At 46.3% G+C, this 57,061-nt stretch carries 60 protein-coding genes (2 of these 60 only partly in view); 28 read left to right on the forward strand and 32 right to left on the reverse strand.

Annotated features, from left to right (window positions below; translation table 11 throughout):
* Both glnD and KI655_RS14975 read left to right on the forward strand, forming a co-directional pair.
* Positions 1-716 carry the 3' end of a bifunctional uridylyltransferase/uridylyl-removing protein GlnD gene (gene glnD / locus KI655_RS14970; RefSeq protein WP_285406583.1) on the forward strand. It extends 1,906 nt beyond the left edge of the window, so the window shows 716 of its 2,622 coding nt (coding positions 1,907-2,622); its start codon lies off the left edge, out of view; it ends in the stop codon at positions 714-716.
* A 174-nt stretch (positions 717-890) separates the two neighbouring features.
* Complete coding sequence (locus KI655_RS14975) at positions 891-1,274, forward strand: DUF3461 family protein (protein ID WP_032551697.1); 384 nt, start codon at positions 891-893, stop codon at positions 1,272-1,274.
* A 75-nt stretch (positions 1,275-1,349) separates the two neighbouring features.
* On the opposite strand, the gene truC is transcribed toward KI655_RS14975, so the two are convergent.
* Entirely contained in the window at positions 1,350-2,093 is a 744-nt protein-coding gene (gene truC / locus KI655_RS14980; RefSeq protein ID WP_285406587.1) for a tRNA pseudouridine(65) synthase TruC, read from the reverse strand.
* Positions 2,084-2,398, reverse strand: coding sequence for a YqcC family protein (locus tag KI655_RS14985; RefSeq protein ID WP_285406589.1), 315 nt, complete (start codon positions 2,396-2,398; stop codon positions 2,084-2,086). Before KI655_RS14985 ends, truC begins: the two co-directional genes overlap by 10 nt.
* Positions 2,399-2,485: 87 nt before the next feature.
* Here KI655_RS14985 and KI655_RS14990 point away from each other — a divergent pair, with 87 nt between their 5' ends.
* Both KI655_RS14990 and KI655_RS14995 read left to right on the forward strand, forming a co-directional pair.
* Complete coding sequence (locus tag KI655_RS14990) at positions 2,486-3,526, forward strand: DUF3549 family protein (RefSeq protein ID WP_285406592.1); 1,041 nt, start codon at positions 2,486-2,488, stop codon at positions 3,524-3,526.
* A gap of 52 nt (positions 3,527-3,578) precedes the next feature.
* Positions 3,579-3,887 carry a DUF3301 domain-containing protein gene (locus tag KI655_RS14995; protein ID WP_150869133.1) on the forward strand — a complete coding sequence of 103 codons (309 nt, stop codon included), beginning with the start codon at positions 3,579-3,581 and terminating at the stop codon, positions 3,885-3,887.
* Here the strand turns inward: KI655_RS14995 and KI655_RS15000 are convergent.
* Positions 3,832-4,377, reverse strand: coding sequence for a GNAT family N-acetyltransferase (locus KI655_RS15000; RefSeq protein ID WP_285406595.1), 546 nt, complete (start codon positions 4,375-4,377; stop codon positions 3,832-3,834). The two genes, KI655_RS14995 and KI655_RS15000, sit on opposite strands and share 56 nt — an antisense overlap.
* Positions 4,378-5,094: 717 nt before the next feature.
* Here KI655_RS15000 and KI655_RS15005 point away from each other — a divergent pair.
* The 3 genes from KI655_RS15005 (at position 5,095) to KI655_RS15015 (ending at position 6,625) form a co-directional block, all read left to right on the forward strand.
* Positions 5,095-5,385, forward strand: coding sequence for a hypothetical protein (locus tag KI655_RS15005; protein ID WP_285406597.1), 291 nt, complete (start codon positions 5,095-5,097; stop codon positions 5,383-5,385).
* Between the two features lie 3 nt (positions 5,386-5,388).
* Complete coding sequence (locus tag KI655_RS15010) at positions 5,389-5,832, forward strand: YaiI/YqxD family protein (RefSeq protein WP_285406871.1); 444 nt, start codon at positions 5,389-5,391, stop codon at positions 5,830-5,832.
* 67 nt (positions 5,833-5,899) lie between these two features.
* Positions 5,900-6,625 (forward strand): MipA/OmpV family protein, encoded by a 726-nt coding sequence (locus KI655_RS15015; RefSeq protein WP_285406599.1) that lies wholly within the window; start codon positions 5,900-5,902, stop codon positions 6,623-6,625.
* Positions 6,626-6,748: 123 nt separating this feature from the next.
* On the opposite strand, the gene KI655_RS15020 is transcribed toward KI655_RS15015, so the two are convergent.
* The 3 genes from KI655_RS15020 to KI655_RS15030 all read right to left on the reverse strand — a co-directional run bounded on the left by KI655_RS15020 (position 6,749) and on the right by KI655_RS15030 (position 9,124).
* The gene (locus tag KI655_RS15020) at positions 6,749-8,335 is read right to left on the reverse strand and encodes an AbgT family transporter (RefSeq protein ID WP_285406601.1); all 1,587 of its coding nucleotides are present in this window, start codon (positions 8,333-8,335) and stop codon (positions 6,749-6,751) included.
* Between the two features lie 402 nt (positions 8,336-8,737).
* On the reverse strand, positions 8,738-8,863 hold the full coding sequence (gene ykgO, locus KI655_RS15025) for a type B 50S ribosomal protein L36 (RefSeq protein ID WP_004744821.1): 126 nt from the start codon (positions 8,861-8,863) through the stop codon (positions 8,738-8,740).
* Positions 8,864-9,124, reverse strand: a complete 261-nt coding sequence (locus tag KI655_RS15030) for a type B 50S ribosomal protein L31 (protein WP_285406604.1) — start codon at positions 9,122-9,124, stop codon at positions 8,864-8,866.
* A 124-nt stretch (positions 9,125-9,248) separates the two neighbouring features.
* Between KI655_RS15030 and tsaA the strand changes: the two genes are divergently transcribed.
* The 6 genes from tsaA to KI655_RS15060 all read left to right on the forward strand — a co-directional run bounded on the left by tsaA (position 9,249) and on the right by KI655_RS15060 (position 13,720).
* Positions 9,249-9,944 (forward strand): tRNA (N6-threonylcarbamoyladenosine(37)-N6)-methyltransferase TrmO, encoded by a 696-nt coding sequence (gene tsaA / locus KI655_RS15035; protein ID WP_285406606.1) that lies wholly within the window; start codon positions 9,249-9,251, stop codon positions 9,942-9,944.
* A 100-nt stretch (positions 9,945-10,044) separates the two neighbouring features.
* Positions 10,045-11,763 carry a proline--tRNA ligase gene (locus tag KI655_RS15040; RefSeq protein ID WP_285406609.1) on the forward strand — a complete coding sequence of 573 codons (1,719 nt, stop codon included), beginning with the start codon at positions 10,045-10,047 and terminating at the stop codon, positions 11,761-11,763.
* 212 nt (positions 11,764-11,975) lie between these two features.
* On the forward strand, positions 11,976-12,644 hold the full coding sequence (locus KI655_RS15045; protein ID WP_285406612.1) for a tellurite resistance TerB family protein: 669 nt from the start codon (positions 11,976-11,978) through the stop codon (positions 12,642-12,644).
* A 119-nt stretch (positions 12,645-12,763) separates the two neighbouring features.
* Positions 12,764-12,967, forward strand: a complete 204-nt coding sequence (locus KI655_RS15050; RefSeq protein ID WP_004738556.1) for a YaeP family protein — start codon at positions 12,764-12,766, stop codon at positions 12,965-12,967.
* 1 nt (position 12,968) lies between these two features.
* Positions 12,969-13,160, forward strand: coding sequence for a DUF4250 domain-containing protein (locus tag KI655_RS15055; protein ID WP_032551680.1), 192 nt, complete (start codon positions 12,969-12,971; stop codon positions 13,158-13,160).
* Positions 13,161-13,393: 233 nt separating this feature from the next.
* A complete protein-coding gene (locus tag KI655_RS15060) occupies positions 13,394-13,720 on the forward strand; it encodes a hypothetical protein (protein WP_285352799.1) in 327 nt (108 codons plus the stop codon).
* Positions 13,721-14,151: 431 nt separating this feature from the next.
* On the opposite strand, the gene glyA is transcribed toward KI655_RS15060, so the two are convergent.
* The gene (glyA, locus tag KI655_RS15065) at positions 14,152-15,402 is read right to left on the reverse strand and encodes a serine hydroxymethyltransferase (protein WP_285406649.1); all 1,251 of its coding nucleotides are present in this window, start codon (positions 15,400-15,402) and stop codon (positions 14,152-14,154) included.
* Positions 15,403-15,749: 347 nt separating this feature from the next.
* On the opposite strand from glyA, the gene KI655_RS15070 reads away from it, so the two are divergent.
* The 3 genes from KI655_RS15070 (at position 15,750) to KI655_RS15080 (ending at position 19,035) form a co-directional block, all read left to right on the forward strand.
* Entirely contained in the window at positions 15,750-16,352 is a 603-nt protein-coding gene (locus KI655_RS15070; protein WP_285406652.1) for a YitT family protein, read from the forward strand.
* Between the two features lie 129 nt (positions 16,353-16,481).
* A complete protein-coding gene (locus KI655_RS15075; protein WP_285406655.1) occupies positions 16,482-17,981 on the forward strand; it encodes a winged helix-turn-helix domain-containing protein in 1,500 nt (499 codons plus the stop codon).
* 142 nt (positions 17,982-18,123) lie between these two features.
* On the forward strand, positions 18,124-19,035 hold the full coding sequence (locus KI655_RS15080; protein ID WP_285406657.1) for a hypothetical protein: 912 nt from the start codon (positions 18,124-18,126) through the stop codon (positions 19,033-19,035).
* A gap of 133 nt (positions 19,036-19,168) precedes the next feature.
* Here KI655_RS15080 and treC read toward each other — a convergent pair whose 3' ends face one another.
* The 5 genes from treC to gmhB form a co-directional block, all read right to left on the reverse strand.
* Positions 19,169-20,860, reverse strand: coding sequence for an alpha,alpha-phosphotrehalase (gene treC, locus KI655_RS15085; protein WP_285406659.1), 1,692 nt, complete (start codon positions 20,858-20,860; stop codon positions 19,169-19,171).
* Between the two features lie 67 nt (positions 20,861-20,927).
* Positions 20,928-22,352 carry a PTS trehalose transporter subunit IIBC gene (gene treB, locus KI655_RS15090; RefSeq protein ID WP_285406660.1) on the reverse strand — a complete coding sequence of 475 codons (1,425 nt, stop codon included), beginning with the start codon at positions 22,350-22,352 and terminating at the stop codon, positions 20,928-20,930.
* A 203-nt stretch (positions 22,353-22,555) separates the two neighbouring features.
* Complete coding sequence (treR, locus tag KI655_RS15095; protein ID WP_152469173.1) at positions 22,556-23,500, reverse strand: trehalose operon repressor TreR; 945 nt, start codon at positions 23,498-23,500, stop codon at positions 22,556-22,558.
* Positions 23,501-23,576: 76 nt separating this feature from the next.
* Positions 23,577-23,915 (reverse strand): MliC family protein, encoded by a 339-nt coding sequence (locus KI655_RS15100; protein WP_285406664.1) that lies wholly within the window; start codon positions 23,913-23,915, stop codon positions 23,577-23,579.
* A 49-nt stretch (positions 23,916-23,964) separates the two neighbouring features.
* Positions 23,965-24,516, reverse strand: a complete 552-nt coding sequence (gene gmhB / locus KI655_RS15105; RefSeq protein ID WP_285406667.1) for a D-glycero-beta-D-manno-heptose 1,7-bisphosphate 7-phosphatase — start codon at positions 24,514-24,516, stop codon at positions 23,965-23,967.
* A gap of 216 nt (positions 24,517-24,732) precedes the next feature.
* Here gmhB and metN point away from each other — a divergent pair, with 216 nt between their 5' ends.
* From metN to metQ, 3 genes are read left to right on the forward strand one after another with little or no spacing between them, the layout of a single operon-like run.
* Positions 24,733-25,767 carry a methionine ABC transporter ATP-binding protein MetN gene (gene metN, locus KI655_RS15110; RefSeq protein WP_285406669.1) on the forward strand — a complete coding sequence of 345 codons (1,035 nt, stop codon included), beginning with the start codon at positions 24,733-24,735 and terminating at the stop codon, positions 25,765-25,767.
* Positions 25,757-26,434: a methionine ABC transporter permease gene (locus KI655_RS15115; RefSeq protein WP_285406672.1), complete on the forward strand. Its 678-nt coding sequence runs from the start codon at positions 25,757-25,759 to the stop codon at positions 26,432-26,434. Before metN ends, KI655_RS15115 begins: the two co-directional genes overlap by 11 nt.
* 25 nt (positions 26,435-26,459) lie before the next feature.
* Positions 26,460-27,269 (forward strand): methionine ABC transporter substrate-binding lipoprotein MetQ, encoded by an 810-nt coding sequence (gene metQ / locus KI655_RS15120; protein ID WP_285406675.1) that lies wholly within the window; start codon positions 26,460-26,462, stop codon positions 27,267-27,269.
* A gap of 93 nt (positions 27,270-27,362) precedes the next feature.
* Here metQ and KI655_RS15125 read toward each other — a convergent pair whose 3' ends face one another.
* From KI655_RS15125 to syd, 3 genes are all read right to left on the reverse strand, one after another.
* Positions 27,363-28,565 carry a carbohydrate porin gene (locus KI655_RS15125; RefSeq protein ID WP_285406677.1) on the reverse strand — a complete coding sequence of 401 codons (1,203 nt, stop codon included), beginning with the start codon at positions 28,563-28,565 and terminating at the stop codon, positions 27,363-27,365.
* A gap of 357 nt (positions 28,566-28,922) precedes the next feature.
* Positions 28,923-29,699: a Zn-ribbon-containing protein gene (locus KI655_RS15130; RefSeq protein ID WP_285406679.1), complete on the reverse strand. Its 777-nt coding sequence runs from the start codon at positions 29,697-29,699 to the stop codon at positions 28,923-28,925.
* A gap of 1 nt (position 29,700) precedes the next feature.
* Positions 29,701-30,246, reverse strand: coding sequence for a SecY-interacting protein (gene syd, locus KI655_RS15135; protein ID WP_285406681.1), 546 nt, complete (start codon positions 30,244-30,246; stop codon positions 29,701-29,703).
* Between the two features lie 131 nt (positions 30,247-30,377).
* Between syd and queF the strand changes: the two genes are divergently transcribed.
* From queF to xni, 5 genes are all read left to right on the forward strand, one after another.
* Positions 30,378-31,223, forward strand: a complete 846-nt coding sequence (queF, locus tag KI655_RS15140) for an NADPH-dependent 7-cyano-7-deazaguanine reductase QueF (RefSeq protein WP_285406683.1) — start codon at positions 30,378-30,380, stop codon at positions 31,221-31,223.
* A gap of 73 nt (positions 31,224-31,296) precedes the next feature.
* On the forward strand, positions 31,297-33,555 hold the full coding sequence (locus tag KI655_RS15145; RefSeq protein WP_285406685.1) for a lipopolysaccharide assembly protein LapB: 2,259 nt from the start codon (positions 31,297-31,299) through the stop codon (positions 33,553-33,555).
* A gap of 118 nt (positions 33,556-33,673) precedes the next feature.
* On the forward strand, positions 33,674-35,239 hold the full coding sequence (locus KI655_RS15150; protein WP_285406688.1) for a GGDEF domain-containing protein: 1,566 nt from the start codon (positions 33,674-33,676) through the stop codon (positions 35,237-35,239).
* Positions 35,240-35,501: 262 nt separating this feature from the next.
* Positions 35,502-36,869, forward strand: a complete 1,368-nt coding sequence (gene ppnN, locus KI655_RS15155; RefSeq protein WP_285406691.1) for a nucleotide 5'-monophosphate nucleosidase PpnN — start codon at positions 35,502-35,504, stop codon at positions 36,867-36,869.
* 97 nt (positions 36,870-36,966) lie between these two features.
* Positions 36,967-37,740, forward strand: coding sequence for a flap endonuclease Xni (gene xni, locus KI655_RS15160; protein WP_285406693.1), 774 nt, complete (start codon positions 36,967-36,969; stop codon positions 37,738-37,740).
* An 89-nt stretch (positions 37,741-37,829) separates the two neighbouring features.
* Here the strand turns inward: xni and rlmM are convergent, their stop codons facing one another.
* Genes rlmM through KI655_RS15180 form a run of 4 tightly spaced genes read right to left on the reverse strand, consistent with a single transcriptional unit; the run spans position 37,830 to position 40,833 of the window.
* Complete coding sequence (gene rlmM, locus KI655_RS15165; protein WP_285406695.1) at positions 37,830-38,921, reverse strand: 23S rRNA (cytidine(2498)-2'-O)-methyltransferase RlmM; 1,092 nt, start codon at positions 38,919-38,921, stop codon at positions 37,830-37,832.
* On the reverse strand, positions 38,918-39,316 hold the full coding sequence (locus KI655_RS15170; protein ID WP_285406698.1) for a DUF423 domain-containing protein: 399 nt from the start codon (positions 39,314-39,316) through the stop codon (positions 38,918-38,920). Before KI655_RS15170 ends, rlmM begins: the two co-directional genes overlap by 4 nt.
* Complete coding sequence (locus KI655_RS15175; RefSeq protein ID WP_285406700.1) at positions 39,306-39,932, reverse strand: alpha/beta fold hydrolase; 627 nt, start codon at positions 39,930-39,932, stop codon at positions 39,306-39,308. Before KI655_RS15175 ends, KI655_RS15170 begins: the two co-directional genes overlap by 11 nt.
* On the reverse strand, positions 39,925-40,833 hold the full coding sequence (locus tag KI655_RS15180) for a transcriptional regulator GcvA (protein ID WP_285406703.1): 909 nt from the start codon (positions 40,831-40,833) through the stop codon (positions 39,925-39,927). Before KI655_RS15180 ends, KI655_RS15175 begins: the two co-directional genes overlap by 8 nt.
* Before the next feature lie 474 nt (positions 40,834-41,307).
* Here KI655_RS15180 and KI655_RS15185 point away from each other — a divergent pair, with 474 nt between their 5' ends.
* A complete protein-coding gene (locus KI655_RS15185; protein ID WP_285406706.1) occupies positions 41,308-41,988 on the forward strand; it encodes a glutathione S-transferase family protein in 681 nt (226 codons plus the stop codon).
* Between the two features lie 140 nt (positions 41,989-42,128).
* Here the strand turns inward: KI655_RS15185 and thiI are convergent, their stop codons facing one another.
* The 3 genes from thiI to pomA all read right to left on the reverse strand — a co-directional run bounded on the left by thiI (position 42,129) and on the right by pomA (position 45,608).
* A complete protein-coding gene (thiI, locus tag KI655_RS15190; protein WP_285406708.1) occupies positions 42,129-43,577 on the reverse strand; it encodes a tRNA uracil 4-sulfurtransferase ThiI in 1,449 nt (482 codons plus the stop codon).
* Positions 43,578-43,884: 307 nt separating this feature from the next.
* On the reverse strand, positions 43,885-44,832 hold the full coding sequence (locus KI655_RS15195) for a flagellar motor protein MotB (RefSeq protein WP_285406711.1): 948 nt from the start codon (positions 44,830-44,832) through the stop codon (positions 43,885-43,887).
* 11 nt (positions 44,833-44,843) lie between these two features.
* Positions 44,844-45,608 (reverse strand): flagellar motor protein PomA, encoded by a 765-nt coding sequence (pomA, locus tag KI655_RS15200; RefSeq protein ID WP_285406712.1) that lies wholly within the window; start codon positions 45,606-45,608, stop codon positions 44,844-44,846.
* A gap of 317 nt (positions 45,609-45,925) precedes the next feature.
* Between pomA and xseB the strand changes: the two genes are divergently transcribed.
* The 3 genes from xseB to dxs are packed head-to-tail and all read left to right on the forward strand — an operon-like array spanning position 45,926 to position 48,978.
* Positions 45,926-46,168 carry an exodeoxyribonuclease VII small subunit gene (xseB, locus tag KI655_RS15205; RefSeq protein WP_032551645.1) on the forward strand — a complete coding sequence of 81 codons (243 nt, stop codon included), beginning with the start codon at positions 45,926-45,928 and terminating at the stop codon, positions 46,166-46,168.
* A gap of 20 nt (positions 46,169-46,188) precedes the next feature.
* Positions 46,189-47,073 (forward strand): (2E,6E)-farnesyl diphosphate synthase, encoded by an 885-nt coding sequence (ispA, locus tag KI655_RS15210; protein ID WP_032551644.1) that lies wholly within the window; start codon positions 46,189-46,191, stop codon positions 47,071-47,073.
* 21 nt (positions 47,074-47,094) lie between these two features.
* The gene (dxs, locus tag KI655_RS15215; RefSeq protein WP_285406715.1) at positions 47,095-48,978 is read left to right on the forward strand and encodes a 1-deoxy-D-xylulose-5-phosphate synthase; all 1,884 of its coding nucleotides are present in this window, start codon (positions 47,095-47,097) and stop codon (positions 48,976-48,978) included.
* Positions 48,979-49,059: 81 nt separating this feature from the next.
* On the opposite strand, the gene KI655_RS15220 is transcribed toward dxs, so the two are convergent.
* The 10 genes from KI655_RS15220 to KI655_RS15265 all read right to left on the reverse strand — a co-directional run.
* The gene (locus tag KI655_RS15220) at positions 49,060-49,410 is read right to left on the reverse strand and encodes a putative quinol monooxygenase (protein WP_285406717.1); all 351 of its coding nucleotides are present in this window, start codon (positions 49,408-49,410) and stop codon (positions 49,060-49,062) included.
* A 97-nt stretch (positions 49,411-49,507) separates the two neighbouring features.
* Positions 49,508-50,014, reverse strand: a complete 507-nt coding sequence (gene pgpA, locus KI655_RS15225) for a phosphatidylglycerophosphatase A (RefSeq protein ID WP_285406720.1) — start codon at positions 50,012-50,014, stop codon at positions 49,508-49,510.
* On the reverse strand, positions 50,011-50,988 hold the full coding sequence (gene thiL, locus KI655_RS15230; RefSeq protein ID WP_285406723.1) for a thiamine-phosphate kinase: 978 nt from the start codon (positions 50,986-50,988) through the stop codon (positions 50,011-50,013). Before thiL ends, pgpA begins: the two co-directional genes overlap by 4 nt.
* Positions 50,989-51,066: 78 nt before the next feature.
* Complete coding sequence (gene nusB, locus KI655_RS15235) at positions 51,067-51,534, reverse strand: transcription antitermination factor NusB (protein ID WP_004734399.1); 468 nt, start codon at positions 51,532-51,534, stop codon at positions 51,067-51,069.
* Positions 51,534-52,004 carry a 6,7-dimethyl-8-ribityllumazine synthase gene (gene ribE / locus KI655_RS15240; protein WP_004741508.1) on the reverse strand — a complete coding sequence of 157 codons (471 nt, stop codon included), beginning with the start codon at positions 52,002-52,004 and terminating at the stop codon, positions 51,534-51,536. The genes nusB and ribE overlap by 1 nt, the downstream gene beginning before the upstream one ends.
* A gap of 255 nt (positions 52,005-52,259) precedes the next feature.
* On the reverse strand, positions 52,260-53,369 hold the full coding sequence (ribBA, locus tag KI655_RS15245; protein ID WP_285406771.1) for a bifunctional 3,4-dihydroxy-2-butanone-4-phosphate synthase/GTP cyclohydrolase II: 1,110 nt from the start codon (positions 53,367-53,369) through the stop codon (positions 52,260-52,262).
* A gap of 115 nt (positions 53,370-53,484) precedes the next feature.
* Entirely contained in the window at positions 53,485-54,141 is a 657-nt protein-coding gene (locus KI655_RS15250; protein WP_285406772.1) for a riboflavin synthase, read from the reverse strand.
* A 68-nt stretch (positions 54,142-54,209) separates the two neighbouring features.
* Entirely contained in the window at positions 54,210-55,325 is a 1,116-nt protein-coding gene (gene ribD / locus KI655_RS15255; RefSeq protein ID WP_285406773.1) for a bifunctional diaminohydroxyphosphoribosylaminopyrimidine deaminase/5-amino-6-(5-phosphoribosylamino)uracil reductase RibD, read from the reverse strand.
* Positions 55,326-55,334: 9 nt separating this feature from the next.
* Complete coding sequence (gene nrdR / locus KI655_RS15260; protein WP_032551633.1) at positions 55,335-55,784, reverse strand: transcriptional regulator NrdR; 450 nt, start codon at positions 55,782-55,784, stop codon at positions 55,335-55,337.
* A 126-nt stretch (positions 55,785-55,910) separates the two neighbouring features.
* On the reverse strand, positions 55,911-57,061 hold the 3' portion of the coding sequence (locus tag KI655_RS15265; RefSeq protein ID WP_285406775.1) for a glutamate-5-semialdehyde dehydrogenase. 100 nt of this gene lie beyond the right edge of the window; 1,151 of the gene's 1,251 nt are visible here — the last part of the coding sequence; its start codon lies beyond the right edge, outside the window — the gene reads right to left on this strand; the stop codon is at positions 55,911-55,913.

Genomic DNA, 57,061 nt, shown 5'->3' on the forward strand with positions numbered 1-57,061 from the left:
AAGGGTTCACTGCTCGTGAAATTGAAGTGCTTTGGCAGCGCTTTAAAGCAGACTACTTCCTGCGCCATACCCATAAGCAAATCGCATGGCACTGTGAAAACTTACTCCGCCTCGAAGATCCAAGCCAACCGCTTGTTCTTATCAGTAAAAAGGCAACACGCGGCGGTACCGAAGTGTTTGTGTATTCAAAAGATCAGCCAGCCCTGTTTGCGACCGTGGTTGCTGAACTGGATAGACGAAACTTCAACGTTCACGATGCACAGGTCATGGTGAGTAAAGATGGCCATGTACTGGATACCTTTATGGTGCTTGACCAACATGGTGAAGCGATTGATGAAGCGAGACACAAAGCCGTCATCAAACATATTACCCATGTACTGGCTGATGGTCGTCCAACCAAGATACGCACTCGTCGCACACCGCGTAATTTGCAGCACTTTAAGGTGAAAACTTCCGTAGAGTTTTTACCAACCAAGAGTAAAAAGCGTACCTTAATGGAGCTAAGAGCGCTCGACACGCCAGGATTGTTGGCGCAAGTGGGTGCAACCTTTGCCGAGCTCAACATCAACTTACATGCAGCAAAAATTACCACCATAGGTGAACGTGCCGAAGACTTGTTTATCTTAACCAGTGATATTGGAGGGCGCTTAACCGAAGAGCAACAGCAAGCCCTACGTGAACGTCTTACTGAGCACGTATCAGAGCTCGCGCCATAGTTAGACCACCTCTAGCAGGTAGTTGAATATTCTGCTTTTAGTGTGGGCAAGGTCGAGAGAGCGATCTTGCCCACAACTTAGTATCAATTCATTCACCAGCGCTATCTAGCTCATGATTAGGCTGCTACATTAACCTATGTAATCCGTCTTCCATTCAGATACTAGAGGTCGCTTATGTATCCAAACCTCACTGGCTTAGGCATTCATGAACCTAAACAGATTGAACGTTACTCACTTCGTCAAGAAGCTCACAAAGACATCCTAAAGATCTACTTCCGCAAACAAAAAGGCGAGCTGTTCGCTAAAAGCGTCAAATTCAAATACCCACGCCAAGTAAAAAGTGTGTTGGTCAGCGGCGGTAACAACCAGTATAAGGAAGTTACTGAGATCAACCGCAATCTAACGCTAGTGATTGATGAGCTGAATAAGATCACCAAGCCATCACCAAGCAGTGACGTCGATGTGAAACAGAAGATACTGACCGACTTACGTCACCTAGAAAAAGTAGTTTCAAGCAAGATCGCAGAGATCGAAGCGGATCTAGAAAAACTGAAGTGATCCCTTTCTTAAGTTAATAAAAAGGGCTGATAGTCTTCCACTATCAGCCCTTTACTTTATTTTTTAGTCAGCGATTTACTTCTGCGCAACTAACTCAGTATCCCACTCAAACTGCCTAAACAGGTTCAGCCAAGTCTCATCTAAACTCGCTCTCATCACCACCTCTTGCTGAGTAAACGGGTGAATGAAGCGTAGCTCTGAAGCGTGCAACAGAAGACGGTGCGAATCGAGATTCTCTCTAAATAGTCGATTGTGCTTGCCGTCACCGTGTGAGGTGTCACCAACAATTGGGTGTCTTAGGTGCGCCATATGACGGCGAAGCTGATGTTTACGGCCCGTCTTTGGCAGCATCTCAACTAAGCAGTAGCGACTGGTTGGGAATCGTCCTGTTGAGTAAGGCACTTCTACCTTAGCTAACGGCTCATAAACCGTGACAGCCTCTTGAGCTTCTTTATCTTCCTTCGCAAACTTATCCGCAATCTTATCTAGCTCAACCTTAAGCGCGTAATTTAAGGTATCCCCCTCCTCTATCCAGCCACGAACAATCGCATGATAGGTTTTCTGCATCTCATGATTAGCAAACATTGGCATCACTTCCGATGCTACTTCACTTGATAGAGCAAACACCAATACGCCCGATGTTGGTCTGTCTAGACGATGCAAAGGGAAGACATGTTGACCGATCTGATCACGCAGTGTTTGCATCACAAACTGAGTTTCATGCTTATCGAGCCATGAACGGTGCACCAACATACCAGCAGGCTTATTCACCGCAACAAAGTACTCGTCTTGATAGATGATCTCTAACATTATGCACATACCTCATCGATCTGCTTTATCGTCACCAAAAGGTCACTCTTGGTCTCGTCGTTCTTCCACACTTCTGCAAAATAAGGGGCAATTGAAAATCCTTTTGGTAACGCAGCTCCTGTCGCGATCATCGCCTTGATTTTCGCAATGAATATCCACTGTAACCACTGCTCTGGTTCAAGAGTATCTATCGCAAACGGCTGTGAGCTCGCTAACGCTTCATCCGAAGGTGGTGTCTGGCTCCAGAGCTGAGCGTGTTGTAATTGCAGCTCCAACTGCTGAAGCAAAGAGAATAACTGTGTGGTTGCCGTCATTTTTCACCAAGTAATTTATCGCATGACCTTGAAATTGGGCCATAGAGTACCATCTATTGGGGAAAGAAAGTTAGGAGCTTATTACTGATGGAAACAATTCACACGCTCACCCAGCTGTTGAAAGATAGCGGCTGCCAATACGAAATCTACGATCTTGGCCGTCGAATTCAAAAAGTCGACAATGATCTTTTTGCCGATGTTGAACAAGGCATGCAGCCCTACCCGTTCCCATTACAGAAACAGGCTCACTTAGCGATCAGCTACTGGAATGAACAGAAACAACCTTGGATCTGGTTCTTGAAGTTTAAACTCGATGAGCGTGGTCTATTGAGCCAAGCAGATATCGGAAACTTCCTAAAGTTCGTTTTAGAGGCAATGGGTACACGTTTGAGCGGTGATATGAGTGAAGAGCAACAGCAAAAGCTCTCTAACAACCCATACACTTTTAAGCCATCAGAAGACAAAATGGCTGTGTTCCATAGTCAAGTTCGTGCGGAGCTTTCATTGCCGACTAGCCAGTACTATGAACACGCACAACACTACTTTACTGGTGATTTAGGCTGGGAAAACTGGCAGACCGTTGGCTTGCAAGGCATCACGGATATGTGCGCTCGCTTGGGTGACAAGCAAAACGGCGTCGCGATTCGTAAAGCGCTTCGCAAACTCCCTTCTGAGCCTCTCTATGCAACCCTTGGCGCTCTGGAGCACGCAACACTGAGCGATAAGCTAGCAGAACGAATTCAAGAGATGGCGGATGACCAAATCAAAAGCCAAGACCCAGACCTGTTCTTGCTGTCTGCTTTAGTTCGCTCTCTTTCTGGTGCCAATCAATCAATCACCAAAGAGGTAGCAAGCCGTGTATTAGCAAGCCCAAGACTGAGTCATCAAGAGGTCCTGATTGGCTTAGCAGGAAGAAGCTGGCACACACTGCAAGACGCGACCATTGCAGAACAGTTCCTATTACGCCTTGCACAAACGGGTAACCAAAACCTATTCAATCAACTGTTTGCGGACCTAGTGATGATCCCGAGCTTAAGAATGGTATTCTTACCACTGCTTAACTCAAACCCATCGCCAGAGCTTGCGAACGCTTTGATTAAGCTACAGCAAGCCGCAAAAGCGCAGTAAACCAATAGGTGAAAGATAAGATGAGGATAGATACAAAAGGACGTGTCGAAGAATGATAGATAATTTATTGGGGATTCTGTTTCTTTGTTTCTTTTGCTTTCTGTTTTGGCAGCAGCGCCGACAGTCAGAGCTCGCCAAAGCGGCGATAGCGAGAAAGTGCAAAGAACTCGATCTCCAGTTGCTGAGCGTGGCATTCAGTGGTCATAAGTTAAAGATGCGCCATGAGCTAACCACGATATGGCGTTGGCACACTGTGTATCAGTTCGAATTCTCTGCGCTGGGTGATGACTGTTATAAAGGCAGCCTTACCATGGTTGGCTTTCGTGCGATGCGCTTTGAGCTACAGCCTCATAGAATGTGATTTTTTTTTCACTAAGCTCCGAGTAACGATATTCGTGGTAGGGGCCAAACTCATCTTGTTTGGTCCCATAAAACTCAAAACCGAGCTTATCCAAAAGCTTAATTGATGGATTGTGGGTGACATTTACTGTCGCCACCACCTCAGTTAAGTCAGCTTCAAATCTCGCCATATTGAAGAACGGCTTGACCACCTCACTCGCAATACCTTGATTCCAAAAGCGCTTGTCGAGAATAAACCCCAGCTCGTACGTCCCCTCGCTATGAGAGATGAAGATATGCCCCATGTATTCACGAGTTTGGTTGTGAAGAATGGCACGAGCAAAGCCCTGCTCATCGGTGAGAATATGTTGAAACAGACGTTTTGCCGAAGAGACAGTATGAGGGCCATTCATCTCTGCACGGTTAATTGGGCAGCAATTAAGCTTGATAAAGTCGAGTTCTAGCTGCTCGGTATAAGGGACTATTAAAGTTCTTGCAGTCGCAATCGTCATATCACACTCCTTGTGCAGACAATATTTTGAAGAGAAATATTTGAAAAGAATAGATAAAGAAAAGCCCCGACACCGAAGTGTCAGGGCTAGGGTCTTACTCGCAGCAGTCCGGCTACTAATTAATGCTCCATGCATCATCCATAATAGTGGCTGTAATCCTTCAGCTCTTTCCTTTACTTCGCCGTCCTAGCGGTGTCCTATCATCCTGAAAGCTAACAATCCTCGTTAGCGCACATCACTTGTTCCGTGAGCGGTGTCCTTTACATCATCCTGATGTTGTTCCAAACCTTTATCCTAAAGGTGTCCATTGTCAATCCGTTGCAGTTAACATCCTATCAACTGTCGTATCCCTACAATGTCCTTGTGCTCCATGCTTGATCGCTCATCCTGAGTAACCAAATCTTCGTCCTGAAGATAACCAAATCCTTGGTGCTTTCCTGTTCCGTGTCAGACTCCTTCCGACAAGGTTTAATTTACGCGATTTAGGATTTCGGACAATAGATTTGCATCACACTTTGAGTTCAACCAAGTTGTTAACTATATAAAACAATTAAAATTCAACACCTTAACCATGTGCATATCAATTTCTCTAAAGAACTATTCGCGTTATCTCACAACGTTTGTAAGAGATCTCTCACAAGCGAATGTCGCTTTTAGGATTCGCTATCCACAGCTTGAGCGAGTAACATACAGAGAGATGACGTTATGGAGGTTAATATGCTAACGAAAGATGTCTCAGACGAGCTAAAAAGTGTCCTTGAAGGGCTACAGGCTCAAGGAAAAGAACCAACGGTTGCACTGGTAAAGGCACGCATGAGCACGCCGGTCCCAATGCCAGCACTCATTACCACCATCAAAAGCTGGAAGGCTGCCAACCGCGTCCCGAAAGTCGAAGTCGCAGCACCACAACAGAACACCACAGATAAGATGGCTCAGCTCGAACAGCAGATCATTGCACTCACCGAGCGCGTGACGCAACTCGAAGCCAAGCTAGCAGAGAAAGAATAGATGATGAAGATTTGGGTTGATGCCGATGCCTGTCCAAAGGTGATCCGAGAAACGATTGTTCGAGCAGCAGAACGTACTGGTGTTGAGTGTACCTTTATCGCCAACCACGTTGTCCCTGTACCCAAGCGCAATAACATCCACTCGATTCAAGTTCCGAGTGGTTTCGATATTGCTGACAATGAAATTGTAAAGCGTACAGAGAAGGGCGATTTGGTGATTACATCTGATATCCCACTCGCCGATGAAGTCATCACCAAAGGCGCGTTAGCATTGAGCTCTCGCGGTGAACTTTATACCAAAGAGACCATCAAGGCGCGCCTCAACATTCGCGACTTTATGGACACTATGCGCTCAAGCGGTGTGCAAACCGGTGGCCCTGCGTCACTGTCACAAACCGATCGCCGTGAGTTTGCTAACCACCTCGACCGCATTCTCGCTAAGCGCTAAATCACTCCTGCAATTAAATTAGCACTGCTCCGTTCTTATCTAATACGACAATAACGGAGTATTGCTTATGATGTCCCGCATCGCCCTTCCACTTACCTTGGCTATCACGGCCAGTTACCCCACTTTTGCCAGTGAAGAATATGGTATTGTAGGCGGGAGTCTTACCGTCGGTGAAAGCGTCTTTTCAACCAAGGACTCAACTCAAGTGGGTGCTACACCCAACCTTTTCTATTCAGGCCCTATCGGATTTGTTGACGGCAGCTTAGCCAATTGGCAGGTCTTACCCTATGTTGGTCTTTCTGGTCAGTGGCGCTTCGCCGAAGTGTCCGATACCTTTACCGACTTACCTAATGGTATTGATGACAGAGACGGGAGCGGCGAACTCGGTATAACACTGGGTACGGTTGGTGCGCGCGTGACTTTTCTGCACGATGTGACCTCCGAGCATGACGGCTATGAGATTCAGCTGCACTTAGGGCGCACACTCAATACTTGGGACTCAGCATTTACCCTCACCCCGTATTTTGAAGTCGACTATCGCGATGAAAAGCTTTCAAACCACCTCTATGGCGTAAGCGCAGCAGAATCAACGGCATCGGGTTTAGCCGCCTTTAACGCAGATGGCACTTTTGTTTACGAGGCAGGGTTAATAGGGCTGTATGAGTTTAGCCCTCATTGGATTGGCATCAGCAAGGCCGAGTTTATCCACCATGATACCGATAGTCCGCTGATTCAGAGAGATCTCGGTTGGTCGCTTGAGGTCGGTTTAACCTACCGTTTCGCAGGTCTGTAGTTTCTTAATGTCTCGTTTTTTGAATATGGGTACATTGTTTATCGCTTTTGGCTTTATGCAGACGATAAAAAAGCCTGCACACGGTGCAGGCTTTCGATGTAATCATTAACTAATGACTAGACTCTATGGCGTGTAGTACGTTTCAGCACCTGGACCAACTGGTAGACCAAATACGAATACCCACACGTAGAACATTAAGCTCCAACCAACGATGAATACGATTGAGTATGGAAGCATAGTTGCGATCAGAGTACCAATACCTAGGTTCTTCATGTAACGCGTTGCTACTGCAAGGATAAGACCGAAGTAGCTCATCATTGGAGTAATGATGTTCGTTGTTGAATCACCGATACGGTAAGCCGCTTGAATCGTTTCTGGTGCGTAACCAACCAGCATTAGCATCGGAACGAAGATAGGTGCTGTTACTGCCCACTGAGCAGAAGCCGAACCAATCATTAGGTTGATGAAGCCACACATTAAGATGAATGCGAAGAACAGCATTGGACCTGTTAGACCGATGTCTTGTAGGAAGCTTGCACCCGCTACCGCGAATACTTGACCGAAGTTAGTCCACTTGAAGAACGCAACAAACTGAGCTGCGAAGAATACAAGTACGATGTACATGCCCATAGAAGACATAGACTTAGACATTGCATCGATAACGTCGCGGTCAGTTTTCATTGTGCCGGTAACTTTACCGTAAACGAAACCAGGAACTGCGAAGAATACGAAGATGAACGCTACGATACTTTTCAGGAATGGAGAACCAGAAACCGTACCAGCGGCAGAACGTAGAACACCGTCTTCAGGAACAATAGTCCAAGCAAGAAGAGCTGATACTGCTAGAACTGCGATACCTGCTAGCTTAAGACCTTTCTTCTCAACGTCTGTCAGCTTACCCATTGAATCGTTTGATAGATCTTCAGACGCTTCTTCGTCGTTGTACTTACCTAGTTTTGGCTCAACAATCTTCTCTGTTACGAATGCACCCGTAATTGCGATGAAGAAAGTAGACACAAACATGAAGTACCAGTTTGACTCAGGACCAACAGTGTAAGTCGGGTCAATCATTTGTGCTGCTGTTTCTGTGATACCAGAAAGCAGTGGGTCAACCGTACCAATTAGAAGGTTTGCAGAGTAACCACCAGATACACCCGCGAATGCAGCCGCTAGACCAGCAAGTGGGTGACGACCTAGAGAGTGGAATAGCATTGCTGCTAGTGGGATAAGTACCACATAACCAAGCTCAGAAGCAGTATTAGAGATAATACCTGCGAATACCACTGTCACAGTAACCATGCGCTTTGATGCGCCCATTACCATGCCACGCATTGCAGCAGAAAGAAGGCCAGAGTGTTCTGCAATAGCAACACCTAACATTGCTACTAGTACAGTACCAAGTGGCGCAAAGCCAACAAAGTTTTTAACGAGGTTCGTTACGATAAGTTGTAAGCCTTCCGCATTAAGTAGGCTGACAACGTGGATCATACCATCAGCGGCACGACCTGGGGCACCTTCTGGACGAGGGTCCATAACAGACACTTCGAAGTAACCTGCGATACCTGAAGTAACTAAGATTGCGACACAGAAGATTGCGAAAAGAGTGATCGGGTGGGGTAATAGGTTCCCCAAATACTCAACGCCATCGAGAAAGCGGGTGAAAATAGGTTTCTTTGGCGAGTTGTTTTTAATTGAAGCTGATGAACTCATCAGTTCCCTCCTTGTAGTTATTCCTGTGCAAATGTGACAAAAATGTTCAAATTGCAGGCGCAGAGTACTCGACAAAACAGTCAATTAGAAATGCAAAATGTTACAAAGTGTGTAACAAATCATATTAATTAACGTTATTTGAACAAAAAGTTAGCAAATAACACCAATTAAAATACAAATAACAGATTTATAATTCATATAAATCCATTCATTCTGTTTATACGTCGTACTATAACTACTTGATTCAACTGCGACTAAAATTACTCCGTACGATAAAAATAAAAGAAAAACTAATAAATGGGTCACCGGAGAAAGAGATCACCCACTATTGTTGAAAAGTGTGACTCAATCCCCGATTGTTACATGCTATTCACATGCCATTGACGCCTATTTTTGCACCATTTACTTTTGTACTGCTTTAAACCTTGGGTTGGTTTTGCAGATCACATAAAGGCGGCCTCTTCGCTTAACGATTTGACAATCTGGGTGACGATTCTTGGCGCTTTTTAGAGATTTAACGACCTTCATCTACTTATCCCCTTTGCTGAATTGACCAAAACGACGTGTAAAGTTCGCCACACGGCCTTCTTTATGAATCACACGTTGTTTACCTGTATAGAAAGGATGGGACTTCGACGAAACTTCAATCGTAAAGTATGGATAAGTATTGCCATCTTCCCACTCGATGGTGCGGTCCGTTTGCAGGGTAGAACCAATTAAGAAATACTCATCAACACTCGTGTCATGGAAAACTACTGTGCGGTATTCAGGGTGGATGTTCGGTTTCATTTTAATACTCTCAAAAAATACAAGTTGATACGTTATAACATTGCAAATGATAATCATTATCAAAAGAAACACAAGCTGTTTTATGATATTTTTACGACAAATCGAAAGTTGAGAATGCCACGCCATGTACACCATCGAGCCAATTGGCTTTATTGAATCACCCTATAAAGAGAAGTTTGCCGTACCTAGACAGCCAAGGTTAGTGCCTTCCTCTCGTTCACGGGTCAAACTCTCTGGAACGGCAAACTGCTTGGAGTCGGTGCGCGGCATCGAACAGTTCAGCCATGTCTGGTTATTGTTTCTTTTTGATCAAAACTTACAAGCCGGCTGGAAGCCAACGGTACGCCCTCCTCGTCTAGGCGGTAATGATCGTATTGGTGTGTTTGCTTCTAGAGCGACTTTTAGACCTAACGGCATTGGCATGTCCGCTGTCGAACTCAAAGGCGTGATTCAAGAGAAAGGTCAAACCTACCTTGAACTAGGTAGTGTTGATCTGGTTGATGGTACACCGATTGTCGATATCAAACCTTACATCCCCTACTCGGATTCAATACCCGATGCCGCTGGTGGCTTTGCGGCAGAAGAGCCTGCAAAACTTGAGGTGAATTTCTCACAGCAGGCACAGCAAAAGCTAAGTCAACACCCGGAAGGTAGGCACATTATTGCGGTAATAAAAGAGGTGCTTGCCCAAGACCCACGCCCTGCTTATAAGAAAGGCAAGCCGGATTCGAAGGAATATGCAGTAAATTTGTTCGATCTGAACGTGAAATTCGTCGTTGAAGCACTTTTCATCAATGTAACTGACATTGAACGCTTTTGAGATCCCAAATAGGCTGATATTATATACGGCTAAATCGGATTTACTGTGGCAGTGGCTGCGGTGAATTTTCTTTAATTTATGATGAAACGGATACCATAGAATGCGTACCAGTAACTATCTTCTTTCTACTCTGAAAGAGACTCCAAACGACGCAGAAGTTATCAGCCACCAGCTGATGCTACGTGCAGGTATGATCCGTAAGCTAGCTTCAGGTTTATACACTTGGCTACCTACCGGTCTACGTGTACTGCGTAAAGTCGAAAACATCGTTCGCCAAGAGATCGATAATGCAGGTGCAGTTGAGACTTTAATGCCCGTAGTGCAGCCGTTTGAACTATGGGAAGAGACTGGTCGTAGCGAAAAAATGGGCCCAGAACTACTGCGCTTTACTGACCGCCATTCTCGTCCGTTTGTTCTTAGCCCAACAGCTGAAGAAGTAATCACGAGCCTAGTTCGTAACGAAGTTAACTCGTACAAACAGCTGCCGCTAAACCTATACCAAATTCAAACGAAATTCCGTGATGAGCGTCGTCCACGTTTCGGCGTAATGCGTGCACGCGAATTCTCTATGATGGATGCATACAGCTTCGACATCGACAAAGCGGGTCTAGAGAAATCTTACCAAGCAATGCACGATGCTTACTGTAAAGCCTTCGATCGCATGGGGCTTGAGTACCGTCCAGTACTAGCAGACTCAGGCGCTATCGGTGGTAGCGGCTCTCAAGAGTTCCACGTACTTGCTGAAAGCGGTGAAGACCTAATCGCATTCTCTACAGAGTCTGATTACGCAGCAAACATCGAGAAAGCTGAAGCACTTGCTCCAACTAAAGAAGCGGCAGCACCAACTCAAGAGATGGAACTGGTTGATACGCCAAACGCGAAAACTATCGCTGAATTGGTAGAACAACACGGTCTAGCTATCGAGAAGACAGTTAAGACTCTATTCGTTAAAGCTTCTGACGAAGTCGACGCTGATATCATCGCGCTTATCGTTCGTGGTGACCATGAGCTAAACGAAGTGAAAGCAGAAAACCTTCCACAAGTTGCTTCTCCACTGGAGATGGCTTCTGAAGAAGAGATTCGTGCACTGATCGGTGCTGGTCCAGGTTCACTAGGCCCTGTAGGTCTTGAACTACCATTCATCGTTGACCGCTCTGTTGCTGTAATGAGCGACTTCGGCGCGGGTGCAAACGTAGATGGTAAGCACTACTTCGGTATCAACTGGGGTCGTGACGTTGAGCTTGCTCAAGTAGAAGATCTACGTAACGTAATCGAAGGCGACCTAAGCCCATGTGGTCAAGGTACACTTCAACTTAAACGTGGTATCGAAGTGGGTCACATCTTCCAACTGGGTAACGTTTACTCAGAAGCGATGAACTGTGGCGTGCTTGGTCCAGACGGTAAGAACGTAATCCTAGAGATGGGTTGTTACGGTATCGGTGTTTCACGTGTTGTTGCTTCAGCAATCGAACAGAACCACGATAAATACGGTATCATCTGGCCAGACGCACTAGCACCTTTCCAAGTGGCTATCGTTCCTATGAACATGCACAAGTCTGAAGAAGTGAAAGCAGCAGCTGAGAAGCTATACGCTGAACTAACAGCAATGGGTATCGAAGTACTATTCGATGACCGTAAAGAGCGTCCAGGCGTAATGTTCTCTGACATCGAGCTAATTGGTATCCCTCACACTATCGTGATTGGCGACCGCTCAATGAAAGAAGGCAACTTCGAATACAAGAACCGTCGCGAAGGCACTAAAGAAGCAATCGCAATGGATTCAATCGTTGAGCACGTAACTGCTCAGTTTGCTAAGTAAGCAGACCGTCATCGATTGAAGCGACACTCGATTGAACCTATATTCGATTAAAACTCTAAAAGGCTGCCACATGGCGGCCTTTTTTATACCCCTCGTCTTCCCCCCTCTCTCTTAAGCTGAATGTAAATCATTGTAAGTTAATCCTCTGTTCATCTTCGGGAACGTATAGTGAATCTAAAGACAATTCCAATGTGTTTATTTCTGGAGGTTCCATGGATATTAAAAGTTTACTTAACCAAGCACTGCAATCGGATTTGGTAAAACAAGGCAGCCAAAAGCTATCTCAAGGCTCCTCCAGCTTAAGCGGGCTGACTCAAGACAAAAGCAAATTAGGTGCACTCGGAGCCGGTGCTGTAGGTGGTGGACTACTAGGTGCATTGATGGGTTCAAAGAAAACCAAAAAGATTGGTAAGAAAGCGGTGGGGATTGGCGGAGCTGCTGCACTCGGAGCTTTGGCTTACAAGGTATATAACGACTATCAAGCCAAACAAGGGACACCGGATTCTTCACCACAAGCCACCTTTGATGAACAAGATTCTTGTCACAACCTGCTGATCCTGCGTTCAATGATTGCAGCCTCAAAGGCCGATGGTCATGTTGATGAAGAGGAGATGGCGAAAATAGAACAAGCGGTTGAGAACATGGGCGCAGATTATCAGCTGTCCAAGCTAGTGTCTGAAGAACTACATAAGCCCCTAGACCCAAGTGATATTGCACAGTTAGCGACTAGCCCTCAGCAAGCGAGCGAAATTTATCTTGCCTCGCTGATTGTGATAGATGAACAAAACTTCATGGAGAAAGCGTACCTGAAAGAGCTTGCGCGTCAGCTGAACCTCGCCGATGAAGTGAAGCTACAGCTAGAACAGCAGGTCACAGTTTAACCTAGTAAAATGAGATCTTGAGCAAGGACAAACTAAACCGAATATTCGTTGAATGCGCTTTGTTTTTGCTTTTCTCTATGTGTATATTGAGACCAGTTATCATTTAGTTAGGTATAAACATGAAAGTATACGATTGTTGTGATTTAGTTCGTGAACTGTACTCTCAAATTGGCAGTGGCGATCAAGGCTACATCCCTCAAGCCATTACATGTGCAGTTAAAACGTTAAACGACCTTGCTGCCGACGAGTCTCTTCCTAAAGAAGCACGTGAGCGCGCAGCCTTTGCCGCAGCTAACCTACTGATCTCAGACTTCGAGGACTAACATGAACTTAGCGAATTTTGAAACCATGGACCCGGTGATGCTAATGAGCATCGTCAACATGAAACTGCGTGATGATTTTTCTGGTGATCTCGATAAGCTCGCTAATTTCTTCGATATCGACAAAGCTGCTCTGGAAGCCAAACTGGCAACGGCCGGTTTTGAATTCCTGCCAGAGGCAAAGCAATTCCGTTAATTGCTCAAAAGAAAATAAATACCTCGAAGGCCAACCTCAGTGTTGGCCTTTTTGTTTGTGATTCCCAGAAAATCATAAAGCGAAAAACTTATTATAAATTATTAATTTGCACCTATACTTTTATATCTCAGCCTTAGAGCATAGCTTCAGCAATGGAGCTTGTCGCAATAAAGGCTCCCCCGAAACAGGATGTAAAAACAGTCACACAATGTAATAAAGGTGAAGGATTAATGATGAATAGACTCGGACTCTTAGTCGTGTTCGCGGCCACACTTACTGCTGGTTGCGCTTCCAACTCTCAACAAGACAACTTTCGAGAAGCCTCTTTTGAGCTGTGTAATACCGAAGTCGACCTCTACTCGGTAAGTCACGATGAAAGAGTGCGTATTGTCTGCTCAGATGGCTCTAAGTTTGCCCTAAGCAGCGAAGACACCTTAGAAGTGATGCGCGACATCAACATCGACTACTGCGATGGTGAAGGCCTAGGTAAATTCAGCGAAAGCCGCCACTACTATTCATTCAAATGTAAGTCAGGCACCCTCCTCAGTATCAAAAAATAACCCCGATACCAACAGCCACCAAATACAAAGAAGGCTCCTGTAAAAGGAGCCTCCAAAATCATCATTTTTCAATCAAATAGCTTTAGTTCAAGGAAAAGGCGCGGAGCACACGGATGTCAGTGAGCATGCTCGACAACGCAGTACCTCAAAAACAAAAAAGGCCCCAAAAGGGACCTTTTTAACTCTTTTTCAAAGTAGATGAGCGAAGTTCAAGGAGCTCACACGGAGTTTGCGCTAGCAAATGAGTATGTGCGACACAGAAATTCGTTCATTATCTGGATAATACCGACCAATAAGAAAGGCTCCTAAAAAGGAGCCTCCAAAATCATCATTTTTCAAAGTAGTTGTTTGAAATTCTAGGAGAGCACGCGGAGCTTACGGATGTAAGTGAGCATGCTCGACAACGAAGTTCAAATTACTACGCAGAAAAATTAAGCGTAAACTGGTAGACGCTTACAGATATTTAGTACTTTTGCTTTTGTCGCTTCGATAACAGACTCATCACCCATGTTATCTAGGATGTCACAGATCCAACCTGCTAGCTCTTTCGCGTCAGCTTCTGTGAAACCGCGACGAGTGATAGAAGGAGAACCGATACGGATACCTGACGTTACAAACGGGCTACGTGGGTCGTTTGGTACTGAGTTCTTGTTTACAGTGATGTTTGCTGCACCTAGTGCTGCGTCTGCTTCTTTACCTGTGATGTCTTTGTTGATTAGGTCAACTAGGAACAGGTGGTTCTCTGTAGAACCTGAAACAATGTTGTAGCCACGCTCAAGGAATTCAGCAACCATTGCTTTTGCGTTAGCAACTACACGTGCTTGGTACTCTTTGAATTCTGGCTCTAGAGCTTCTTTGAACGCTACTGCTTTACCTGCGATAACGTGCATTAGAGGACCACCTTGGCCGCCAGGGAATACTGCAGAGTTTAGCTTCTTGTAAAGATCTTCGCCTTCGTTAGAAAGGATTAGACCACCACGTGGACCTGCTAGTGTTTTGTGTGTTGTTGTTGTAACAACGTGTGCGTGTGGTACTGGGTTCGGGTAAACGCCTGCTGCGATTAGACCTGCTACGTGCGCCATATCAACGAATAGGTAAGCACCTACTTTGTCAGCGATTTCACGCATGCGTTTCCAGTCACAGATTTGAGAGTAAGCAGAGAAGCCACCGATGATCATCTTAGGCTTGTTCTCGATAGCCAGCTTTTCCATCTCTTCGTAATCGATTTGACCTGCTTCGTCGATACCGTAAGGGATGATGTTGTAAAGCTTACCAGAGAAGTTTACTGGAGAACCGTGAGTTAGGTGGCCACCGTGCGCTAGGCTCATACCTAGAACCGTGTCGCCTGCGTTTAGCAGCGCCATGTATACTGCGTTGTTCGCTTGAGAACCAGAGTGAGGTTGTACGTTCGCGTACTCCGCACCAAATAGTTCACATGCACGCTCGATTGCTAGAGTTTCAACTTTGTCTACGTACTCACAACCACCGTAGTAACGCTTGCCTGGGTAGCCTTCAGCGTATTTGTTTGTTAGCTGAGAACCTTGAGCTTCCATTACACGTGGGCTTGTGTAGTTTTCTGAAGCGATTAGTTCGATGTGTTCTTCCTGGCGAAGAGTTTCTTCTTGGATAGCTGCGAATAGATCCGCATCGTAATCAGCAATGTTCATGTCACGCTTAAGCATCTGTATCTCCTGACTCAGATTGTACTGAAAGTTTCAAAAAAACCACACAACGACCGAAAGCAAACGTTTTCGTCACCGTTTTGATGCGACGCATTCTACATAATTTGATCTAGGTCATAAAGAGCTAATTGCAAATTTATCATGCAGTTTTTTCATAATGACATATAAGCTTCATCATGCTTATGCGACACATCGCATCAAGCACGCGACTTACTGTCAATTTTACGCTTTACACCCTGTAAAACGAATATTACATAGGTTTACCTTAATTTTGTGTCTCAAGCTACCGAAAATGAATGTTTTTCTCTACTATGCACGCCTTTATTCGCTAGGTAATTATTAAAACGATGGAAAAACACTCACGTAAAGAAGATTGGGTCGCGATTCTTACTGGTACCTTCTTAGTCGCACAAGGCGTCTTCTTTTTACAGTCTGCACACCTGCTAACTGGCGGCACCACGGGCTTGGCATTACTACTCAGCCAATTTCTGCCCGTGACCTTTGGTGTGCTTTACTTTATCGCAAACTGCCCTTTCTACGTATTAGCGTGGAAACGATTTGGGCGTAACTTTGCCATAAGCAGTGCCTTTTCCGGAGCTTTAGTGTCTGTTTTTGCGGATCACCTATATTTAGTTATCTCTCTGGATGCACACAACGAGATCTACTGCGCCATTGCGGGTGGCTTATTAATGGGACTAGGCATGCTAATCCTGTTCCGCCATCGTTCAAGCTTAGGCGGCTTCAACGTGCTGTGTCTTTACATCCAAGATCGTTACGGCATTTCGGTGGGCAAAACACAGATGGCGATCGATGCGTGCATCCTGTTTGCCTCATTCTTCTTTGTTTCACCATGGATCATCGCTGTATCAGTACTTGGTACTGTGGTATTGAACATCGTGCTGGCAATGAACCATAAGCCTACTCGATACTCAGTAAGCTACGGTACCTAGCCTTGTCCGTGAGCACTCATTTTCTCGTTTTTGAGCAAAGACGAAATGAGTGCTTTTATCTTGCACAGCTAGCTGCTTTTTATAAATAAAGCCGCTAGAATTGCGGGTTTTTATCAATCACGGCTATCCATGCAAGACTTCCTCAGTGCCGCACAGGCGAAAAACACCACAATTTCGATTGCTGATCTTGTCTACAACCCTGCGACACGAGAACTGAGCACGCCTGAAGAAGTGATTAACTTGGAGCCGCGTTCGATTGAGCTGCTCGAGTTGCTGCTGCGCCATGTCGGTGAACCGATTTCAGCGGAGCTGATCATTGAAGAAATTTGGAAAAGCAGCTTCATTTCCAAGAATGTCCTGACCAACCGCATCAGTACTCTGCGCTCAATACTACAAAAGCACCTACCCGAGAGCGATGCCACTAAAATACTGGTTACCTACCCTCGTAAGGGCTACTTTCTGAATCCTAGCTCTGTTCAGCTTTTCGAGCCTGAACAACACCCTGTAGAGCAAACAGCCAAGGTTCACTCCAAGTCATCTGTGCCGACTTGGTTGTGGTTCGTTACGCTTGCGTTGCTGGTAACGAGTACCACGTTGGGTTATCTATTTTGGCAGTCCTCCAATCAAACCTCAGAGGCGGCAAGAGAACAACGACTCATCCCCAAAGTAGAGCTACTGTTAAGCCGTGTGGATGCCGTGGGAGATAATGCAAGGAAGTACCGCACCGCTGTGAAGGCGTTGTTATTGCAGCAGCAGATTGAGTACTCCTATACTGACTTAGCTAATCAGGATGCGCCGAGTTACTTTGTCGATCCTATCGATAATTCGCCGTTCTTCCCCGGGGCGAAAAACATGCGCACCAGTGACTATCTACTGAATATCCAATTGAAAGATCATGAGATAGACAAACGCCTCAGTGCCCAAGTCAGTCTGATTTACCCAAGCTCAGGTAAGTTGGCCTATCGTGGTGTATACAGCATTCAGATTGATGACCTAAGCAACAGTCTTATGGCGATCAACCGAGGCTTGGCGAGCTACTTTTCACTGCCAGAGCCAGAAGCGCCGCTCTGGACTATCCAAAATGAACAGCTCAATCTTTTACTCTCTGAGCAAGTGGTTGACTTGGATAGCCTCAAGCTAAACTGTATGAACTCAACCTTACTCGCACGTAAGCTGGCACTTTTTGAGACAGACCATCAACGCTTGGCCCACTTTACCAACCGCGTACAGACACACTTTAAGCTAGTACCTGATGAACTTAAGCTTTGGCTTGGCGTGATTCATTTTAAGCTGCGTGACCTGCCAACAGCGAAAGAACTATTGACCAATACCTCAGGACATTCGCGAATAGAGAATGCGCTTATCTATATGATGATTTCGCACATCAGCTTTCAGCAAGGCAATCTCGATAACTTCCGCTTGAACTACATGGAGTCTTTGGTCGCTCTGTTACGAGTCATCCCTTCTGAAGCGTTATTCGATAGACTGTCTCAGCCGGAGTCTAAAGAGACCTGCCTACAGCCTTGGAGCAGTTTAAAGTTGAGTATTAAGGAACCACGAATCATCAAGCAGTGGGAAAACTTGATGGTTAATTATTGCACAGCAGTAGGTAAAGAGTTCAGTAACTAAAAACATAAAAACCGTAAAAACAAAAACTTAAACATAAATTAAGTTCTTATGTAACTTTGTTTTTTGCCCTCTAATCCGTCAAAAACCTAGCATTCCTAGCAAATCTGGCAGCCCTTGCCAGTTCAATTTAGGAGTGCTCAACATGAACAAAAAACTGACACTACTCACCGCTTCACTGATTGCTCTATACGGTTGTGGCGGTGGCGACTCTTCGTCGGGATCAACCAGCAACCATAAAGGCCCAAATAGTAAGGCCGACTACCCAATTCAAAACTCACAGTTTTCACCTTCTTCGACCACCAGCCTAACCTATGCGTTTGAGCTTGATGAGCAACTTGAAGATGAGATGTCGATGGTCTTTCAACCTCTCGACTCTCAAGAGATGGTAACGCTACTTGAGAAAGACACGGACAATGAAGAGTTACTCGCTATCGTCCATGATTTAATTAATTATGGCATCACTCAGTTTTACTTATCTGAAGAAGTCAGACACAGTGCAATTGAAGAGAGTGAGCACACCGTTTACTTTGCTGGTAGCGATGGTGCGCTACATGAGATTACTGACGCCTACTTTATCGGCAGCGAACACATCACCGAAATCATGGAAAGCAGCCCGCTGTTTCGCCTAAATGGTGTCAATGTAGTAGAGGGTAACCCGATCATCGATATCAGTAATAATACGGTTTCATTGCAGGTTACACTCACAGGCAAAGCTGTCGTGAGCATGCTAAGTGAATTTGAATCGCACCCTTGGGTACAGAACCTACCATATACAGCTTCTTGCAGTGTGAATTGGCAGCAGCTGATAAATGAAACGGGTGTCCGTAAGGCCTTCACCGTTTCAGGGAAATCGATAGAAGCAGCAAACCTATCCGAGGACAACACCTATGACATAAACTGTGTTGATATGGACAGTATACACTTCTCTACATCATCACAGCGTTGGTTCAACCCTAGCATCGGCTTAATTAGCCAAATAGAGTTACTGAAGTCTGAAGAAATGAATCCAATAGAAGAGAAAGCGACGTTAACCTCGATTGACAAGGTCTTGTAAACAAACTGATTTAGGCAATACAAGAAAGGCTTTGGGGAGCACTCCAAAGCCTTGTTCTCAATACCCAATTTTGCGCCACTCGGTTCCATACTCAGGGGGCGAGCCTAAAACCTATCGACACAAGTTCAAGGTATTAATCTTGATGTTCAATCAACAGAATGCGCGTTTCATAAGGACGCAACACTTGATGCTGTGACGCCGTTAGTTTTTGTGCGTCCGAATAGTTCGATAACAGAGTCTTCGCATCGGACATCGCAAAACGTTCCGGAAGTACACATTCGGTCTCTTCGCCATAATAGTTATTGATACACAACAGAGTCTGCGTGGCAGTCTGACGTGCATAGGCAAAAATACTTGCGTGCTCTGGCAATAAGTCTTGATAATCGCCATCGGTGATCACGGGCACTTCTTTACGCAGCTCTATCAGCTTCTTGTAGAAATAGAACACCGAGTCCGAGTCTTCTACCGCTTGCTGGGCATTCACTTGTGGGTAATTGCCCGCGACCTCAAGCCAAGGTTGGCCTTTAGAGAAGCCTGCATATGGAGAGCCATCCCACTGCATCGGCGTACGAGAGTTGTCACGTGATTTCTGAGCCAAGATCGCCATCATCTCTTGATGAACGACACCTTGTTCGTGCACCATCAGCTGGTAGATGTTGGTACTTTCAACATCACGGTACTGCGCGATGTCTTGGTAGCCCGGATTGGTCATGCCAATCTCTTCACCTTGATAGATGTATGGCGTGCCTTGCATCATATGTACTGACGCCGCCAACATCTTCGCAGACTCAACACGGTAGTTTTGATCGTCACCCAAACGGCTTACCACACGAGGTTGGTCATGGTTACACCAGAAAAGCGCGCCCCAACCTTTACCGTTGAGTCCACTTTGCCAGTGGTTAAAGATCGACTTCAGCTGTAAGAAATCAAACGGTGCTTTGGTCCATTTTTCACCATTTGGATAATCGACCTTTAGGTGATGGAAGTTAAACACCATCGACAGCTCTTTTTGATCAAGACTAGAGTATTGCTGACAGTGCTCAAGGGTTGTCGAAGACATTTCACCAACCGTTACGCTACCGTACTTTTGGAAAACCGCTTCGCTGATCTCTTGCAAGTATTCGTGAACTCGTGGGCCGTCCGTGTAAAAACGACGACCATCACCAATATCATCGTTCGGGAAATCTTGTTGCTTAGAAATCAGGTTGATAACATCTAAACGGAAGCCATCAACGCCTTTCTCCGCCCAATAACTGATGATCTCTTTCACTTCACCACGTACTTTCGGGTTCTCCCAGTTCAGATCAGCTTGCTCTTTAGCGAAGAGGTGTAGGTAATACTGCCCGGTGGCTTCGTCCAGCTCCCATGCATTACCACCAAACTTCGACTGCCAATTTGTCGGTGCTTGACCTTCCACCGGATCTTTCCAAATGTAGTAATCACGGTATGGGCTCTGTTTGTCACCCAAAGCGGATTGGAACCAAGCGTGATGCGTTGAGGTATGGTTCACCACGATGTCCATGATGATGCGAATGCCTCGCTGGTGAGCTTCAGCCAAGAGTTGGTCAAAGTCGGCCATGGTGCCAAATTCAGGATTAATCGCGTAGTAATCAGAAATATCGTAGCCGTTATCCACCATAGGTGATTGATATACCGGCGTCAGCCAAATTGCATCTACACCGAGCGTTTTCAGGTAATCCAGCTTGGATATAACCCCTTGAATGTCGCCGGTTCCTTTAGCGCCACTGTCACAAAAACTCTTTGGATAAATTTGATAGATGGTTGCTGTTTTCCACCACAACGCATCATTGTTCTGATTGGTCATCTCTACTCACTTACAAAAATAAAAAGTGGAGCAACAGTGACTCAAACAACTGTTGCTCCAAATAAAGTTATGCACTTACTGCCGTTAATTCGCCTTTTGCCTGTGCCCGTTTATAAAAGAACAGGGTCAAGATAATTGGGAGTGCTATTGCCACCGCTAACGCCAATAGATAAATCGTCCAGTACTGTGGCTGAATCGAAAGGATGCCCGGCAAGCCGCCTACACCGATACCATTCGCCATCACTCCAGCGCCACCACAAATTGCAGCCGCTGCAGCACTACCTAGCATTGCACTCAGCATTGGGAACTTGTATTTCAAGTTGATGCCGTACATCGCAGGCTCTGTAACACCCAAGTAAGCTGAGATTGCGGCTGGGACTGAAATGTCACGCTCGCCTTCGCGCTTGCTCAAAATAATGATGCCGACAACCGCAGATGCTTGAGCCACATTTGAAAGAGCAATTAATGGCCAGATTGGTGTACCGCCAAGCTCTTGCATCAGTTGTAGGTCTACTGCGTTGGTTGTGTGGTGAATACCCGTAATTACGAGTGGTGCGTATAGGAAACCAAAGATTGTTGAACCTAGAATCGCAAAGTCGCCCGTCATTGCTGCCTTAGCTGCGAAAGCAACGCCGTCACCTAGTACACGACCAAATGGGCCGATGAACGCGTGAGCCAGAATTACAGAAAGAATGATAGATACGAATGGCACAACCACTAGATATAGGTAAGCCGGAACAATGCGTTTGAGGTTGGTCTCAATGAAGGCCAGCGCGACACCTGCGAGCATGGCAGGAATCACTTGTGCTTGATAACCGACTTTTTCAATGACAAACAGGCCGAAGTCCCACACCTCTGGTGCGGCTTTACCTATCATGTAGGCATTCATTAACTGAGGTGAAACCAAGGTGACACCAAGCGTGATACCTAAAATCGGTGTACCGCCCAGTTTCTTCACTGTAGACCAACATACGCCAACAGGTAGGAAGAAGAAGATCGCTTCACCAATCAGCCATAGGAAGGAGTGAACCGTAGCCCAAAACTGGCTAAGCTCAACCAAAGTCTTACCATCGAACATACGAATGTCGCCGATGACATTACGAAAGCCAAGGATAAGACCACCAGTGATAATGGCAGGAAGCAGCGGTACAAAGATTTCGGCAAGGTGTGAAATACCGCGCTCTAGCACATTCATGTTTTGACGAGCTGCCAACTTCGCCTCATCTTTCGACGATTCCTGTTTGCCGGTCTGCTCAATGAGTAGCTTGTAGACCTCATCGACCTCAGTACCAACCACAACTTGGAATTGACCTGCGTTGGTAAAACACCCTTTTACTAAGCTCAGTTTTTCCAACTCAACTTTGTCTGCTTTATCTGTGTCGTTCAACACAAAACGTAAGCGAGTTAAACAGTGGCTAACGCTTGCGATATTGTCACTACCACCCACTAACTCAATAAGACGCGTAATGTCTTGCTTCGCTATCTTACTCATACTACCCCACCCTGGTTCTCTTCGTTCTACACTCAAATTCATCTGAATTCATTTGAACTCAACGCTCATGGGAACATTCCCATAACTTGGTGAGTATAATGCCTGCATGATGATTAAATTAAAATGGGAACAGTCCCATTAATTGAATAAGATCACACTCTTCAGTTTAGTAAATAGACCTAGTTCACCCTAGAAATAAGGGGTTAAACGATGGGTTTTTGGGTGTGATGAGAAATAGGTGTTTGGCCAAGTAATTGAGATATCAATAATTTAGCAGCTAAAGCACCCGCCGATTGATAACCCGGATCAATACTAAATACACGTGGGAATAAAAATGAAAGTAGATCGTTGCCACCGACCCCGGTGACCACTACATCTTCACGTTGCAACTCTTGCAGACGCTTGATCACGCCAAGTGCCAATGTATCACTAGCACAAGCAATCGCTTGGGTAGTAGAGGTAAGCACTTGATCAACCAATTGGTAAGCACTCTCATGGTGTAGAGCACCAGTCTGGTAATTCGGCTCAATGTTGTTTTCACCACACCAGTTAAGGTAGGCATTCAGACGCAGTTCACCGGTCGATTTATCACTAGGGTCAACACCGATAAAGCCAATGTCTGATAAACCCTGATCTTTCAAATGCGCGAGAGCAGTACCAATCACCTGCTGGTTATCGTAGTTAATCGAGGTGACGTTCTCTGTATCTAATGCAATAACAACCGCGCGATGTTCCCAAGATTCAATGGCTTCAATATCACAATCGGTAAAACCAAACACAATAATGCCATCGACATTACGCTGCTTAAGAACCTGAAGGTGCTCATTGGCTTTCTCGCGATCGAACAAACTCTCCATGATCACCACATCGTAGCCAGCTCGATACAGCTCCTCGAGCATAGTACTTACGGCTTTATTCTCTGAAGGGGAATCCAGACGAGAAATGATCACGCCAACCACTTTTTGGCTGCCGCCACGCATCGATTGTGCAGATTTAGAGGGAGTATAACCCGACTCCTGAATCACTCTCTCTACTCTTTCACGCGTTTCTGGCTTCACTTTGGGATCATTAGTGAGAACACGAGAAACCGTTGATTTACCAACACCTGAAAGCTTAGCGATATCGAGAATAGTGAGTTTTTTTTGCATGGAGTCTTATAAAGTTATTCAGAGAAAAAACGACAAGCAACTGATTTACAGTGACTTGTCGCCATTGAGTGATTGATTATTGGATGCGGCAGTTACGGTAAATAACTCGTCCAAGTTCAAGTCGAGCGTGCTCGCCTTTGGTAAACAGGGTAATACCGTTCATCAGTTCCGTGGTACCGTCATCAAGAATATACTTAGTACCAGAAGCTGCAACCACTTGTTTGAGTCGGTATTGGTTGTCAGGAAGTCGCAGTACCGCTTGCTCATCACCGTAAGCGACATCGAACGTGCGCTCAGACTCACACTGATAAGTCATATACTCACCACTGGTGATGTCTTTCTCAACCACCGCAGACTGAGAGCACCCGATGAGCGCCGTCAATGCGATAGCACAAACTGTAAACTGTCTCTTCATAAACACACCTTTCGATTAAAAGAACAACCCAATCACTGTTGTTGTTGAATTAACGCTTCAGGTAAGCAGGCACGTCTGCAATGCTATCAAGGACCACGCTCGCTAAGGCTTCACCTTTTTCTGTCACCGGTTTACCGGTTCTCACGAGCACCTTAGTGCCAACACCCGCAGCTTCTGCTGCCATCATATCTTCTGCTTTGTCGCCAATCATGACCGATTTTTCCATGTCGATTTTCAAGAAATCGCGCGCTGAAATGAACATGCCCGGTTTTGGCTTACGACAATCGCAGTCTTGCTTATATTCACCAACCCCGTGCTCTGCATGATGTGGGCAGTAATAGATACCATCAAGCTCAACGCCATTGTCGACGAAGTTCCAATCCATCCATTGAGTTAAAGACAGAAAGCGGTCTTCACTAAACATACCACGAGCAATACCTGACTGGTTGGTCACCAGCACTAAAAGGTATCCCATCTCTTTGAAAGCTTTTGCTGCTTCAAATACGCCATCGATATACTCGAAGTCATGCTCATCATGCACGTAACCGTGGTCAACGTTAATTACGCCATCACGATCTAAAAATACAGCCGGTTTTGACAAAATTTGGTTCTCAATCAACTCTCTATTAATCACTAATTATTGCACGCTTTAGTGGCTTCATCACCTGCTAATTGCATCGCTCGTTATAGGATGATTTACGTTTAGACGTCTAGACGTAAAAATATCTATTGACTTAGATCACGTTACGCCATAGCATCGTCTGTAAATCGAACGAACTATCAACATATTATTCTGTTCACCGTTACAGGTTTATTTATGATTAAAGTGAATCAAGTCAACAAGGTATTCTATCAAGGCACTAAAGAAATCAATGCCTTAATAGACATTAACCTTCACATTCCTCAAGGTCAGATCTTTGGCGTTATCGGCTCATCAGGTGCAGGTAAAAGTACACTGATCCGCTGTGTAAACATGCTAGAAGCACCAACCTCAGGTGAAGTGATTGTTGATGGCGTAGACCTCACAAAGCTAAGCAAGTCAGAGCTAAGTGAAGCACGACGCAATATCGGTATGATTTTCCAACACTTTAATCTGCTCTCTTCACGCACTGTATTTAATAATGTCGCACTGCCATTAGAGCTTGCAGGCACAGATAAAGACGTGATCGAGCAAAAGGTAAGTCAACTGCTTGAGCTGGTTGGCCTTGCAGACAAGCGTGACAGCTACCCATCGAATCTAAGTGGTGGTCAAAAGCAGCGTGTTGCGATTGCTCGTGCACTGGCGTCTGACCCTAAGGTTCTACTGTGTGACGAAGCGACCAGCGCACTGGATCCGGCGACGACACAATCTATCCTTGAGCTACTTAAAGAGATCAACCGCAAACTGAACATCACCATGCTACTGATTACACACGAAATGGATGTAGTAAAAAGCATCTGTCACGAAGTGGCGATCATCGGTGGTGGCGAACTGGTTGAGAAAGGCACTGTAGGTGACATCTTTGCGCACCCGAAAACAGAATTGGCTCACCAGTTCATTCGCTCAACCTTGGATCTATCGATTCCAGAAGATTACGAAGCAAGACTGCAAACAACACGCGTTGAAGGCAGCTACCCTCTGGTTCGTCTTGAGTTTACTGGTGCAACCGTAGATGCCCCTCTAATGACTCAAATCGCTCGTAAATTCAATATCGATGTCAGCATTCTAAGCTCTGACCTTGATTACGCTGGCGGCGTGAAGTTCGGCATGATGGTGGCTGAGCTATTCGGTAACGAAGCAGACGACAACGCAGCAATCGAATTCCTACGTGAACACAATGTAAAAGTAGAGGTACTTGGCTATGTCCTTTAATGAGATCGCAGATTGGGTAAGCCTAAACGGTAACCTACTACTTGGCGCTACGTGGGAAACCCTTTACATGGTAGCGGTAGCTGGCATTGTTGGTTTTGCAGTTGGTATTCCACTTGGCGTTATCCTGCACACGACCAAAAAAGGTGGCTTGCTAGAGAACACCAAGCTAAACAAGATTCTTGGCGCAGTCGTGAACGTAGGCCGTTCAGTACCTTTCTTAGTATTGATGGTGGCGATTATCCCATTAACTAAACTGTTAATTGGTACTTTTATCGGTACAACCGCAGCAATCGTTCCACTGACTATCGGCGCAATTCCATTCGTGGCTCGTCTTATTGAAGGCGCACTACTTGAAGTTCCAACAGGTCTGGTGGAAGCGGCGCAATCTATGGGTGCTACCCCAACGCAGATCATCACAAAAGTTCTGCTACCTGAGGCGTTACCCACTATTATCAATTCAGTAACCATCACACTAGTGACCCTAGTCAGCTACTCAGCAATGGCAGGTACCGTGGGCGGTGGTGGTCTTGGTGACGTAGCAATACGCTATGGTTTCCACCGCTATGATGTGACGATTATGGCCGTCACTGTCGTAATGCTGATTGTCCTAGTTCAAATTATTCAATCGATTGGCGATTCTATTGTTCGCCGTGTCGATCACAGATAAAAAGGTGTATTAAAAGGAGATTATTATGAAATTTAGCCTAAAAGGTTTACTTGCTATCGCTGCGGCAGCATCAGCACTTGTGCTATCAGGTTGTGGTGAAAAAGAGATCGACACATCAAAAGTTAAAGTCGGCGTTATGGCAGGTGCAGAAGCTCAAGTAGCGGAAGTTGCAGCAAAAGTTGCAAAAGAAAAGTACGGCCTAGACGTTGAACTAGTAACGTTCACAGACTACGTAACACCAAACGCGGCACTTGATGACGGCTCAATCGACATCAACGCATTCCAACATGCGCCGTACCTAGATCAGCAAGTTGCTGACCGTGGTTACAAGCTAACCATCGCGGGTAACACCTTTGTATACCCTATCGCAGGCTACTCTAAGCAAGTAACGTCAGTAGAAGAAATTGAAGACGGTGCTCGCATTGCAGTACCAAACGATCCGACTAACCTAGGTCGTTCTCTACTGCTTCTTGAGCAACAAGGTCTTCTAGAGCTTCGCGAAGGTGTTGGCCTTCTAGCAACCGTTCGTGACATCGTAGGTAACCCTAAGAACCTAACGATCGTTGAACTAGACGCAGCACAACTTCCACGCTCTCTGGATGACGTAGCACTGTCTATCATCAACACGACTTACGCTAGCTCAATCAACCTAACTCCACAGAAAGATGGTGTTTTCGTTGAAGACAAAGAGTCTCCATACGTAAACCTTATCGTATCTCGTGAAGACAACCTAAACGCAGAAAACGTACAAAACTTCGTGAAAGCTTACCAAACTGAAGAAGTGTACAACGCAGCGTCTGACATCTTCCAAGGTGGCGTAGTAAAAGGCTGGTAATCCACGCTTTTCACTCACCTCAATAATGAAGGGCTGACATTATGTCAGCCCTTTTCTTTGCCCGATGTTTTACTAGCAGCTATACAGTGTGGATTACCACCAAGCTTCTACCTGCATACCCAGGCTCACTTCGCTGTTCTCGCCAGTACCGAATGCATCGTCATTCTCTGCATCATGGATGTAGGTTGCGAAGATACGGAACTCAGGACGCGCCCAGAAACCTGTCTTAGGAACCCAAGCCTGCGCCACTGTGAACTTACCGCCAGCACCATCTTGGTTATCAATTTTCTCAACGAATCCACCCAATTCTAGAACCGTGCGCATTTTCTCATCCCACTTGTACAGTGGACGAATGACAGCACTGAAGGATTCATCGGTGCTGTTATTCGCGCCAACATCGGTTGAGTATGCGTAGCGCACAGTGTGGCCAAACTCGATATTGTCACCAATCGAAACCACACCCCAGTTGATGATACGGAAGCCTTCAGCGTTGTTGTTGTTTTTGTCTCGTACCAAATCACTGCCGGTACCAAAGGTTGTCATCTGCTCTGCATAACCTGAGTTCGCGACCTGTAAAATGGTTTTGTTAAAGCCCGTCGGTAACCCCTGATTCAGGCTCGCGGTCAGCATCACGCTGTCATCCGCATCAAGTGATTGGTCTTTCTTCTCTTTGCCGAAGTTAAAATCCGCACCTAACTCTAGGTCGGCATTTTTCCAAAGAGGAATACCGGCATAACGAATATCAGCAATCATGGCTGTGGTCTCTTGCCCATCATCCACATCGCCTGTCACTGTATCTTGAATCAACGCCAACGACAGTTTGCCCGGGCCAAGGTTGATGTGTTCCACACCGCCACCAATACCACTGACATCCCAGTAGTAGTTATCAATGATGTGCACATCGTGACGTTGGTAGTAACGCTCACCCGCCCACATCGTGATGTCTTTGTCGTCAAACAAGCCAGCAGCTTGAATGTTCAGTTGGACCACATCCACATTGCGATCTTTTGCGTTCTCATCTTGCCCCTCCCAGTATGCAAGCATCGAGTCAATCAAAAACGTCGACTCTTCGTCCTTGAACAGCTCTTTCTTAAAGCCAAACTCACCGTAGAGGTCATTCTCGTTACCTAATCGGCCGACCTTATTCACCTCCCATTTGCTGTTTGAGCCACCATTGTCGCTCATTCCGACGCCACCACGCATGTAGCCGTTAAATTCTAGGGGTGCCGTCTCAGCCAGTAGATTGGGGGTAAGCAAAACAGAGGTAAGGGCAGCGGCAATTGGTAACAGTTTCATAATCCATTCCTTTTATATCAATGATCGAACTTGTCATTTTAATTATGGGAACATTCCCATGGGATCGATCCCATTTATATTGGCAAGATTATAAAAAGGAAGTGATTGAATAAATTATTGTGATCAAGTTAACCATTGGTGAGAGTTAAAGTTGATGCAGGTTGGATTATTGAGATGAATACTTCCAGCCTATTGAATGCAAAAATCGAGAGGATATAAAAGCTGAAATATGCAACTACATCATTGGTCTAAGGTACGAACAATGAACAAAGAAAAAGCCCTTACGAAAGAACATAAGGGCTTTAATAGTAACAATCTTGACGATAGTGAGCACTCACCCACTTTTGTTTAAAGTGATTACTTGATATGATCCCACGACATGTTGGAAACAATACGACAGTCATCGCATTTGAAGTGGAAAATATCGTGAATCGGCTCATCGAGTAGCCACTCTCCACCACACTTAGGGCATTTTCGAGCTTGCTCATCAGCCAGGCTCTTACCACCAACTCGATACTGGTAATAGTAAGTCGGCACTTTTGAGAGGTACTCTAGTCTGCCGCGCAGATCCCAACCACGCTTGAACAGCACACTGTCAGCGTCACAGATCTCATGCAGCGCTGCATGCTCCGCTCGACAACCACCAGCCATCTGAATTTCATCGCATGCTTGCCACTCAGTTTGCCACTTAACCACCGCTTTATGGTCGCCATTTGAGGTCGGCGGGTTGCGATAAAGTGGAATGGGTAACAAGGTTTCACCGCTGCGCAGTGGTGAACAAGTATGTACGTATGTGGTGTAAAGCACTTGCCAACTTGGCTGTTCATCTTCCGCGGCTTCTTCAGAGTTAAGATCACGCCCTAACATACGCATTTTCGGTGCTAGCAAGCTCGCCTCTGATAAACGATCGAAGCAAACTTTTACGAAGTCTGAACGGTTTCGTGGGTGCAAACTGTCTTGCTCAGGGCAAACAACGCGGACGAAAAACTCACCCTCGCCCATAACAACCGGAAACTCACGTCCCAGTACTTGGCCGTTATAACGCAGCGCATCCATTAGACCATTGATTGCCTTATCGACCGCGCTAATAGTCGTGTTATCAAAACACTCGAATTGAAGTTCTACAACGTACATCTTAAACAGCCGGTTCCAATTTCTCTAAAAATTCAGCCAGCGTCTCTGTCAGTACATCACGGTTGCTGGTGCCAAGGCGCTCTAAAATCACATTACCTGTCAGATTGCAGATAGAGATGACGTCCATATCTGCGTCTGTTGCGGCGATAAACACGGTTGGCTTTAGTTTGAGTCGGCGCTGAGTCACCAAGTGCCCAAGAATGTTCTCTTGCAGGCGAACAAAGTCTTCGTCGCTCCAAACTTGCAGCAATGTCAAAGGGTTGCCATCAAAGGTCGCATCCATATCTGCACTGTATTGCGCGCCATAGAAGGTTTTAATGTCTTCATGCAGCGACAACTCAATGCCATTTTCAACATTGGTAAAGTCAGCATGTTGTTCACGAGGAGAGTTTTTCCATAACACAGCACCCGATAGCTTTGCTTCAACGCACGGCGAGACAAGGTCTGCTAGCTCTTCGCTGCGAGGCAAAGATTGATGTTGATGCTGCCAAGCATCGACATACTGCTGACTGAATGAAAGTAGTGCGTCTTGGGCACGTTGAGTCATGAAAATCTCCTAAAGCGAAAATAATAAATAGAATCGGGCACCTTTCCACATCGATTAAGCGATGACCTAATGACACAGTAATGGGGATTCAGTAAAATCGCCCCTATTCTAATCGAATTTGAAACGAAAGTATGAGCAAATATTCTGACGCTAAAGAGCTAGCGGGTTTAACCCTAGGTCAAAAAACTGAGTACTCTAACCAATACGACGCCAGCCTGCTGCAACCTGTGCCACGCAGTCTAAATCGTGACGACCTAGCTTTAGGCGGCGAACTGCCGTTCATTGGCCACGATATCTGGACCATGTACGAACTTTCATGGCTGAACGATAAGGGTTTACCTCAAGTTGCTGTCGGTGAGGTTTTCATTCCTGCAACCAGCCCAAATTTAATTGAATCTAAATCTTTCAAGCTGTACCTAAACAGCTACAACCAGACACGTTTCTCTGATTGGGAAGCGGTAACTGAGCGCCTGACTCAAGATTTATCGGCGTGTGCAGGTGAGACAGTACTGGTTAACGTAAACAAAGTGACTGATTACACCAATCAACCGATTGTTACGATGCAAGGCGAGTGCATTGACGATCAAGACATTGAGATCACCAGCTACGACTTTGAAGCGTCAATCCTAGAAGGCGCAGCAGAACAGGAGCAAGTTGAAGAAACTCTGCACAGCCACCTGTTGAAATCTAACTGTCTGATCACCAATCAACCTGATTGGGGCAGCGTTGAGATCGCTTACACAGGTTCAAAGATCAACCGTGAAGCACTATTGCGCTACTTGGTGTCATTCCGTGAGCATAACGAGTTTCATGAGCAGTGTGTTGAGCGTATCTTCACTGACATCATGAAGTACTGCGCACCTTCTAAGCTGACCGTATTTGCACGTTACACGCGCCGCGGTGGATTAGACATCAATCCATACCGTTCTACTGAGCAGGACCGCCCGTCTCACAACATGCGTATGGCTCGTCAGTAAATCATTGGAAGATTTCGCCTCTATAGAGGTTTGTTTACCTCGATATATCTAGTTCGACTGAAAGGAAAATAAAATGCGTTGGTTAACTTTTATTGGCCTCCTCTTTGTTAGCTTAAGTGCTTCTGTTAGTGCCTCTGTCTACTCATCGGCCCTGCTTAACGAAGCGAATAACTTGGTTGAGATTGAACCAAGCCAAGCCAAACAAATGGCCAACAGTTATCTGACGCTGCGTGTTTTGTCGGACCAAAGTGAGAAAAGCCCATCGGCCATTTCTCGTGAAGAGACGGATTCTTCCATTCGTACGCCTAACAGCAGTATCGATGCGTATAAGATTCTTGCTAAAGCAGAGTTTAACCTTGGGCATACTCGCACTGCGATTCAGCATATTGATACCGCAACTGAGCTCTCTAAGACCTACAACCTAGAATACTTACAGCTCGATCTAGAGATACTAAAAACTCGCCTAATTTGGATCAGCAATCGTAAATCGGCTGAAGCGAAAGAGGTATTGGCAGGGGTCGAAGCGAGTCTGCAGTCGGTTAATAAGACTCTACGTCTCACCGAAGGCATTACCTACCGTTTGATCATGCTTAAGGCTGAAATTGCCTCATACGAGAATCAAATCGACGAAGCTGAAAGTTTGTACCAGCAAGCAAAAGCCTTCCTCGACCAACGCTATTCTGAAAAAGTCACCATCGATTATCACATCTCAGTGGGTGAGTTTTATCTGACTCATAAAGAGTACAACCACGCCCTTTCGGAGCTGCTTTATGGTTACTGGAAATCGGTCGAAGGCAACCTCAGTGCGCGCCTAGCCAAGGTCAACCGCCTGCTGGCACAGCTGTTTTTTGAGCGCCAAGTTCTAGATAAAGCTATTGAGCACCTTTCTCAAGCGGCCGACTTCTACGACAACTTTGAAAGCTCACCAATCTTGGCTCAAGTATTGAAAAAGATGGGTGATGTGTACTACTTCCAAGGTAAGTACAATCTAGCTCTGGTGCACTTTTTCAACGTTTTAGATCATGAAAGTACCGACCGCGACATCAACCAAGTGATTGATATTCGTCTAAGCCTTTCGGCCACTTACTTACGCCTCTATAACTACCCATTGGCTGAGCAATACTTGTCTCGTGCCCTTGAATTGCTTGAATACACCGATAACCTCAAATTAGAAGGCCGAGCAGCACTGCTGTCAGCCGGCCTTGCTTATCACCTACAAGACAGTGATCAAGTCATCAAATACGCTCAACGTGCCCTAGATATCTCACGTCAGATTGAGGACATGCGCCTATCTCAGCGCTCATATCACCTGCTGTCTCTTGGCTACGAACAGGCACAGCAACCTCAACAAGCGCTTGAGAATCTAAAACAGTACACCTCATTGATCTCGCTTGAGCAGCAAAACCTCAACCGAATCAGTGAAGATGCATTCCGCCAACAGAAAGAGTTTGCCGAACGCACCCTACATTACGCAGGGCAAGCAGAAGAGCTAGAGATGTATAAAGAGGAGCACCGCAAGTTCCAAAAGATATCTTTTGCCCTGTTCCTATTCAGTATCATTCTGTTTTTCTTCGTATTACGCCGTGGCTACATCATTCAGAGCCAAGCAAAAGAGAACGAAAGCCTGAGTACCGATCTCTTCACCCACTCACGCTCTAAGCTGCCAAACCTGCGCATGCTTAACGCCAAGCTGTCGAACTCGCTTGAGCAAACCAGCCAGACCTTCGAACAATGGCAAATGGGTGAGCTAATTCACGAACCGTTAAACGACCGTTTGCGCTTTGTGATGATTGACCTGCCATTTTTGCGCAACATGTACACACAGAATGGTTATAAAGCCGGTCTTGAACTTGAAGATGCGTTTGGTGAGTACCTCAAAACCAAGCTCGATGGTCCATCACGTATCTACCACTTTTCAGATGCAAACTTGCTCTACATTGAGCCGAACTCGGATCGCAATGCGTCACCGGAAGCAATGTTCCGCAAATTACAATCTTGGATCACCGACTTTGAGCCTGAGCGTAATATGAATCGCACCATTCGAGTAGGTATCGCTGACTACCCGTTCCTGCCTCGTGCTTACACAGCGATTAATGACCAAGAGCTACTTGATGTACTGCTAATGTCGACCAATATTGCTCGTGAGATTAGTCTCAAAGAGCGCAGCAGTCAGTGGGTATATTTGAAGGCCATCGACAACGCCCCAGCCGCGAGCCTTGCAACTGGTAACATAAGAGAGGCATGTAAAGTCGCTATAAATCAAGGGTTAATAAAAATACAATCTTCTTACCAGAATGAGGACAACATCAAAAAAATGCTAAAAGATGAGTGATTTGCGAGCGGTTAATCGTTCGAAACAGTGACCTTATTTTTAGTTTTGTTATTATCGATGTCTTGGAATTTCATCAAAGCGATCGCAATCGATCTATGTGGCACTAATTTATTGACCTATGGGCATTCTCGAACAAGACATCCAGGCTCAGCTACATCAACTGAAAACTCAGTTAGATCAAGCACGTCTGAATCAGAGAGACACCTCGTTCAAGTTCATACGTGAACAAAAGGTCCTTAAGCGTATTGTCACATCTTTAAGCGATGCTTGTGTTGGTACTAACGACCACCTGGATGAAAACTTAATTGCCCTGAGGGAAGAGCTGCAGAAGAAGAAAGACGTCAGCTCAATGATCCCAAAGTTGGCTGTTTTGGAAAGGATGCTAAAACAAAAAACGGTGGCTATGGAAAAACAGAACGGATATCTAGACGAAAGCATTAAGCACAGTGGCGAAACGCTGCAACGCGTAACGGGCCTACCGGCTCAGCTTAAGCGCGACCTGCGTAACCTATTGAGCTTTTCTGAAGGCAATGGCAGTCAGAAAATCGATCACGCAATGAAACTGCTCAGCATCTATGAGCGTGCAGTTAAAATCATGGCGAGCAATTCCCGTTCTCATTTTTCCGATGCCGACAACTCCCCAGAGCAAGCTCTACTCTCCGATCTCTCAACCGAACTGCAACACCTGATTACCGAACTCGACTTCGAGGGTGAATCGGGTGATTTACTCGCTGATATCCGCGCTAAGCTGCTACTTGGTGTCTCCACTCAAAACCTGTTTGAACTGACGCTGCAAGTGTTAAAGCTGGTGATTGAAGGGACGAACCTAGAGCGCAAAAAGTCTGAGCAATTCATTGAACAACTTAATGCTTCTCTCTCTGCAAGCATTAAAACAGCGGATCAAAACAGCGATCAGAGTCAAACCTACTTTGAACACCGTCAAAGCCTCAACAATGAGCTGGGTAACTTAGTGGGTAAAAGCCAACAGTCTGTCGAGCAAGCTACCGATATCCATGTATTGAAGCAGTCGATAACACCACTGCTTAACGAGATTGCCTCGCTCTCTGAAAGGCTTAGTCACGCCGAGCAGAAAGAGCAAGCGCTAATCGATCGCATGAGCTACGGCAAAACGCAACTCGACTCTTTGTATGAAGTGACGCAAGACTACCGTCGACGCCTTGAAGATCAGGCGCAGCGTATGTTGCTCGACCCTCTGACTAAGGTCTACAACCGCACCGCGTTTACAGATCGCCTAGAACTGGAATACCGCCGTTGGATTCGAGCTCAACACTCGCTGCGTGTGGTGTTACTGGATATCGATAATTTCAAAGCCATTAATGACAGCTTTGGTTATACCGCTGGTGATAAAGCGCTGAAGATCATTGCGCGCACCATGACCAAAGAGCTATCGAAAACCGATACCGTGGCGCGTTTTTCTGGTGAAGAGTTCGTATTGTTGCTGCCAGAACAGAATGATGAATACTGCCACCAAGTGATTCAGAGCATTCAAACACAAGTCAGCCGCCTGCCATTTAAGTTCCGCGACCAACAGATCACCATAACTCTCTGTGCCGCTAGCACTCAGTTTAGTGAGTCAGACACACCTGAAGAAGTACTGGAACGACTTAATCGCATCTTAAATAAGGCAAAACAGCGTGGTTCAAACCAGCTCGTTTGGCAATAACCTCTCCTATTTGAGAATTTATTTCTCTTTTTCAAATACTTATCACATACCAAATATCAAAATGTTTGCTAAGCTAATGGTTAACATTTGCTTAACAAGCCTTTCTGGCGATCAAGCCTGTGCCAAAAACATTTAGCAAGGCATAGAATAATCCGATTTTCATAAACGCCCTCTGGCGTTGCATGCCTTGCTTCACAACTCCCGAGTTAGAGGGTGACGTCGCATCTTGTCTCCCCCGACTCTTATTCAACAAGGAGGCACTATGATCACTCATATCAGTCCTGCCGGTAGCATGGATTTACTCTCTCAACTTGAAGTTGAGCGCCTTAAGAAAACCGCATCCAGTGATCTATACCAACTGTATCGTAACTGTACCCTAGCGGTACTTAACTCTGGCAGCCACACAGACAACTCCAAAGAGCTGCTGGATAAATACCTCTCTTTTGACGTTGAGGTAGTGCGACGTGAGCGCGGCATCAAGCTAGAGCTGCACAACCCACCTGAGCACGCTTTTGTCGATGGTGAAATCATCAAGGGTATTCAAGAGCACCTATTCTCAGTGTTGCGTGACATTGTTTACGTCAACATGCACCTTGCCGATAACCAGAGACTCAACCTCACCAACGCCACTCACATAACGAACTTGGTGTTTGGTATCTTGCGAAATGCTGGCGCTCTCACGCCAGGAATTGAACCAAACCTGATTGTTTGTTGGGGTGGTCACTCGATCAACGCCAGCGAATACCAGTACACCCGCGAGGTGGGTAACGAGCTTGGCCTGCGTGAACTCAATATCTGTACCGGTTGTGGACCGGGTGCAATGGAAGGCCCAATGAAGGGCGCCGCCATTGGTCATGCTAAGCAGCGCTACACAGAGCACCGTTACCTTGGCTTAACCGAACCTTCCATCATTGCCGCTGAGCCACCAAACCCAATTGTGAACGAGTTGGTGATCATGCCGGATATCGAGAAGCGTCTTGAGGCGTTTGTACGTATGGCGCATGGCATCATCATCTTCCCGGGCGGCCCGGGTACAGCGGAGGAGCTACTCTACATCCTAGGTATCATGATGCATCCAAACAATGCAGATCAGCCAATGCCGATTGTGCTAACGGGTTCCAAAGAGAGTGAAGAGTACTTCCGATCCATTGACCGCTTTATTGGCGAAACCTTGGGTGAAGAGGCACAGAAGCACTACGAGATCGTGATCGACGACCCAGCGAAAGCGGCCAAAATCATGAAACAAGCGATGCCAGATGTGCGCTCTCACCGTAAAGAGACCGGAGACGCCTACAGCTACAACTGGTCATTGCATATCGAACCAGAGTTCCAACTGCCATTTGACCCAACTCATGAGTCAATGGCCGCACTCGACCTACACATGGATCAGAAGGCAGAAAACTTAGCGGCAAATCTACGTAAAGCCTTCTCAGGTATTGTGGCGGGTAACGTCAAGGCAGAAGGTATCTTAGAGATTGAAAAGCACGGACCATTCATCATTGATGGCGATAAAGCCCTGATGACCAAAATGGACAGACTACTCAATGATTTTGTCCACCAGCACCGTATGAAGCTGCCGGGCGGCACCGATTACGTGCCGTGTTATAAGATTGCGCAAAACAACGACTGAGCATCCCGCACAGAGCATTTCAACTGCGTAAGCGATACGTTACTATAAGGGGCGAATGATACCGCCCCTTTATTTATTGCTTAGTTATTGGAAACTTATGTCTATCCATCTTGTTATTATCGATGCTCTTAACCTTATCCGACGCGTTCACTCTGCTCAGCCGGACCCAAGCGATATAGCAAGAACCATCACAACCACTACGCGAACGTTAAATAAGATCACCAAAGAGTCTCAGCCAAGCCATATCATCGCGGTATTTGATCACCATCTCCAAGACCGTGGTTGGCGTGCAAAAATATTACCAAGCTACAAAGAGAACCGTAAACCGATGCCAGAGCCACTCATGGCCGGTTTGGATGCGATTCAGCAAGCATGGTGGGATCTTGGAATCGATTCTCTGCTTTCAGACGGTGATGAAGCGGATGATTTAGTCGCGACACTGGCCAAGAAAGTAGCCGACCATGGGCAGAAGGTCACCATCATCTCGACGGATAAAGGTTACTGCCAGCTGCTCTCACCAACACTGCAGATCCGAGACTACTTCCAACACCGTTGGTTGGATACGCCATTTATCGAGGCAGAGTTTGGGGTTAAGCCGAGCCAGTTGGCGGATTACTGGGGGCTCACTGGTGTCAGCTCTAGCCAAGTACCGGGGATTCCGGGAATTGGCCCAAAAGCAGCCAAAGAAATCTTAACCAGCTACCCAGATATTGAAGCGGCCTACCAAGCTGAAGACCTACCGAAGAAGTATCGTAAGAAGTTCGATGAACACATTGAATCGGCACGTGTCTGTAAACAAGTTTCGGCACTCAAGACAGACATCGATCTTGGCTTCAATTTACAAGACCTACGCTACGACCCTCAGCCATAGGCTAGAAAAGGTAAATAACGCCTTTTTCTGACACCCATAAAAAATGCTCCCAATTAGGAGCATTTTTTTAACACGACTATCGAGTTCGATTAGTGCGGAGAGATGTTTGAAAGCGACTGGATGTGTACCGTGATCTCTTCACGGTCATGATACAAGTGCTTCGCCTGCATCTTAAACTTCACTTTGTTCTCGATTAGGAACTGCTTCAGGTTCTCGATATCTTGTAGAACCTCATCGTAGCGACCTTTCATCGGTAACTTCAGGTTAAACAGTGCCTCTTTCGCCCAACCTTTGATGATCCACTCACCCATTAGGTGAGCAACACGTGCTGGCTTCTCAACCATGTCACAGATGATCCAAGTAACGTTCTTACGGTCTGGTTCGAACTTAAAGCCATCCACCATGTGGTGCTTAATCTGACCCGTTTCCATTAGGCTGTCTGCCATCATGCCGTTATCGACACAGTGAACGAACATCGAGCGCTTAACCAGTTGGTAAGTCCAACCACCCGGACATGCACCCAAGTCTACACCCCACATCCCCGGAGCCAGACGCTCATCCCACTCATCACGCGGAATGAATACGTGGAACGCCTCTTCAAGTTTCAAAGTCGAACGGCTTGGCGCATCTGCTGGGAATTTAAGACGTGGGATACCCATAAAGAACTGAGAGTTGTTGTTCGGGTAAGAGTAGCCAACAAAGCAGTGACCCGGAGCGATAAAGCACAGGTGCAGTACTGGCTTCTTCGCGTTGTCTTTTGCCGTCATTAAGCCTTTACCACGCATTGCTTGACGCATTGGCACGGTAAACTTACGACAGAACTTCAACAGCTCTTTCGCTTCATTAGTGTCTGGCGTTTCGATGCGAATGTCGCCACAACGTGGGAAACCTTCTTTGTCTGCCAACTCATCAAGGATTGGAGAGATGCGATCATCCTTTGGAAGATCTTTAATCTCAACCGCGACTGCTAGCATTTGACGAGCGAAGATCAGCGATTGGAAATCAATCTCTTTGATCAAACGATCGGCTTCGCCATCTTGATAACACTCAAACAATACAAAGCCAGTATTGTTTTTTAAGCGAGGAAAACCAAACACTTCCAGCTGTGTTGCTTTGTCTTGAATTTCGCCAGCACATTCTTTTTCAAAACCAGAGCGACAATAAAGTAGTACGTGTTTCACTGAGTTACCTCTTTTATATTCAAAGCAGCGAAGGAGAAGACTCCCCAACCAATGATAAATAGTAGTCCACCCAACGGCGTTATAGGACCAAACCATTTAATTCCTGTCAGCGCCAACGCATAGAGGCTGCCGCTAAAACAAAGGATGCCGATGATAAAGCAAATTGCCGCAATGAAAAAATATTTTTGTGATTTAGCACCAAGTTTCAGCTGTAGCAGGATGCCACACGCCACAATCGCTAACGTATGGATGAACTGGTACAACACACCCGTCTCAAACACACCCAGCAGATAAGGGGGCAACTGACCTTTTAAGCCGTGCGCTGCAAACGCGCCCAACATCACGGCGATCGCACCAGAGAGACCCGCAATTCCGATCAAGCTTTTACTTTTCATCTATCGCCCCTTTAATAAAGGCCGCCAGTTTCTCAACAGCTAAAGCGATGTTTTTCTGCTCTGTATGTCCTGAGCTTTTGCGCGGCTTGAAGCTGTGGTCACCATCAGGAATGAACTCAACCGATACCGATGTAGAGAGGTCAAAGCCCGGGAACTCTTCACGTTTGCCGAAGGTGTCACGTTCCCCTTGTAGGATCAGACAGGCTTTGTTCAGTTCGGCTAGGTGTTCACCTTTGTAGTTTTCAGGCTTGCCCGGTGGATGGAATGGGAAACCTAAACAAGCCATACCCACAACCTTCTTGTGCTCAGATAGATGACTCGCCATACGTCCACCCATAGATTTACCGCCAATCACTAATTGTTTGGCATCGACCTGCTCTATCACTTCTTGATAGGCCTCAAGCAGCTTAGGCGCACGATCTGGCGGGCGACGCTTGCCATCTTCCGCGCGTTTGATCATGTAAGGGAAGTTAAAGCGAATCACACGAATGCCTTTAAACGCCAATCCCTTCGCGACCGACTGCATGAATTCATGATCCATACCTGCGCCAGCGCCATGGGCAAACACAAAGGTGTACTCGCTATGCTCTTCGCCATCAATCAGCCAATTACTCATCTAATAATTCCTCTTGTTCGCTTTGTGCTTTCGCCAGCATCCAATCACGGAAGGTCGCGATACGTCCCATATCCGCTTGTTTATCATGACACACCACGTAGAACGCATTCTTACTGATCAACACCTCATCAAATGGTGCGATCAGTCGACCAGCTTCAATTTCAGGCTGCGCTAATACGTTGTTGCCCAAAGCAATCCCTTGGCCGTGAGCAGCTGCTTGCAGCACCATCGTCGAGTGACTGAAGATAGGACCATGATTGACGTTAACCCCATCAATACCGTTTTGCTTCGCAAATTGTTTCCAGTCTTTTCGAGACGTATCATGCAATAGCGTATGACATGCTAAATCGGTTAGTGTTTCTAATGGTTTTGTGCCCAATAGAATCGAAGGCGCACACAATGGAATCAGATATTCTTGGTAAAGTTTGTCTGCTCGTAGACCCGGCCAGTTGCCACGTCCGTAGTAGATCGCAACATCGACATCGTCGGTCAATGATCCCTCATCCATGTCTACCGCTTTAATTCGAACATCAATATCTGGCTCTTGCTGATTGAAGTCAGCCAGACGCGGTACCAACCATTGAATCGCAAAACTTGGCGGCAAGCTGATGGTCAACGCCCCTTTCTCACTGCGCTCCAGTACTTTATCCGTCGCCTCTGCCAGCGAAGTGAAGATGTCTTTAATGTCTAGGAAATAGCTCTGCCCCTCTTCGGTAAGCAGTAAAGAGCGGTTCCTGCGACGAAAGAGCTTCAATGATAAGAACTCTTCCAAGGATTTAATCTGATGACTGACCGCAGCTTGAGTAACAAATAACTCTTCTGCTGCACGCGTAAAACTCAAGTGTCTAGCCGCAGCTTCAAACACTCGTAGGGAGTTTAATGGGGGTAATCGACGAGACATAGTTACTCTCTAAAATGACATTAGTTTTTTTTATCTGAAACATTATAATTTGTCCATTGCTTAGCGGCTAGAGAAATTCTATATTTCCTTCCGCAGTCACTAGCCTGAACGGCTTGATTCTCTCAGAATCAATTGGCTTAGTAACTGCGATGTTGTGTTTGCAAACTCGTACTTTTCGAGTTGGGTAGAGTTCTACCAAATGTTTTGTTTTAGCTATCCCCTAAAACGAGGCATCTACTTCCTGTATTTATTTTGACCTGTCTGTCAAATTTCTTTACACCGCCTTTATGGCGGTGTTTTTTTATCTGCCGCCAAATAACAATAAGTTTATCAATAGCTCACCTTATTCAAACTCTTGGAATCAAGCTCACTTAATCAAAATTCTAGAAATTTAATTTGAACGACTGTTCAGGTTGATTTATAGTCAATCTAACCACGGATGTGCCGTCCATACGATGAACTAGGAGTTCACAGATGATTAAGTTTTATTTCCACCGCACCCCAAACCCAATGAAAGTTGCACTTTATCTGGCAGAATCTGGCCTTGCCTATGAAGTGGTTCCTGTTGATACCCTCAAAGGGGAACAACACACACCAGAATTTCGTCAAATTAATCCCAATGGCAAAACACCAGCGATTGAGGATGATGGCACGCGCATCTTCGATTCCAACGCCATCCTGCTTTATCTATCAGAAAAAACTGGGCTGTTTTCAGGCCAACCACAAAACCGAGGTGAACTTCTCTCTTGGCTGATGTTTATCGCGTCTGGACTGGGGCCGTTCTCAGGTCAATCCGTCCACTTCCATAAAGCCGCACCAGAAGATATTCCCTACGCAAAAAATCGCTACCGCCGTGAAGCACAGCGACACTATGAAGTATTAGATAACCATCTTGCCGATAAGACCTTTATCGTCGGTGAGGAGTACAGCATTGTCGATATGGCGGCATGGGGTTGGATAAATAAAGCACCGTTTGTTCTTGGTGATGACAACGCGCTTGATGAATACCCAAATCTGAAGCGTTGGTTTGAGAGCATTAATGCACGCCCAGCGGTTGCTCAAGCGCGTGAAATAGAGAGTGGTATCGATTTTAAATCAACGGTTGATGAAGAAGCGGCTCGAGCTCTGTTCCCGCAAAACTTCCCTAAAACGTAATTTACTTAAACGTAGAAGTTTAGTGCTCTCAGCCCTGACAAACGACTGAGTTAGACAAAGCCAAGCGAATACACCATTTTCGCCAACCAATAAAAAAGCCGCTGTAATAGCGGCTTTTCTAATCGTGTCTAGGTGACAACCTAAGGACGGTATACTTTTACGTTACCGAAACCTTGCTCTTGCAAGTAAAGCGCTTGCAGACGGCTCATTACACCACGGTCACAATACAGTAGGTACTCTTTGCTCTGGTCAAGGTCACCAAATTGCGTTGCTAGCTTGTAGAACGGCAGATGCTTAACGTCAACGCCATCGATCTCTAATGGGTTTTCGTCTTCCTCATCTGGGCTACGAATATCCAGTACGATAGCGTGCTCAGCAACAGCTTGAACCTGTTCGATCTCAGGCGCTTGCTCTTGGCTCTCTTTCTCGATGTCACGGATATCCATCACGCGAGCGTTTTCAATCACTTGATCTAGAACGTCAAAGTTAAACTTCGCTTCTTCCGCTTCAAGTTTACCTTTCTTCGCTTTTACTGTTGGCTTCTTCGAGATAACACCACAGTATTCAGGCATTACTTTCGCAAAATCTTCAGTACCGATGTTACGCGCAAGGTCGATGATGTCTTCTTTGTCCCAGTTGATCAGTGGACGAAGGATCAGAGTATCCGTTACGTTATCGATGTGGCGTAGGTTAGTCAGCGTCTGGCTTGATACCTGACCTAGTGCTTCACCGGTAACCAATGCTTCGATCTTGAACTTCTCTGCTACCATGCCACCAGCACGCATGAACATACGCTTAAGAACAACGCCCATTTGGCCGTCTTCTACGTTCTCAAGGATTTCCGCTACCACTGGTTCAAAGTCGATAGAGATGAACTTCACTTTCGCTGAAGAACCGAACTTGTTCCATAGGTAGTGAGCCACTTGTTTAACACCGATCTCGTGTGCAGGACCGCCTAGGTTAAAGAAGCAGTAATGTACTTTAGAGCCACGCTTGATGTGTAGGTAGCTTGAAACGCCAGAGTCAAAACCACCAGAGATCAGGCTCAATACGTCTTCTTGGGTACCTAGAGGGAAACCACCTAGGCCCTTATGACGAGCGATGATCTGATTAAGTTTGTCGTTTGCAATCTCAACTTTTACCGTCACTTCTGGATCTTTAAGCTTAACGCTTGCCGATTCTACCGCTTGGTTTAGACCGCCACCAACGTAACGCTCTAGTTCAATAGACGTGAACTCGTGCTTACCACGACGCTTCGCGCGAACAGAGAAAGTCTTGCCTTCGATGTCGCCACGGCTGCGCTCTAGTACCTGCTCGAAGATGTCATGCAGGTCTTTGAATTCAGACTGCTGAACTTCAAGAGAGTGGTGGATACCCGGAGTTTGCGTCAGGATCTCAAGCACTTCTGGGTAGTACTTGTCGCTCTCTGATGTCACTTCAATGTGGTCACGACGGTTGAATACCGCAACGCTTTCACAGCGACGCTGGATAACGTTACGAATGTTGCACTCTAGAATCCTTGTGAAGCGCTTACGCACCGATTCACTTTTTACAAAAATTTCCGGATGGGGCTTAACAATAAATTTCATAGTACTTTCACAACATTAAACAAGTTTAAGGGGCTCGGCGCTAAGTAAAAACTGAGATTTCACCGAGCACTTGAAGCAAGAATAGATCATATCTAAATCTAAGGGCGCGAATTATACATGAGAAAGTCATACAAGGAAAAGAATGCTTGCCCTAACCCTATTTTCAAGAGGGAATAAATACTCAGTCCAGATAGTTTGTACTGACAAACACAACGAAAGGTTTAGTTTTTCCACAAAAAAGCCCGAGTCGCTATAACTCAGGCTTTGGATTCAGGCTTTCAATTCGGGCTTAGATATTGAAGTGTGTTTATTCGGTCACGACTGGGACTTCATCACTGTAGAGTGGCTCACCCTGCATGATGCTTATCTCAACGCGACGGTTCAGACTTCTCTGCCAATCTGTATCGTTTGGCTCCAACGGCTCCGTGTCTGCCATACCGCGAACACGCAGTCTCTGGTGTGAGAATCCTCTAACCTTCTCCATCTCTTGAGCAACCGACACCGCACGCTGAGAAGAGAGATCCCAGTTAGAGCGGTACAGCTCTGAATCAAGACGTTGGTTATCGGTGTGTCCTGAGATACGCACAATACCCGGCACATCTTTCACCAATTCTGCTACCTGTCTTACCAACGGACGGAATTTAGGTTGTAAGAATGCAGAACCTTCAGGGAAAGCTCCCTTCTCACGAATTCGAATCACAATCTGCTGACCTAGGTTCTCAACCTCGATAGCACCTTGGTCAATCTCACGCTCCAAGGCTTTCTTGATGCTCTCCATCAAGGTTTCCATCTCTTGAGATTGCGCTTCAGACTGCTGTTGTTGCTGCTCTGACTCGGAGTTTTGATTATCGTGAGTCGAAACCTCTGGCGACTTGCCTCCGGTCATCTTGCCTTGGTCACGCATGGTACCGCCAGCACGATCAGACTCACCCTCATGAAACTCAAGCGTTTGCTGAGTAATATCGATGGTCTGCTGCATGATGACATCAATCGGTGTCGGCTCTGGGCGACCCGGACGAAACTCTTGCGCGATAATACTGGTGCCCTTGGGAATGTCTTTAACCTCTAAACGGTTTTGAACACCAAAGGCAAACTTCATCGAGCCAGCGATCTGCTTAAACTTCAGTACATCCATCTCAGAGAAAGAGAGCAGCAGTACGAAGAAACACATCAGCAGCGACATCAAGTCAGCAAAGGTACCCATCCATAAAGGTAAGCCGGGGGGCGGACATTTACAGGGAATTTCTTCTTCCATTACCGAGCTCCTTAATCGGCTTCGCCATCGAGAAGACGTTTGCCCTCATTGAGGTAGTTCTTCAGGTAGCCATCGATAACACGTGGGTTTTGACCATCTTGAATCGCCAATACACCATCCATCACAAGGCGGCGGTTTAGCGTTTCTTGTTCACGGCGCAGTGCCAGTTTGTCAGCAATTGGGAAGAACACCATGTTCGATAGGATCGCACCGTAAAGCGTGGTTAAGAGTGCTACCGCCATCGCAGGACCGATCGCTTTTGGATCATCCATGTTCGAAAGCATCGCTACCAGACCAACCAGCGTACCGATCATACCCATCGCCGGTGATACATCACCAAACGCGCTGAATACCTTACCACCCTGTTCATGACGTTCGTCCGTCAAGGCGATATCTTTCTGCAGTGCCGCTCTTACGACGTCGGCATCGTGACCATCCACCAACAGGTCGATACCCTTCTGCATGAAGCTGTTATTGATTTCCATCTCTTCGAGTGCAAGGAAGCCACCTTTACGTGCCGCATCCGCCATCTCAACCACTTTTGCGATAAGATCTTCTGGCTCATCGGCTTTAAACATAAAGGCTTTGCCCGCAATTTTTGCGGCACCAAAGAACTGCCCCATTGTGAACTTCATCAAGACCACAAAGGTTGAGCCACCAACCACGATCAAGATCGAAGTCGTGTCATAGAACATCCCAAGGCTTCCGCCCAAGATCATTGCCATGATCACGAAGGCAAATCCACCAATTAAACCTATTAGGGTTGCTAAATCCACTGAGCACTCCTCATGCTTTTTCTTGTTCTACCTCGAGAATAATCTTCTTATCGGCAAGACTATAAGATCTTTTAGAAAATTCTTGGCCTAAGTATCACACTTTTGCGTCTCAATAACATTAAGACTTATGAATAACAGCGCATTAAAAGTAGACCCAAGGGAAGTGAGGCTTCTCGAACCATGGTTTTATCAAGTGCGTCATAAATGCCCGCCAAGCGCCCGATAAAACAAACTTTCTAGCAAATTTTATTGGTTACATTTGACCATCTCTACGCCCTAGGGTAACGTTCGTTCATCTTTCCAAACGCAGAACTATTATGGCGACTAAGAAACCGGAAAATATGAGCTTTGAAGCCGCAATTGAAGAGCTTGATGGCTTAGTTGATCAACTCGAAAATGGTGATCTAGCTTTAGATGATGCGCTGAAGAAATTCGAGCGTGGAATTGCACTAGCTCGTGCAGGTCAAAGCAAACTAAACGACGCGGAACAGCGCGTAAGCATCCTTCTTCAAAACGACGAAGATGCTGAGCTAAGTGACTTCAACCCACAACCAGAATAACGAATAGTATGAGATCCCCTATGATTGAGACTTTAACGTCTTATCAAGCACGTAATAACGAGCAGTTAAACCAATGGCTTGATCGCCTTCCACATCAAAACCAAAACCTAATCAAGGCTATGCGTTATGGCTTACTGCTAGGTGGAAAACGCGCACGTCCATTTCTTGTCTACATCACAGGGGAAATGCTTGGTTGCAGCGCTGAAGAGCTAGACACACCAGCATCAGCGATTGAGTGTATCCATGCCTACTCATTAATTCACGATGACCTACCCGCAATGGACGACGACGAACTGCGTCGCGGTCATCAAACCTGTCACATTAAATTTGACGAAGCCACGGCTATTCTTACCGGTGATGCACTACAAACGCTGGCCTTTACTATACTTGCAGAAGGCACATTAAGTGCTGCTGGAGAGAGTAACCGCGTACGTATGATTCAACGCCTAGCTGAAGCCTCTGGTGCTCAAGGTATGTGCATTGGACAAGCACTCGATTTAGAAGCGGAAAACCGCACTATTTCGCTGCAAGAACTGGAAGAAGTCCATCGCAATAAAACGGGTGCATTGATGAAGTGTGCCATTCGTTTAGGTGCATTGGCCGCTGGCGAGAAAGCCTTCGAGGTGCTGCCGCAGCTTGATAAATTTGCCGATGCGATTGGTTTAGCTTTTCAGGTTCAAGACGACATTCTCGATATCATCAGTGATACCGAGACGCTTGGTAAACCACAGGGTTCTGATGAAGAACTGAACAAAAGCACCTACCCTTCTTTGTTAGGATTGGACGGCGCTCAAGAAAAAGCTCAAACTCTATTGAACGAAGCGCTTCAAGCTTTAGACGCAATCCCATACAATACCCAGTTACTCGAAGAGTTCGCCCGATATGTCATCGAGCGCAAGAACTAAGACTATAAGCGCGCATTACCTATGACTCTTGATATTTCAAAGTACCCAACTCTTGCTTTGGCTGACAAGCCAGAGGATTTGCGTCTTTTACCAAAAGAGACGCTTCCACAGCTCTGTGATGAGCTACGTACCTACCTCTTGAACTCTGTGAGCCAGTCAAGCGGTCACTTGGCATCAGGCCTAGGTACGGTGGAACTGACGGTTGCTTTACACTATGTATACAACACCCCTTTCGATCAGTTGGTTTGGGATGTGGGCCATCAGGCTTACCCACATAAAATTCTAACAGGTCGACGTGATCGCCTATCGACTATTCGCCAGAAAGACGGCTTACACCCTTTCCCTTGGCGTGAAGAGAGCGAGTACGACACCCTTTCTGTTGGTCACTCATCGACATCTATCAGTGCCGCTCTTGGTATGGCAATCAGTGCTAAAAAAGAGGGCAAAGATCGTAAGGTCGTGAGCGTGATTGGTGATGGTGCGATCACTGCTGGTATGGCATTCGAAGCCATGAACCACGCCGGTGATGTTCACAACGACATGCTGGTTATCCTTAACGATAACGAAATGTCGATCTCTGAAAACGTGGGTGCATTGAACAATCACTTAGCTCAGGTTCTTTCTGGCAATCTTTACACGTCAATTCGTGAAGGTGGCAAGAAAGTGCTATCTGGCGTTCCGCCGATTAAAGAGCTAGTGCGTCGTACTGAAGAACACCTTAAAGGCATGGTAATTCCAGGAACCATGTTTGAAGAGCTTGGCTTCAACTACATCGGCCCAGTTGATGGCCACGATGTTAACGAGCTAATCAAAACGCTTAAGAACATGAGAGATCTAAAAGGTCCTCAGTTCCTGCACATCATGACTAAGAAAGGCAAAGGCTACGAGCCAGCTGAGAAAGATCCGATTGGCTACCACGGTGTACCTAAGTTCGATCCTGCACACTCTAGCCTGCCAAAGAGCACCAGTGCTAAGCCGACTTTCTCTAAGATCTTCGGTGACTTCCTGTGTGATATGGCCGCGCAAGATCCTAAGCTGATGGCAATCACGCCAGCAATGCGCGAAGGCTCTGGCATGGTGCGCTTCTCGAAAGAGTACCCTGAACAGTACTTTGACGTAGCGATCGCTGAGCAGCACGCTGTGACGCTAGCGACGGGTATGGCAATTGCGGGCAACAAACCGATTGTTGCTATCTACTCTACCTTCCTACAACGCGGTTACGACCAACTGATCCACGATGTGGCTATCATGGATTTACCTGTGATGTTCGCCATTGACCGTGCTGGTCTTGTGGGTGCCGATGGTCAAACTCACCAAGGTGCGTTCGATTTAAGCTTCATGCGCTGTATCCCGAACATGGTGATCATGGCACCAAGCGATGAAAACGAATGTCGCCAAATGCTTTACACTGGCCACCAGCACAATGGTCCAAGTGCGGTTCGTTACCCACGTGGTAATGGCATGGGGACAGAGATTGAAAGCGAATTTACGGCACTTGAGATTGGTAAAGGTCGTGTGGTTCGCGAAAGCAAACAAGCTAAAGATGGTGCTAAAGTTGCGATTCTAAGCTTTGGTACTTTCCTTGAAAATGCACTGCAAGCGGCAGACGCACTGGATGCAACCGTTGCTGATATGCGCTTTGTTAAGCCACTGGATGAAGACCTAATCAAACAGTTAGCGGCTGACCACGACGTACTCGTGACGATTGAAGAAAATGCGATTGCCGGTGGTGCAGGTGCAGGTGTAGTAGAGTTCTTGATGCAAGCGAAACTGCCAATGCCAGTATTGAACCTTGGTCTACCAGACAAGTTCATTGCTCAAGGCACACAAGGCGAGCTGCACGAAGAACTTGGCTTAGATGCGAAAGGCATTGAAAAGGCAATCAAGGATTACCTCGCTAAATAAGCAAGCATTGCTCTAGATACAAAAAAGGTTGGCCATATGGTCAACCTTTTTTATTACCTAAGTCTGTTGCAAGCGATAAGCTTACTTCAGTACAGGTGCGTCGTAGTTTTCTGGTTCATCGGTGTAGATACACACATTGAACTTCTCAACTAGGCCAGTCTCTTCTACACACTGCTCTTGGAAGAATGCCTGAATCTCACGGCGTTGGCAGTGCGCTTCAAACGCTTCGTTGTCAGCCCAGATCTCGTTGAATGCGATTGGGTAGCTCTCGCCTTCGGCAAACGGGCTCTGTAGGTGACGAGTCACTGTGTATTGAATACAACCATCTTCACGCATGGTGTTTGGCTCTAGTGCTTTTAGCACCTCGAATAGCTCGTTCAGTTTGCCTTCTTTTGGCTGAAACTGAGCAATACAGTAAACCTTCTTCGACATTATTATTCCTTGTTTTCTACTATTTTGACCAAGCTCTGTTGCAACTGACATAAGAGCTTGGCTTACCAACTAATATTATCTGCAAGGCGGTAAACGGTTACGCCAACCAACCTGCAAAATGCCCTACTGCATACAGTGCAATACCAGCCATGAAACCTGCAACGATATCATCAATCATGATCCCCAGGCCGCCATGAATTCGCTTATCCAACCAACCAATTGGCCACGGTTTTACCATATCGAAAAAGCGGAACAGCACGAAACCTGTCAATAGCCATTTCCATTCATCGGTCGGGATCTGTAATAGAGGGACTAGGCCCATGGTGATCCAAAAGCCCGCAAACTCATCCCAAACGATAGAGCCATGATCGTGAACACCCATATCATCAGACGTTACCTGACAGATCTTCACGCCAATGATGCAGCTAAGAACAACCGCCACGACATACATTGGAAATGGTAACTGCACAAGAAGCAGGTACAACGGAATAGAGGCTAAGGTACCCATGGTGCCCGGTACGATTGGTGAAAGTCCACTGCCAAAACCAGTTGCAAGGAAGTGCCAAGGGTTTTTGAGAGAGATAAGAGAAAGAGGGTTTGTCATCCGTTTACCTTAAAGTGATCATATCCACTTAAGTCCCAGCTTAGTGGCTTGCCATTGTTATGTAATTCAAAGAATTCTACAGGTCTTATTTGACCAATGCAGGTAACTTTTGTTCCAGTATGTGACAAAGCACTTTCCAGTGAACCCTTATTTTCTTCTGCTACGGTAAAGCAGAGTTCGTACTCTTCCCCACTGGTCAATGCATAGTGTTGCGCTGCTGAAATATCAGATGCGAACTGGCGTAACTCTTGAGAAATAGGCAATGCACTCACATCAATACTTGCGCCAACCTGCGAACGCTTCAAGATATGATTCAAATCCGCAATCACACCATCAGAGATATCAATGGCCGATGAAGCAAGGTTCACAAGCGCTTGACCCGCTAACACTCTCGGAGTGCTGATGTAGTGTCTCTCTTCAAGCTCTTTCGCATAAGGTTTCGCTTTATTGGTTTCTAGATCGAGTATCACCTCTAGCCCAGCCTTGCTATCACCTAGGTTACCTGTCACGTAAATCCAATCACCTACCTTGGCGCCATCTCTACGAAGCGCTTTGCCTTCAGGTACGAAGCCTTGCACCGTTAGCGTCAGGCTCAAAGGGCCTTTAGTGGTGTCGCCGCCGATTAGTTGAATACCAAAGTAATCCGCAAGCTTAAAGAAGGAGTCACAGAAAGGGGCCAACCACTCTTCATCAACCTCAGGCATGGTCAGCGCGAAAGAAACCCAAGCAGGGGTTGCACCCATGGCAGCTAAATCACTAATGTTTGATGCAAGTGCCTTATGCGCCACCCAAGCAGGATCGGCATCGGCTAAGAAGTGGGTACCGGCAACCAAGGTGTCGGTACTGATGGCAATTTCGACGTTACTTGGTGGCTTAACCAAGGCACAATCATCACCGGCAGCAAGGTGTACATCCTTGCGTTGAGGTTGTCGGTTTACAAAGTATTTATCAATCAGGTTGAACTCACCAGACATCACATGCCCCATCTTTGGGTTTGACTAACAAAAAAGGCCAGCATGAAAGCTGACCTTTAGATTCAATATACGTAACGATTACTTCTTACGTACGTGCGGCGCTGCTTTATCAAGCACACCGTTTACAAACTTATGGCTGTCTTCTGCAGCAAACACTTTTGCTAGCTCGATAGCTTCGTTGATAACCACTTTGTATGGTACATCTTCGCGACGAGTCATCTCGTACATAGCTAAACGTAGAAGAGCAAGTTCCATCAAGTCCAGATCTTGCATTGGGCGAGATACGAATGGACGAAGTTTGCTGTCTAGTTCCATGTGGCTTAGAGCAACACCAGTTAGCAGGTCGCGGAAGTATGCAACGTCTGTTTCTGGCATAGCAAGCGCAGGCTCAGCTGCGTGATGCTCTTCTTCATCATACTTACCACCAGATAAGAACTGTTCTTCAACGGTAGCAATATTTTCTTTAGTAATTTGCCAAGAATAAATTGCTTGTAGAGCAAATTGACGTGCGTTACGACGTGCGGCTGGTTTCACACTGGCCCCCATTAGGAATCGATTTCAGAAAGAACGTTGATCATCTCAAGTGCGCTTAGTGCAGCTTCTGCACCTTTATTACCAGCCTTGGTTCCTGCGCGTTCAATAGCTTGATCGATCGTATCAACAGTTAGTACGCCGAATGCAACTGGAAGAGAGTATTCCAGAGACACTTGCGCCAAACCTTTATTACATTCACTACAAACATAGTCAAAATGAGGCGTACCGCCACGAATTACTGTACCTAGAGATACAATCGCGTCGAACTTGCCAGTTTTTGCAACGCGCTGCGCTACAAGTGGAAGTTCAACTGCACCTGGACAACGAACAACAGTGATGTTGTCTTCGCTAACTTGTCCGTGACGTTTTAAAGTATCGATTGCACCAGAAAGTAAACTTTCGTTAATAAAACTGTTGAAACGAGCAATAACGATAGCAATTTTTGCATTTGGCGCTGGGAAGCCACCCTCGATCACTTTCATAAGCCTTCCTTTAACTATTTTCATCAAGTGAGAATCGCCGGATTCTAGCACAAAACTGTGAGCAATATCTAATGCTAATTTAGTTGAGCTAACACCGGGGAGATAAAGCGGTGAGTACAAAACGATTCCTATGCTGATAAGGGTCAAAAGGCAGAGAGTTCACTATGCAATCTTGTGCTCTCTGCTTAATGCTTACCTATCAATTAGGGTTGTCTCACCAATAACATCTGTTGACAGTTCTACTGCAGAACGGCCTTAGTTACACACGTACTCAACCACATTCAAACCAAAGCCACCAAGCGCATGGTAGCGTTTAGAGCTTGAAGAGAGTAAACGCATGTCTTGAACACCTAGGTCTTGTAGAATCTGAGAACCAACACCAACACGGCGTGACGTTCCCTGCTTCTTAGCCATGGTTGGCTGTTCATTCTTGTCTTGTGCTTCGAAGGTCTTCACTTTGTGAATCAAAGAATCTGAAGACTCCTCGTTACCAAGAATAACCAAAACACCGCCCTCTTCACCAATACGCTTCATCGCTTTGTCGAGAGACCAACTGCGCTCGGTGCCACGATCTGAATGAAGCAGATCTGTGAAGGTGTCGTGCAGATGAACGCGAACCAGTGGCGCAGTGCCTGTAAGGTCGCCTTTCTGCATTGCGTAATGGATTTGGTTGTCGATAGTGTCACGGTACGTAACAAGCTCAAAGTCACCAAATTCAGTCGGTAGATGACACTGAGCAACACGCTCAATCGTTGTTTCCGTGTTGTTACGGTATTCGATAAGATCAGCAATCGTACCAAGCTTGATGTCGTGCTTTTCAGCAAACACTTCAAGGTCTGGGCGACGTGCCATGGTGCCGTCGTCGTTTAGGATCTCAACGATAACCGATGCTGGCTCACAACCTGCTAAACGAGCTAAATCACAACCCGCTTCCGTGTGACCTGCGCGAGTTAGAACACCGCCTTCTTGTGCTGTTAACGGGAAGATGTGACCAGGTTGAACCAAGTCAGCCGCTTTCGCTTCTTTGGCAACGGCAGCTTGCACTGTCACCGCACGGTCAGATGCTGAAATACCCGTCGTCACACCCTCTGCCGCTTCAATAGACACCGTAAAGTTGGTGGTGTATTGCGCGTTATTGTCTTGCACCATTGGCGCTAGGCCTAAACGGCTCGAACGCTCTTTAGTCAAAGTCAGACAGATCAAGCCACGGCCGAACATCGCCATGAAGTTGATCGCCTCTGGCGTTACATGCTCTGCCGCCATGATCAGATCGCCTTCGTTCTCGCGATCTTCATCATCCATCAGGATAACCATCTTTCCTAGGCGAATGTCTTCAATAATTTCTTGAGGAGTACTAATTGGCATTATTCTATATCCTTTGAAATGGTTCTGCTTCCAAGAACCGACACTGTTTAAACCTGATTGATATTGCTTAACTGTTCGCGATTACACTGTGTGAGCACAGTTAGGGTAATAACGGTTAGGCAAAACCATTTTGCTGTAAAAATTCCATTGTCAGACGAGACTCTGGCTTCGACTCTTCTTGCTGACCTTGCAGTAGACGTTCCATGTAGCGAGCTAGCACATCAACTTCTAAGTTCACCTTACGACCCACATTAAATTGGTCAATGGTCGTCTCTGAAGAGGTGTGCGGAACAATCGTTAGCTTGAAGGCATTCTTGCGCAAGTCATTGACCGTTAAGCTAATACCGTCAACTGTGATTGAGCCTTTCTGAGCAACATACTTAGAGATTTCAGCAGGCATCTCGACCCAAAACTCAATGGCACGACCGACTTGATTGCGCTCGACAATCTCACCCACGCCATCTACGTGACCAGACACAATATGTCCACCGAAACGCGTGGTCGGCAGCATTGCTTTCTCAAGGTTTACTTTATCGCCCGCTTGATAGTCGATAAAGCCGGTCTTTTTCAGAGTTTCCAGTGATAAGTCTGCGCTGTAGCTGTTGTCGTTGAATTCAACCACAGTTAAACACACACCATTGGTGGCGATACTGTCTCCAAGTTGTACATCAGACATATCCAGCTTGCCGACATTCACGGTTACCGTAATATCTTCACCACGTGGCGTGATCGCACTTAGGGTACCTACGGCTTCTACAATTCCTGTAAACATTCTAAAACTCTTGTTCTTTCTGCTTTTTCATCAAGCAGTTAAATTACTATAGATATAACTATCGCGGATTAGGATTTCCATACTGGCTGGGCGACAATACGAATGTCAGGTCCTACCATACGTACATCTTTGATCGTCAAATCGATCACGTCATCCATTGAGCTTAAGCCCAACGCACCCATTAAACCGCGGCCATCACTGCCCATTAGTTTAGGTGCTAAGTATAAGATTAGCTCGTCAACCAACTGATTCTCAATCAAACTCTTGGCTAATGTTGCCCCAGCTTCCACCCAAATATGGTCAATATGGTGCGCTGGGAGATCGTGAATTAACTGCTTAATATCCAGTTGACCTTCACCATTGAGTGGCACCTCTATCTCGGCTGCAGATTCCGCAACACGTAGGACTGGCGCTTCAGATTGATACAACTTGAGAGCTTGATTCGCAGTTTGAAGCAGTTTTGCTTGTCGATCGAGAATCACACGCGCAGGTTGGCGCAGCGCTGATTGAGGGTAGCAAGCTTTGATGGCTTGAGGCAGTTCATCCCAACGTACATTGAGTGACGCGTTGTCTTCGATAACCGTTTGGCTGGTCGATAATACCGCTCCCGCTTTGGCGCGATAATGTTGAACATCACGACGCGCGTGTGGCGAAGTGATCCACTGACTCTGTCCATTGCTCAATGCGGTTTGACCATCTAGGCTAGCGGCCATCTTCAATTGAACGAATGGCTGCCCCGTTTGCATACGCTTAATGAAGGCTGGGTTTAACGCCAATGCATCTTGCTCTAGCAGCCCAATCTGCACCTCAATACCCGCATCGCGAAGCATTTTGATACCACGACCTGCGACCTTAGGGTTTGGGTCTTCCATTGCACAAATCACTTTCGCAACCTGAGCCTTAATCAGCCCTTCAGCACAAGGAGGCGTGCGGCCGTAATGAGAACACGGCTCTAGTGTGACATAAGCAGTCGCGCCTTTGGCTTTGTCGCCAGCCATTCTCATGGCATGAACTTCCGCGTGGGCTTCGCCCGCTTTAGCATGGAAGCCTTCACCAACGATGTTGTCGCCATGAGCAATCACACAGCCGACATTAGGGTTAGGAGCAGTAGTATAGATGCCGCGCTTCGCCAATTGCATGGCACGCGACATCATTTGAAAATCTAAGGGAGTAAATTCTGACATGTGTTGGGATTAGTCCTCTAGCTTGGCAATCTCTTCGCCAAACTCTCGGATATCTTCGAAGCTACGGTACACAGAGGCAAAACGAATGTACGCGACTTTATCGAGCTCTTTCAGTTGGTCCATCACAAGGTTACCAATCATCTCGGTTGGTACCTCACGCTCGCCAGTTGCGCGCAGTTGAGATTTGATGGTACTGATCGCCAACTCAATGGCATCAGCGCTCACTGGGCGTTTTTCTAATGCACGTTGCACACCACCGACCATTTTATCTTCGTTAAATGGTTCACGGTTGCCATTCGACTTGATCACTTTTGGCATAACAAGCTCAGCCGATTCGAATGTCGTAAAACGCTCACTGCATGCCAGGCATTGACGGCGACGACGAACTTGATGCCCGTCAGCTACTAGCCTTGAATCGATTACTTTCGTGTCGTTCTCTGAACAAAAAGGACAATGCATATCACCTCCAAATAATTGATTGTCAGTGTAACGGAATTGCCAAACGTAAGGAAAGAAAAAGGGCCAATTAAGGCCCTTTTATGTGGTTATTCGTTGATTATGACGCACCAACGTTCACATTCATCCTTAGCTGCGAACCAAGTAGTTCGCTTTACCAACCCACTTGTAGCTGGTTAGCTCTTCAAGTCCCATAGGACCACGTGCATGCAGCTTTTGCGTTGATACCGCAACCTCTGCGCCCAGACCAAACTGAGCGCCATCAGTAAAGCGTGTAGATGCGTTCACGTAAACCGCCGCAGAGCCTACTGAGTTAATAAAACGCTCAGAGCTTTCTAGGCTGTTGGTCATGATCGCATCTGAGTGGCTCGCGTTGTGAATGCGCATGTGATCGATGGCTTGCGCTACATCCGCTACCACTTTCACACCTAGCGTATAGCTTAGCCATTCCGTATCAAAATCATCTTCACCGGCATCACGCACATCTGCAAAATCCGCCAGTAGCGCTTTAGCACTTGAGTCTGCCACCAGCGTCACTTTTCCTGCAAGGCGTGTTTTAAGCTTGCCAAGGAACGCCTCAGCGACCGCCTCATGAACAAGCAGAGTATCTAGTGAGTTACATGCTGATGGACGCTGAACCTTTGAGTTCTCAACCACATTGACAGATTTCTCTAGATCCGCTGACTCGTCGACAAAGATATGGCTAATACCGAAGCCACCGATGATCACAGGGATGGTGCTGTTCTCTTTACACATTTTGTGTAGGCCTGCGCCACCACGTGGAATAATCATGTCTACGTACTCATCTAGCTTAAGCAGTTGAGAAACAAGCTCACGATCTGGCTTTTCAATGTACTGAACTGAAGCTGCTGGTAGCTCTGCTTTTTCTAGCGCAGATTGGATAACTTTAACCAGCTCCATGTTTGAGAAAAACGTCTCTTTACCGCCACGCAGAATGCTTGCGTTACCGGTTTTAAGACACAGAGCTGCGATATCGATAGTCACGTTTGGACGTGCTTCGTAGATAACACCAACCACACCCAGTGGTACGCGACGGCGAGAAAGCGACATGCCGTTTTCTAGTACTTTGCTGTCGATTTCGCTACCGACAGGGTCATTTAGGCTGATGACGTTACGTACATCATTGGCGATGCCTGTTAAACGCTCTTCGTTTAGAAGTAGGCGGTCAAGCAGTGCTTCTGTTAAACCCGCTTCACGGCCCAATTCGATATCTTTTGCATTCGCTTCAAGGATAGTTGCTGCATTGGCTTCTAGCTCAT

This window comes from Vibrio sp. D404a (assembly GCF_030248535.1).
Lineage (GTDB): Bacteria > Pseudomonadota > Gammaproteobacteria > Enterobacterales > Vibrionaceae > Vibrio.

Coding starts and splice junctions, on each gene's coding strand:
- KI655_RS14975 (WP_032551697.1), top strand. CDS start 891: ATGTATCCAAACCTCACTGGCTTAGGCATTCATGAACCTAAACAGATT.
- truC (WP_285406587.1), bottom strand. CDS start 2,093: ATGTGCATAATGTTAGAGATCATCTATCAAGACGAGTACTTTGTTGCG.
- KI655_RS14985 (WP_285406589.1), bottom strand. CDS start 2,398: ATGACGGCAACCACACAGTTATTCTCTTTGCTTCAGCAGTTGGAGCTG.
- KI655_RS14990 (WP_285406592.1), top strand. CDS start 2,486: ATGGAAACAATTCACACGCTCACCCAGCTGTTGAAAGATAGCGGCTGC.
- KI655_RS14995 (WP_150869133.1), top strand. CDS start 3,579: ATGATAGATAATTTATTGGGGATTCTGTTTCTTTGTTTCTTTTGCTTT.
- KI655_RS15000 (WP_285406595.1), bottom strand. CDS start 4,377: ATGACGATTGCGACTGCAAGAACTTTAATAGTCCCTTATACCGAGCAG.
- KI655_RS15005 (WP_285406597.1), top strand. CDS start 5,095: ATGCTAACGAAAGATGTCTCAGACGAGCTAAAAAGTGTCCTTGAAGGG.
- KI655_RS15010 (WP_285406871.1), top strand. CDS start 5,389: ATGAAGATTTGGGTTGATGCCGATGCCTGTCCAAAGGTGATCCGAGAA.
- KI655_RS15015 (WP_285406599.1), top strand. CDS start 5,900: ATGATGTCCCGCATCGCCCTTCCACTTACCTTGGCTATCACGGCCAGT.
- KI655_RS15020 (WP_285406601.1), bottom strand. CDS start 8,335: ATGAGTTCATCAGCTTCAATTAAAAACAACTCGCCAAAGAAACCTATT.
- ykgO (WP_004744821.1), bottom strand. CDS start 8,863: ATGAAGGTCGTTAAATCTCTAAAAAGCGCCAAGAATCGTCACCCAGAT.
- KI655_RS15030 (WP_285406604.1), bottom strand. CDS start 9,124: ATGAAACCGAACATCCACCCTGAATACCGCACAGTAGTTTTCCATGAC.
- tsaA (WP_285406606.1), top strand. CDS start 9,249: ATGTACACCATCGAGCCAATTGGCTTTATTGAATCACCCTATAAAGAG.
- KI655_RS15040 (WP_285406609.1), top strand. CDS start 10,045: ATGCGTACCAGTAACTATCTTCTTTCTACTCTGAAAGAGACTCCAAAC.
- KI655_RS15045 (WP_285406612.1), top strand. CDS start 11,976: ATGGATATTAAAAGTTTACTTAACCAAGCACTGCAATCGGATTTGGTA.
- KI655_RS15050 (WP_004738556.1), top strand. CDS start 12,764: ATGAAAGTATACGATTGTTGTGATTTAGTTCGTGAACTGTACTCTCAA.
- KI655_RS15055 (WP_032551680.1), top strand. CDS start 12,969: ATGAACTTAGCGAATTTTGAAACCATGGACCCGGTGATGCTAATGAGC.
- KI655_RS15060 (WP_285352799.1), top strand. CDS start 13,394: ATGAATAGACTCGGACTCTTAGTCGTGTTCGCGGCCACACTTACTGCT.
- glyA (WP_285406649.1), bottom strand. CDS start 15,402: ATGCTTAAGCGTGACATGAACATTGCTGATTACGATGCGGATCTATTC.
- KI655_RS15070 (WP_285406652.1), top strand. CDS start 15,750: ATGGAAAAACACTCACGTAAAGAAGATTGGGTCGCGATTCTTACTGGT.
- KI655_RS15075 (WP_285406655.1), top strand. CDS start 16,482: ATGCAAGACTTCCTCAGTGCCGCACAGGCGAAAAACACCACAATTTCG.
- KI655_RS15080 (WP_285406657.1), top strand. CDS start 18,124: ATGAACAAAAAACTGACACTACTCACCGCTTCACTGATTGCTCTATAC.
- treC (WP_285406659.1), bottom strand. CDS start 20,860: ATGACCAATCAGAACAATGATGCGTTGTGGTGGAAAACAGCAACCATC.
- treB (WP_285406660.1), bottom strand. CDS start 22,352: ATGAGTAAGATAGCGAAGCAAGACATTACGCGTCTTATTGAGTTAGTG.
- treR (WP_152469173.1), bottom strand. CDS start 23,500: ATGCAAAAAAAACTCACTATTCTCGATATCGCTAAGCTTTCAGGTGTT.
- KI655_RS15100 (WP_285406664.1), bottom strand. CDS start 23,915: ATGAAGAGACAGTTTACAGTTTGTGCTATCGCATTGACGGCGCTCATC.
- metN (WP_285406669.1), top strand. CDS start 24,733: ATGATTAAAGTGAATCAAGTCAACAAGGTATTCTATCAAGGCACTAAA.
- KI655_RS15115 (WP_285406672.1), top strand. CDS start 25,757: ATGTCCTTTAATGAGATCGCAGATTGGGTAAGCCTAAACGGTAACCTA.
- metQ (WP_285406675.1), top strand. CDS start 26,460: ATGAAATTTAGCCTAAAAGGTTTACTTGCTATCGCTGCGGCAGCATCA.
- KI655_RS15125 (WP_285406677.1), bottom strand. CDS start 28,565: ATGAAACTGTTACCAATTGCCGCTGCCCTTACCTCTGTTTTGCTTACC.
- KI655_RS15130 (WP_285406679.1), bottom strand. CDS start 29,699: ATGTACGTTGTAGAACTTCAATTCGAGTGTTTTGATAACACGACTATT.
- syd (WP_285406681.1), bottom strand. CDS start 30,246: ATGACTCAACGTGCCCAAGACGCACTACTTTCATTCAGTCAGCAGTAT.
- queF (WP_285406683.1), top strand. CDS start 30,378: ATGAGCAAATATTCTGACGCTAAAGAGCTAGCGGGTTTAACCCTAGGT.
- KI655_RS15145 (WP_285406685.1), top strand. CDS start 31,297: ATGCGTTGGTTAACTTTTATTGGCCTCCTCTTTGTTAGCTTAAGTGCT.
- KI655_RS15150 (WP_285406688.1), top strand. CDS start 33,674: ATGGGCATTCTCGAACAAGACATCCAGGCTCAGCTACATCAACTGAAA.
- ppnN (WP_285406691.1), top strand. CDS start 35,502: ATGATCACTCATATCAGTCCTGCCGGTAGCATGGATTTACTCTCTCAA.
- xni (WP_285406693.1), top strand. CDS start 36,967: ATGTCTATCCATCTTGTTATTATCGATGCTCTTAACCTTATCCGACGC.
- KI655_RS15170 (WP_285406698.1), bottom strand. CDS start 39,316: ATGAAAAGTAAAAGCTTGATCGGAATTGCGGGTCTCTCTGGTGCGATC.
- KI655_RS15175 (WP_285406700.1), bottom strand. CDS start 39,932: ATGAGTAATTGGCTGATTGATGGCGAAGAGCATAGCGAGTACACCTTT.
- KI655_RS15180 (WP_285406703.1), bottom strand. CDS start 40,833: ATGTCTCGTCGATTACCCCCATTAAACTCCCTACGAGTGTTTGAAGCT.
- KI655_RS15185 (WP_285406706.1), top strand. CDS start 41,308: ATGATTAAGTTTTATTTCCACCGCACCCCAAACCCAATGAAAGTTGCA.
- thiI (WP_285406708.1), bottom strand. CDS start 43,577: ATGAAATTTATTGTTAAGCCCCATCCGGAAATTTTTGTAAAAAGTGAA.
- KI655_RS15195 (WP_285406711.1), bottom strand. CDS start 44,832: ATGGAAGAAGAAATTCCCTGTAAATGTCCGCCCCCCGGCTTACCTTTA.
- xseB (WP_032551645.1), top strand. CDS start 45,926: ATGGCGACTAAGAAACCGGAAAATATGAGCTTTGAAGCCGCAATTGAA.
- ispA (WP_032551644.1), top strand. CDS start 46,189: ATGATTGAGACTTTAACGTCTTATCAAGCACGTAATAACGAGCAGTTA.
- dxs (WP_285406715.1), top strand. CDS start 47,095: ATGACTCTTGATATTTCAAAGTACCCAACTCTTGCTTTGGCTGACAAG.
- KI655_RS15220 (WP_285406717.1), bottom strand. CDS start 49,410: ATGTCGAAGAAGGTTTACTGTATTGCTCAGTTTCAGCCAAAAGAAGGC.
- pgpA (WP_285406720.1), bottom strand. CDS start 50,014: ATGACAAACCCTCTTTCTCTTATCTCTCTCAAAAACCCTTGGCACTTC.
- thiL (WP_285406723.1), bottom strand. CDS start 50,988: ATGTCTGGTGAGTTCAACCTGATTGATAAATACTTTGTAAACCGACAA.
- nusB (WP_004734399.1), bottom strand. CDS start 51,534: ATGGGGGCCAGTGTGAAACCAGCCGCACGTCGTAACGCACGTCAATTT.
- ribE (WP_004741508.1), bottom strand. CDS start 52,004: ATGAAAGTGATCGAGGGTGGCTTCCCAGCGCCAAATGCAAAAATTGCT.
- ribBA (WP_285406771.1), bottom strand. CDS start 53,369: ATGCCAATTAGTACTCCTCAAGAAATTATTGAAGACATTCGCCTAGGA.
- KI655_RS15250 (WP_285406772.1), bottom strand. CDS start 54,141: ATGTTTACAGGAATTGTAGAAGCCGTAGGTACCCTAAGTGCGATCACG.
- ribD (WP_285406773.1), bottom strand. CDS start 55,325: ATGTCAGAATTTACTCCCTTAGATTTTCAAATGATGTCGCGTGCCATG.
- nrdR (WP_032551633.1), bottom strand. CDS start 55,784: ATGCATTGTCCTTTTTGTTCAGAGAACGACACGAAAGTAATCGATTCA.